The organism is Mycobacterium heidelbergense (assembly GCF_050205645.1).
GTDB lineage: Bacteria > Actinomycetota > Actinomycetes > Mycobacteriales > Mycobacteriaceae > Mycobacterium > Mycobacterium heidelbergense_A.
This window is the reverse complement of the sequence record NZ_JBNMQT010000008.1, coordinates 165735-223405: the sequence shown is the minus strand read 5'-3', so window position 1 is coordinate 223405 and position 57671 is coordinate 165735. Positions and strand designations below refer to the sequence as shown.

The 57671-nt window shown below is 64.8% G+C and carries 48 protein-coding genes (2 of these 48 cut by a window edge); 24 read left to right on the top strand and 24 right to left on the bottom strand.

The annotated features are described in order from the left end of the window. Window positions 1-262 carry the 5' end (the start) of a hypothetical protein gene (locus tag ACQI5H_RS11855; protein ID WP_427079555.1) on the bottom strand. The gene continues 554 nt to the left of window position 1, outside the view, so the window shows 262 of its 816 coding nt (coding positions 1-262); it begins with the start codon at window positions 260-262; the stop codon falls past the left edge of the window. Further along, window positions 259-1044 carry a hypothetical protein gene (locus tag ACQI5H_RS11850; protein WP_427079554.1) on the bottom strand — a complete coding sequence of 262 codons (786 nt, stop codon included), beginning with the start codon at window positions 1042-1044 and terminating at the stop codon, window positions 259-261. The genes ACQI5H_RS11855 and ACQI5H_RS11850 overlap by 4 nt, the downstream gene beginning before the upstream one ends. Window positions 1045-1147: 103 nt before the next feature. Between ACQI5H_RS11850 and ACQI5H_RS11845 the strand changes: the two genes are divergently transcribed. Then, complete coding sequence (locus ACQI5H_RS11845; RefSeq protein WP_427079553.1) at window positions 1148-1741, top strand: TetR/AcrR family transcriptional regulator; 594 nt, start codon at window positions 1148-1150, stop codon at window positions 1739-1741. Between the two features lie 10 nt (window positions 1742-1751). On the opposite strand, the gene ACQI5H_RS11840 is transcribed toward ACQI5H_RS11845, so the two are convergent. After that, window positions 1752-2153 carry a hypothetical protein gene (locus ACQI5H_RS11840; protein ID WP_233147951.1) on the bottom strand — a complete coding sequence of 134 codons (402 nt, stop codon included), beginning with the start codon at window positions 2151-2153 and terminating at the stop codon, window positions 1752-1754. Window positions 2154-2814: 661 nt separating this feature from the next. Between ACQI5H_RS11840 and ACQI5H_RS11835 the strand changes: the two genes are divergently transcribed. From ACQI5H_RS11835 to ACQI5H_RS11825, 3 genes are all read left to right on the top strand, one after another. Further along, window positions 2815-3621, top strand: a complete 807-nt coding sequence (locus ACQI5H_RS11835; protein WP_427079552.1) for a hypothetical protein — start codon at window positions 2815-2817, stop codon at window positions 3619-3621. Then, the gene (locus ACQI5H_RS11830; protein WP_427079551.1) at window positions 3618-4259 is read left to right on the top strand and encodes a hypothetical protein; all 642 of its coding nucleotides are present in this window, start codon (window positions 3618-3620) and stop codon (window positions 4257-4259) included. Before ACQI5H_RS11835 ends, ACQI5H_RS11830 begins: the two co-directional genes overlap by 4 nt. A 132-nt stretch (window positions 4260-4391) precedes the next feature. Continuing rightward, window positions 4392-4913: a hypothetical protein gene (locus tag ACQI5H_RS11825; RefSeq protein WP_427079550.1), complete on the top strand. Its 522-nt coding sequence runs from the start codon at window positions 4392-4394 to the stop codon at window positions 4911-4913. A gap of 42 nt (window positions 4914-4955) precedes the next feature. On the opposite strand, the gene ACQI5H_RS11820 is transcribed toward ACQI5H_RS11825, so the two are convergent. The 10 genes from ACQI5H_RS11820 to ACQI5H_RS11775 all read right to left on the bottom strand — a co-directional run bounded on the left by ACQI5H_RS11820 (window position 4956) and on the right by ACQI5H_RS11775 (window position 17603). Further along, window positions 4956-6713, bottom strand: coding sequence for an MCE family protein (locus tag ACQI5H_RS11820; protein WP_427079549.1), 1758 nt, complete (start codon window positions 6711-6713; stop codon window positions 4956-4958). Then, window positions 6714-7991: an MCE family protein gene (locus ACQI5H_RS11815; protein WP_427079548.1), complete on the bottom strand. Its 1278-nt coding sequence runs from the start codon at window positions 7989-7991 to the stop codon at window positions 6714-6716. Continuing rightward, window positions 7988-9406 (bottom strand): MCE family protein, encoded by a 1419-nt coding sequence (locus ACQI5H_RS11810; RefSeq protein ID WP_427079547.1) that lies wholly within the window; start codon window positions 9404-9406, stop codon window positions 7988-7990. Before ACQI5H_RS11810 ends, ACQI5H_RS11815 begins: the two co-directional genes overlap by 4 nt. Further along, complete coding sequence (locus ACQI5H_RS11805) at window positions 9403-10521, bottom strand: MCE family protein (protein ID WP_427079546.1); 1119 nt, start codon at window positions 10519-10521, stop codon at window positions 9403-9405. Before ACQI5H_RS11805 ends, ACQI5H_RS11810 begins: the two co-directional genes overlap by 4 nt. Beyond that, window positions 10521-11543: an MCE family protein gene (locus tag ACQI5H_RS11800; protein ID WP_427079545.1), complete on the bottom strand. Its 1023-nt coding sequence runs from the start codon at window positions 11541-11543 to the stop codon at window positions 10521-10523. Before ACQI5H_RS11800 ends, ACQI5H_RS11805 begins: the two co-directional genes overlap by 1 nt. Further along, window positions 11540-12811, bottom strand: a complete 1272-nt coding sequence (locus ACQI5H_RS11795) for an MCE family protein (protein ID WP_427079544.1) — start codon at window positions 12809-12811, stop codon at window positions 11540-11542. Before ACQI5H_RS11795 ends, ACQI5H_RS11800 begins: the two co-directional genes overlap by 4 nt. A gap of 19 nt (window positions 12812-12830) precedes the next feature. Then, entirely contained in the window at window positions 12831-13676 is an 846-nt protein-coding gene (locus tag ACQI5H_RS11790) for an ABC transporter permease (RefSeq protein WP_427079543.1), read from the bottom strand. Between the two features lie 9 nt (window positions 13677-13685). Then, window positions 13686-14504 (bottom strand): MlaE family ABC transporter permease, encoded by an 819-nt coding sequence (locus tag ACQI5H_RS11785; protein ID WP_427079542.1) that lies wholly within the window; start codon window positions 14502-14504, stop codon window positions 13686-13688. 394 nt (window positions 14505-14898) lie between these two features. After that, the gene (locus ACQI5H_RS11780) at window positions 14899-16104 is read right to left on the bottom strand and encodes a CaiB/BaiF CoA transferase family protein (protein WP_427079541.1); all 1206 of its coding nucleotides are present in this window, start codon (window positions 16102-16104) and stop codon (window positions 14899-14901) included. Then, window positions 16101-17603: an aldehyde dehydrogenase family protein gene (locus tag ACQI5H_RS11775; RefSeq protein WP_427079540.1), complete on the bottom strand. Its 1503-nt coding sequence runs from the start codon at window positions 17601-17603 to the stop codon at window positions 16101-16103. Before ACQI5H_RS11775 ends, ACQI5H_RS11780 begins: the two co-directional genes overlap by 4 nt. A 266-nt stretch (window positions 17604-17869) precedes the next feature. Here ACQI5H_RS11775 and ACQI5H_RS11770 point away from each other — a divergent pair, with 266 nt between their 5' ends. The 4 genes from ACQI5H_RS11770 to ACQI5H_RS11755 are packed head-to-tail and all read left to right on the top strand — an operon-like array spanning window position 17870 to window position 20677. Further along, on the top strand, window positions 17870-18571 hold the full coding sequence (locus tag ACQI5H_RS11770) for an SDR family NAD(P)-dependent oxidoreductase (protein WP_427079539.1): 702 nt from the start codon (window positions 17870-17872) through the stop codon (window positions 18569-18571). 30 nt (window positions 18572-18601) lie between these two features. Beyond that, window positions 18602-18799, top strand: coding sequence for a ferredoxin (locus ACQI5H_RS11765; RefSeq protein WP_427079538.1), 198 nt, complete (start codon window positions 18602-18604; stop codon window positions 18797-18799). 13 nt (window positions 18800-18812) lie between these two features. Further along, on the top strand, window positions 18813-20177 hold the full coding sequence (locus ACQI5H_RS11760) for a cytochrome P450 (RefSeq protein ID WP_427079599.1): 1365 nt from the start codon (window positions 18813-18815) through the stop codon (window positions 20175-20177). Window positions 20178-20233: 56 nt separating this feature from the next. Further along, window positions 20234-20677 (top strand): hypothetical protein, encoded by a 444-nt coding sequence (locus ACQI5H_RS11755; RefSeq protein ID WP_427079537.1) that lies wholly within the window; start codon window positions 20234-20236, stop codon window positions 20675-20677. Between the two features lie 13 nt (window positions 20678-20690). Here ACQI5H_RS11755 and ACQI5H_RS11750 read toward each other — a convergent pair whose 3' ends face one another. The 7 genes from ACQI5H_RS11750 to ACQI5H_RS11720 form a co-directional block, all read right to left on the bottom strand. Then, window positions 20691-21866 (bottom strand): acyl-CoA dehydrogenase family protein, encoded by a 1176-nt coding sequence (locus ACQI5H_RS11750; RefSeq protein WP_427079536.1) that lies wholly within the window; start codon window positions 21864-21866, stop codon window positions 20691-20693. Then, window positions 21850-22848: an acyl-CoA dehydrogenase family protein gene (locus tag ACQI5H_RS11745; RefSeq protein ID WP_427079535.1), complete on the bottom strand. Its 999-nt coding sequence runs from the start codon at window positions 22846-22848 to the stop codon at window positions 21850-21852. Before ACQI5H_RS11745 ends, ACQI5H_RS11750 begins: the two co-directional genes overlap by 17 nt. A 114-nt stretch (window positions 22849-22962) precedes the next feature. After that, window positions 22963-23616, bottom strand: a complete 654-nt coding sequence (locus tag ACQI5H_RS11740; protein WP_427079534.1) for a nitroreductase family protein — start codon at window positions 23614-23616, stop codon at window positions 22963-22965. A gap of 10 nt (window positions 23617-23626) precedes the next feature. Further along, a complete protein-coding gene (locus ACQI5H_RS11735) occupies window positions 23627-25009 on the bottom strand; it encodes an acyl-CoA reductase (RefSeq protein WP_427079533.1) in 1383 nt (460 codons plus the stop codon). Then, window positions 25006-26352: a hypothetical protein gene (locus tag ACQI5H_RS11730; protein ID WP_427079532.1), complete on the bottom strand. Its 1347-nt coding sequence runs from the start codon at window positions 26350-26352 to the stop codon at window positions 25006-25008. Before ACQI5H_RS11730 ends, ACQI5H_RS11735 begins: the two co-directional genes overlap by 4 nt. Window positions 26353-26451: 99 nt before the next feature. Next, the gene (locus ACQI5H_RS11725; protein ID WP_427079531.1) at window positions 26452-27198 is read right to left on the bottom strand and encodes an alpha/beta fold hydrolase; all 747 of its coding nucleotides are present in this window, start codon (window positions 27196-27198) and stop codon (window positions 26452-26454) included. An 11-nt stretch (window positions 27199-27209) separates the two neighbouring features. Beyond that, a complete protein-coding gene (locus ACQI5H_RS11720) occupies window positions 27210-27893 on the bottom strand; it encodes a TetR/AcrR family transcriptional regulator (protein WP_427079530.1) in 684 nt (227 codons plus the stop codon). 14 nt (window positions 27894-27907) lie between these two features. Here ACQI5H_RS11720 and ACQI5H_RS11715 point away from each other — a divergent pair, with 14 nt between their 5' ends. The 7 genes from ACQI5H_RS11715 to ACQI5H_RS11685 all read left to right on the top strand — a co-directional run bounded on the left by ACQI5H_RS11715 (window position 27908) and on the right by ACQI5H_RS11685 (window position 34440). Next, a complete protein-coding gene (locus ACQI5H_RS11715) occupies window positions 27908-29335 on the top strand; it encodes an aldehyde dehydrogenase family protein (protein ID WP_427079529.1) in 1428 nt (475 codons plus the stop codon). 17 nt (window positions 29336-29352) lie between these two features. Further along, window positions 29353-29742 (top strand): carboxymuconolactone decarboxylase family protein, encoded by a 390-nt coding sequence (locus ACQI5H_RS11710; protein WP_427079528.1) that lies wholly within the window; start codon window positions 29353-29355, stop codon window positions 29740-29742. After that, window positions 29739-30644 carry an NAD(P)-dependent oxidoreductase gene (locus tag ACQI5H_RS11705; RefSeq protein WP_427079527.1) on the top strand — a complete coding sequence of 302 codons (906 nt, stop codon included), beginning with the start codon at window positions 29739-29741 and terminating at the stop codon, window positions 30642-30644. Before ACQI5H_RS11710 ends, ACQI5H_RS11705 begins: the two co-directional genes overlap by 4 nt. 239 nt (window positions 30645-30883) lie before the next feature. Next, window positions 30884-31975: an amidohydrolase family protein gene (locus ACQI5H_RS11700; RefSeq protein WP_427079526.1), complete on the top strand. Its 1092-nt coding sequence runs from the start codon at window positions 30884-30886 to the stop codon at window positions 31973-31975. 37 nt (window positions 31976-32012) lie between these two features. Further along, entirely contained in the window at window positions 32013-33158 is a 1146-nt protein-coding gene (locus ACQI5H_RS11695) for an amidohydrolase family protein (RefSeq protein WP_076122522.1), read from the top strand. Between the two features lies 1 nt (window position 33159). Then, a complete protein-coding gene (locus ACQI5H_RS11690; RefSeq protein ID WP_076059019.1) occupies window positions 33160-33558 on the top strand; it encodes a Rieske (2Fe-2S) protein in 399 nt (132 codons plus the stop codon). Between the two features lie 15 nt (window positions 33559-33573). Further along, on the top strand, window positions 33574-34440 hold the full coding sequence (locus ACQI5H_RS11685; RefSeq protein WP_427079525.1) for an alpha/beta fold hydrolase: 867 nt from the start codon (window positions 33574-33576) through the stop codon (window positions 34438-34440). A gap of 5 nt (window positions 34441-34445) precedes the next feature. Here the strand turns inward: ACQI5H_RS11685 and ACQI5H_RS11680 are convergent, their stop codons facing one another. After that, entirely contained in the window at window positions 34446-34919 is a 474-nt protein-coding gene (locus ACQI5H_RS11680; protein ID WP_427079524.1) for a hypothetical protein, read from the bottom strand. 36 nt (window positions 34920-34955) lie between these two features. Here ACQI5H_RS11680 and ACQI5H_RS11675 point away from each other — a divergent pair, with 36 nt between their 5' ends. The 9 genes from ACQI5H_RS11675 (at window position 34956) to ACQI5H_RS11635 (ending at window position 57008) form a co-directional block, all read left to right on the top strand. Then, the gene (locus ACQI5H_RS11675) at window positions 34956-36263 is read left to right on the top strand and encodes an NADH-ubiquinone oxidoreductase-F iron-sulfur binding region domain-containing protein (protein ID WP_427079523.1); all 1308 of its coding nucleotides are present in this window, start codon (window positions 34956-34958) and stop codon (window positions 36261-36263) included. Beyond that, complete coding sequence (locus ACQI5H_RS11670; protein ID WP_427079522.1) at window positions 36260-36559, top strand: ferredoxin; 300 nt, start codon at window positions 36260-36262, stop codon at window positions 36557-36559. Before ACQI5H_RS11675 ends, ACQI5H_RS11670 begins: the two co-directional genes overlap by 4 nt. Before the next feature lie 676 nt (window positions 36560-37235). Beyond that, window positions 37236-51188: a BTAD domain-containing putative transcriptional regulator gene (locus ACQI5H_RS11665; RefSeq protein WP_427079598.1), complete on the top strand. Its 13953-nt coding sequence runs from the start codon at window positions 37236-37238 to the stop codon at window positions 51186-51188. Between the two features lie 86 nt (window positions 51189-51274). Then, entirely contained in the window at window positions 51275-52933 is a 1659-nt protein-coding gene (locus ACQI5H_RS11660; protein ID WP_427079521.1) for a thiolase C-terminal domain-containing protein, read from the top strand. Continuing rightward, window positions 52930-53871 carry an alpha/beta hydrolase gene (locus ACQI5H_RS11655; protein ID WP_427079520.1) on the top strand — a complete coding sequence of 314 codons (942 nt, stop codon included), beginning with the start codon at window positions 52930-52932 and terminating at the stop codon, window positions 53869-53871. Before ACQI5H_RS11660 ends, ACQI5H_RS11655 begins: the two co-directional genes overlap by 4 nt. Beyond that, the gene (locus ACQI5H_RS11650; RefSeq protein ID WP_427079519.1) at window positions 53868-54683 is read left to right on the top strand and encodes an NAD(P)-dependent oxidoreductase; all 816 of its coding nucleotides are present in this window, start codon (window positions 53868-53870) and stop codon (window positions 54681-54683) included. Before ACQI5H_RS11655 ends, ACQI5H_RS11650 begins: the two co-directional genes overlap by 4 nt. After that, window positions 54680-55480: an NAD(P)-dependent oxidoreductase gene (locus ACQI5H_RS11645; protein WP_427079518.1), complete on the top strand. Its 801-nt coding sequence runs from the start codon at window positions 54680-54682 to the stop codon at window positions 55478-55480. The genes ACQI5H_RS11650 and ACQI5H_RS11645 overlap by 4 nt, the downstream gene beginning before the upstream one ends. A gap of 113 nt (window positions 55481-55593) precedes the next feature. Next, the gene (locus ACQI5H_RS11640; protein WP_427079517.1) at window positions 55594-56799 is read left to right on the top strand and encodes a cytochrome P450; all 1206 of its coding nucleotides are present in this window, start codon (window positions 55594-55596) and stop codon (window positions 56797-56799) included. 11 nt (window positions 56800-56810) lie between these two features. Then, entirely contained in the window at window positions 56811-57008 is a 198-nt protein-coding gene (locus ACQI5H_RS11635; protein ID WP_067011078.1) for a ferredoxin, read from the top strand. Here the strand turns inward: ACQI5H_RS11635 and ACQI5H_RS11630 are convergent. The 3 genes in view from ACQI5H_RS11630 to ACQI5H_RS11620 are tightly spaced (at most 29 nt apart) and all read right to left on the bottom strand, a layout consistent with a single transcriptional unit that may run on beyond the window. Further along, window positions 56998-57300, bottom strand: coding sequence for a DUF1330 domain-containing protein (locus ACQI5H_RS11630; protein ID WP_427079516.1), 303 nt, complete (start codon window positions 57298-57300; stop codon window positions 56998-57000). The genes ACQI5H_RS11635 and ACQI5H_RS11630 overlap by 11 nt on opposite strands. Window positions 57301-57329: 29 nt before the next feature. Then, on the bottom strand, window positions 57330-57518 hold the full coding sequence (locus ACQI5H_RS11625) for a ferredoxin (protein ID WP_427079515.1): 189 nt from the start codon (window positions 57516-57518) through the stop codon (window positions 57330-57332). Continuing rightward, window positions 57515-57671, bottom strand: partial view of a cytochrome P450 gene (locus ACQI5H_RS11620; protein ID WP_427079597.1) — the final stretch only. 1097 nt of this gene lie beyond the right edge of the window; only the last 157 of its 1254 coding nucleotides appear in the window; its start codon lies beyond the right edge, outside the window; the stop codon is at window positions 57515-57517. Before ACQI5H_RS11620 ends, ACQI5H_RS11625 begins: the two co-directional genes overlap by 4 nt.

The following is a 57671-nucleotide window of genomic DNA, read 5'->3' as shown; positions in this document are numbered from 1 at the left end:
CGAAGCCGATCGGTATCCCGAGGTGGCGTTCGTGGAACCAGTGAACCTGGGTCGCGAGGTCCCACGTCGGCTGCGGCGGAGGCTGGACTTGCGCCACGATGAAGAACACCGGGAAGAACAAGTTGTAAAAGACGATGAGCGTTGCCCACGCCAACCACAGCTCGCGCTTGGGGCCGTGCCGCAAGTGCCAGGCGATCCGGTGACGCAGCGGGCCCGCGGGTGGTGTGGCCGGAGATTCGTGCGGCGTCAGCACCGCGCTCATGCGGAGACCAATTCTTCGCCGCGGCGCCGATATTCGACGCGCTCGCGGTAGACCGCTTGGCCCAGAACAACGCCCATCACGACGATCCAGACCGCAATGGCAACGTTTTTCAGCCAAAAGGACAGGAGTCCGTTCCACGCGAGCGGGCCGGTCAGGGTGACACCTACAAACGCGGCAGGGACTAGCGCGGCGGCCACCAGAAGGTTGAAGTGGGCCACCCAACGCTGGAATACCGGGTGCGGTTGATCGTCGAAATAGATTGCCACGGCAAGGATCACGCTTTGCCCTATCAGAAACGGGACCACGATGGTGAAGGTGATCCAGCCGAAATCGTTGAGCAATTGCGTCAGCTCCGGACTACGCTCCGGGCGAAAGGCGGCCAACAGCCAGCAGACGTTGGCGACGAGGAACAGGGTGGGCCCGCCGGCCACACAGCCCAGCATCGCGTAGGAGAAGATCGGCGTGCGATGGGCCATCCTGCGGATCTGCATCACGATCAGGGTCAGAATCGGGACGAGACACACCCCGAACCAGTTGAACACGATCATGCTGTAGCGGATCTGCGGGAGGTGGGCGGGATCGCGGTAGAACGCGGCGACCTGCTCGGCCGTCATGGTGGGTGACATCGGCGGATTGAAGCCCGGAAACAGAAAGAAGCAGGCAACAAAAATGATCACCGTCACCGGCAACGTCCAGAGCAGGATCAGCTCGCCGTCGGTACGGCGCAGCGCTGCCCGCGGAGATCCCCGGTCTGGTCCCTCGTTCGCGCCGATGTTGGACATCGTTGGCTCCTCCCGCCACGAAATCGCGTGGCCCACTCGGCTCGTCAGCGAAGCTAGCCGATCGGCTAGCTTCGGTCAATAGCCGATCGGCTAGTCTCTTCGTGTGAGAACAGCACGACAGGCGGTCACCGACGGCGAGCTGCGAATCGTCCAGCACAGCCCCGCCCGCACGCGCGTGCTCGATGCCGCCATGGAGCTGATCGCCGAGCATGGCGCGAGCGGTACTTCACTGCAAATGATCGCCGACGCCGTCGGGATCACGAAAGCCGCTGTCTACCACCAATTCCGGACCAAGGACCAGATCGTGCTCGCGGTCTCCGAGCGCGAATTCAGTCGGCTGCTCCCGGCGCTCGAGGAAGCGGAGGCGCACGGCGACGGGCCCGAGGCCCGCGATGCTTTGCTGCTCCGCATGATCGAGATGGCGGTTCGCGATCGCCAGCTGGTGCGCACGCTGCAGTTCGATCCCGTGGTGGTTCGGCTGCTGGCCGAACACGAACCGCTGCGACGCTTCATGGACCGCGTGTATCGAGTGCTGCTGAGCGACGCCGGTCTGGACGGACGGATCGAGGCGGCCATGTTCTCGGGCGCGATCAGCAGCGCGGTCATGCACCCGCTGGTCGCCGATATCGATGACAAGACGCTGATCGATCGGCTTACCGACCTCAGCCGACGACTACTGGGTCTGCATCAGCAATGAAACAGCGCGACTACGTGTCGCCGCGCACCCAGCTCGTTATGCCGTCATGGCCTACGCAGACGAGGAAGAGGCCATCGGGCGCCTGCGCGACGTAGTTCAGGTACTCGTGACAGTCGGCGCCCTCGTCCTTGACTCCCGCCATCGGAGGCGAGCGGAACCATCGGGGCTGGTATCTCCTCGGAGAGCCGCAGAACATCAGCCGCCCGGGCTCTGAGGCGAAGGAGACGTAATAGTCCGCGGTCCCGAAGGCGTAGTAGGTGGTGTTGTCGCACGGCGCGCCCAGGACCTGATGCGCCATGATGCCGGGGGTGCAGGCGGGGTAGTCGCACACCGTCGGTCCCGCGGAGACCGGCGGCGCCGCCAACAGGCCGGCACCGAGCAACGCAGCAACCAGCGCCACGATCGATCGCACCCCATTACTTTGCCACACGCGGAAAGGACTGGAAAGAAAATTCTCCTCGTTGGAGAAGATGATTGCGGAGTTCGTTGACGCCCGCGTCAACGCCCTTGCCCGCGCGGCTGGTTGGCCACAAAACAACGCACTCGGGTAGCGGCATCGCCCGGCGCGACTCCCATGTCCACCAATCTCTGGACTATTTGGGCAGAGGGAACACCACCATCGAAATCGTGCTGGATCACATGAACGCTCGGAAACCAAACTTCTGCATTTACCCCCGGCGGCGGCGGCTTAGTGTCGCCGCCTACGCAACTTACGTAACCATCGATCCCAGTGTCAGCGTGAGCAGACGGCACTCCCATCAGCACGCCCGGGGCGATGAGCAAGCCGCCGAGGGCCATGCCGACCACCGCGGTAACTCGCTGACCGGTGCCGAAATTGGGGATCTGCATCGTAATCTTCTCCCAATACGTCATATAGCCAACATGGTCGCTTCACGCTACTCGTTTTCAAACGGACCCACTAGCGATTGCCTCGGCACTAACCGACGTGCGCGCACAACCACCCGAACGCTTCTTCGCCCCTTGGCAAGGGGACATTTCCGCAGGTAAGACGCCATGCGGCAGGCGCCCGATGACGGCATTCAGCCCAGGCCCAAGTGATAAGCTGCTTTTCCGTGCACGATCCGGAGGGGCCCGACGCCGACGATTGTGGTGACCCGACGGAGGTAACCGACCCCGCCGAACCGCAGTCGCGCTCAGGGAACGACGCCGGCGCCGTAGGTCAAGCGCCGGATACGGGCGCAGAAGACGAAGTTGCCGAGGCTGAAGCGCGCGCTGAGGCGGCCCGGGCGCGCCTCGTACAGCTGCGCGGGGCAGCGGAAACCGAGGACACGGACGACGACGCCATGTCCGGCGATGCCGAGCAGGCTTCTCCAAAGCAGACCCGGAAATGGCTACGGTTGCCGCGTCGTCCGAAGCGACCGCGGTGGCTCCACCGCCCAGGGCGGAAAACAGTAGCTGTTGCCGTTGGCGCCGTCCTCGTCTCCGCCTCTCTCGGCGCGAGCGGGTACATGCTGTGGCAGCACCGCACCGCTGTGCATAAACGACAGCTCGCCGCCGAGTTCACCGCGGCCGCCCGGCAAGGGGTTACGGCGCTGATCTCGATCGACCCCGATCATGCAAAGGAGAGCGTCCAACGCATGATCGATGCCTCGACGGGCGACCAGAAGAACCAGCTTTCGGTGCTGTCCGTTCTCATAGTCAAGAAGGCCGAGGACACGAAGGTTGGCAGCAAGGTCACCATCGAAGGCGTCGCCGTCCAGTCGTTGAGCGACAATTCGGGAGTCGTGCTTGTGGCGGCGAAAACCGCTCCCTTCGGGCCGGATAACGTCAAACCGCCGCCGGCCTTGTTTCGGCTCAGTGTCAATTTGGACCGCGACGGCGGTCAGCTCAAGATGTCGAGAGTCGAATTCCTGTCATGACTGTCAAACGTGGCGCGTCGCTGGACAGCGACGAAACAGCATTTGACGATCTGGGTCCCGCACGCGCCGACGAGGATGAGCGGCCGCCCGCCGACAAGGAATCGGCACGCTTGCGCCGGCTGACAGCGGTCCGGCACTGGGTGCGCAGGCATTCGGCGGAGTGGCGGTCAATAGTCGCGAGAACGTTGGTCGTCGCCGCCGTGGGAGCCGCTGCCGGCATTTACTTCATCGTGTACCTGCCGGAGCAGCGGGTCGACGATGCGACGGCGCGTCGTGCAATCCAGGCGGCGTCAGATGGTGCGGTCGCGGTGTTGTCGTATTCCTACGACCATTTGAATCGCGATTTCGACAACGCGAAATCGCATCTCAGCGGCGACTTTCTGGCCTACTACAGGAAATTCAGCGACGATGTCATCGGGCCGACCGCGCAACAGGGGCAACTGACGGCGACCGCCAAGGTGATTCGGGCCGCAGTTTCGGAATTGCATCCCGATTCGGCCGTCGTGCTGGTTTTCGTCGACCAGACGACATCAAGCCCGCAAAAAAAGGATCCTGAGAAAACCCAGAGCGCCGTTCTGGTCACGCTGAAAAAGGTCGACGACTCCTGGCTGATCGCGAAATTCGATCCGACCACATGAGCGCACCAAATCTTGTTCCAGCCGTTACCTCCTCGGCCGAAGCGGTGTAACGTCATCGCTCGGGAACGCCGCAACCGACGGCGAAAAGGGTGCCACAGGCACTGTCGCATTACGCGTTTCGAGGAGCACCTGATGCGTTCAGTCAAAACACTCGCCACCGCAACGCTGGTGGCCGCAACCATATTCGGTGGTTTGAGCACTGCACCCACAGCCCACGCAATAACCAAGGAAGACGTGGCCCTCAACGGGACTTTCCGCGCCACGTCCATTGGCGATTGGGCCATGAGAAATGACCAGTACTTCGGCGAGCCGACGGTCTACCAAACGTGGACCATCAGTTCGTCGTGCGTCTCAACCCAGGAATGCCATGGCACGCTGACGAGCGACCAGGGATGGAGCGCGCCTCTCTATATGCTCGACGGGCAGATGTGGAAGGCGAAACACGAAGTGCCGGACTGGGAACGGTGCCAGGACGGCACCGCGTTCAGCGGAATGCAGACCTTCTTTTTCTACCCGGTGAACGACAATGGTGGATATCAACTCGGGTCGCGGACCCTCGCCGGCAAGGACAAGACAGTCGGCCCAAGCGGTGCCTGCGGGCAAAACCAATGGCTTGATATCACGATGCCGTTGCGCCTGGACCAGCTCTCCTGACCGGGCGGTCATAGCTTCATTGCTCCGCCCCTCGGGGCGAATTCAGGTGGGCAGCAGGTCCTTCCACGTCTTGGTTGCCTTCGATGTCGCGAGATCCGACTGCTCGTACAACTTCCCGTCCGGACCTACGTAACGCCCGGTGTGCGGATCGTACTTTGCCACCACGACCGAGGGCGCCGGCTTGGATCCGTTGCCTCCGAACGAGCTTGGCGCAGCCTGGGGGCCCTCGCCGCTGACGGTGTCGGCGGGTGCGGGATCGGGAGGAATGGCCGGTGCTGGAGGCGGTGCTGGCGCGGCGGGCGCTACGGGAAGTTCACCTGCTACCGGGACGTCGAGTGGCGCTATGGGCGGAAGGTCAGCCGACATTCTCGACATGGGCGCCAGCGGGGGCGGCCCAGACGACGGCACCGGCGGAACTGCCGCGCCGGCCGTGCCCGGTGGCGGATTTTCTCCGCGCGGGCCCGCGGGTGTGCCGCGCGGCACCGCCCCAGGCGGCAGCGGTGTGCCCTCGACCGGGCCGAAGATTCGGTCGTTGGCGGTAACCCGGTCATCGGGCGGGACGCCCTGGGCGATCAGGTTCGGGTCCAGTGGGTAGGGACCGAGGGTGTGCTGGCGCATCGCCAGCGGCATGAACGGCTTGTCACTGTTGCAGATTTCGACGGTAGGCGCGCGCTTACCCGGGTGACCCATGCAGGGATAGTTGCGGGCACCGCGAACCGCGATCGGTGAATCCTGCGGCAGTTTGCAATACAACCCGTCCGGTGTGTCGATGTCGCTGACGTCGTCCGGGGATCGCCATTGGCTGGGTGGCATGAAGCCGACGGTGCAAATGGGCGGATCGTCGACCGTGAATGCGAAGTCACCGTGAGCCATACCATCCGTCTGATTTTCACCCGTAGCGGCCTGCTCGACAGCAACCCCCGACGGCAGCAACACCAGCAGCTGCTCGAGCGAAGGGTGGTAGGTGACACCGATCTGCCCGATGGTGGTCAGGTTGGCAAGCAACACCGGAAGCGTCGGTTTGATCTGTTCGAGAAGCCGGGACGCCTCGTTCGCCGCCTCAGGACCATTGCGCAATATGGTGCGGAAATTCGAATCGTCCTGCACCAGCACATCCGAAATGCCGGCGAAGCTACGTGCCCAGGTTCTGATCGAATCGGCGGTGCGCGCCTGCGTATCCAGCAGCGGCCCAGTGTCTTCGGTGAGGGCTTTGGTGCGATCGACGACGCCGTTGGCGTCGCGGGATATCGTCGTCGTGGAATCGAACAGCGACCCCAGGTCGTATCCGGTTCCGTTGAAGCCCTGGAAGGACTCGTCGAGCAATTGGCCGAGTTTGGTCTTCGGGATGCTTTGGACCAAGGCGTTGACCTGGTCGAGCATCGGCCCCACCGGCTGCGGAATCGTCGTGTCGCGCGCGGCGATGACTGACCCGTCGTGCAGGTAGGGCGGCGAATCGGTTTTGGGCCGCAGGTCCACGTATTGCTCACCCACCGCGGAGACACTGAGCACCTCCGCTGTCAGGTCCGCGGGGACCTTGGGTGAAGTGCTAAGCGACAGCGTGGCTTTCGCCCCGGTCGGCGTCAAACCCACCGAGGTGACCTTGCCGAGCTGAACCCCACGGTAGGTCACGTTGGAAAATCGGTACAGGCCGCCGGCGGCCGGCAGCTCCAGCGTCACCGTCATCCGGCCGATGCCCAGCAGGGTCGGCGCCTGGATGTAGAAGAGGACCATGGCGATCACACCGATGATCCCGACGGTCGTGAAAATCGCCAGCTGGATCCGGACGAAGCGCGACAGCACCTACCCACCGCCTTCCGTCGGCGCCGACTCCGCACCCTGCGGCGGCCCGGGCGCCGGCCCGTAATAAGGGCCGGGCGGAGGCCCATAATTCGCCGGTCCCGGTCCCGGTCCCGGTACCGCACCCGGCGGAGGTGGGGGCAGCGGCAGAGCATTGGGATCGACCCACGGTGGCCTCAGCGGGTTATGCAACGGGTCGAGCGTGTATTGCAAGCGATACGGGTCCCCGGGCACCGGCGGCAGGGGCATGTCCAGCTGCCCCCAGTGGGTTCCCGGCAGCAAAGTCCTCTTGAGCCGTGGAATCGTCAGGTCGAAATCGAAATGCAGGTTGAAGTAGTCGCCCCGGACCGCTCGGTCGACGAAGTTCTGGGTGAACGGGAACACGAACGACGACGCGATCGCCGCGCCGAACTCCGGCCCGACGTCGGCGAGCGCTTTGATGGTGGGCTCCAGGTTTTTGAGGTTCTTGACGAGGTCGGCCTGAGAGTCGTTGACCAGCCTGGTGGCGGTGTTGCTGAACACGCGAAGATGATCCAGGGCGGCCGTTAAACGCGGCCGCTCCTTGACCAACACCTCCAGCGCCGGCGGTATCTTGCGCAGCGCGTCGGTGAGAACGTCGCGTTGGTCGGCGAATGTGCCGGCAAGCCGGTTCAGTGCCTGGATGGAGGCGACGATGTTGTCGCGCTGGTCGTCCAGCGTTCCCACGAACGTGTCGAGGCGGGTAATCAGGTCACGGATGGCGCCCTCGTGGCCGGACAGAGCGGCAGAGAAATTGTGGATGACCTCCCCGATCTGTCCCAGCCCGCCGCCGTTGACGACCGCGCCCAACGACGACAGCGTCTGCTCCGTGGACGGGTAGGCCGATGACCGGCTCAGCGGAATGGTGGCGCCCGGCTGCAGCCGTCCGCTTCCCTGCTGGCCGGGCGGAGTATTGAGCTCCACGTGCATCGAGCCCAGCAGGCTGGTCTGGCCGACGGTGGCTACTACGTTGGCCGGGACGACAACATCGCGCTTGACCGAGATCTCGACGTCGGCGTGCCAGGCTTGCACCCTCATCTCACCGACGCTGCCGACGACGACGTCGTTGATCATCACCGGCGAATTCGATTCCATCGTACCGACATTGGGCAGCTCGACGTGGTAGATGTTGGCGCCGGGCCCGCGTCCGATCGCACCGGGCAGGGGTAGTGAGTTCAGGCCGTGGAATGCGCATCCTGTCGACGTCAACACCACGCAACAGCCGACGGCGAACACCCGCCGAGCCGCCACCCGGGCGATCATTGTTGGGGCCCGTCTGTTGGCAGCAGCATGTCCGACACGGTCGGCGCCGGTGGCGGCGGTGGCGGTGTCGACGCGGGCGGCGGCAGCGGCATCGCCGCGCCCGGTATCCGCTCCGGCGGCACTGCCCCCGGCGGTCCCACCGGATCACCCGGCAGGCCGGTGTAGGCCGACACTGCGGGCGGGATCTCGGGTGGTCCGGGTTTCGGGCCCTCGCCGCCGGGCGCCAGGCGCGGTTCCGTGTACAGGATCTTGGACGGGTCAATCGACTTGGCGATGATCGGGTTGAGCGGAATTGGCGAGTTGTTGAAGTTGGTCAGTCGCAACCCTGGTCCGAGGAACAGAGCGCACAGCTTGCCCGATTCGACCGACGTGACGTTTGCGATGGCGCCGATCTGGTCGCAGCCCGGTACGGACAGCAGAACCTGGCCCCCCCATGTGGGATTGGCCATATTCATGAGCCCGAATCCTCCCACGATGGTTCCGGTGTCGGCGTTGTAGTCGTTGAAGAAGTTGCCGAACGCGTTCGGCGCGGCGTGCAGTATGTTTTCCAGGGCCATGTGGTGATCGACTAGGTTCTGCGTGACGTCGGCCAACCTGGCGATCTGCTCGCTGGTCTGGTTGCGAGTCCCGGCAATGAATCGCCGCACCTCACCGACCGCGGTCGACAGATCCGTCAGCGCCGCGTCGAGGTCGGATTTGCTGTCGTTGACCACGCTGGTGAGCGTGGCCAGGCGGTCGTTGAACTGCACGAGCTGGATGTTGCTGTCGCGCAGCGCGCCGACGAAGGTCTGCAGGTTTTTGATGATGTCGACGATGTTGCCGCTGCCGTTGGCAAGGATCCGCCCCACGCCCGACAATTGACCGAGCGTTTGGCGCAGCTTGTCGCCGTTGCCTTCGAGAGCGTTGGCGGCGCTGTCGATGAAGCGGCCCACCGATGTGCCCGACACCCCACTCTTGGGCCCCAAATCCGTTGCCAGCCGCATCAACTGGGTTTTGACCTCGTCCCACTCGACCGGCACCGCGGTACGTTCGACGGGTATAACTGCCCCATCGCGCATGACCGGTCCACTATCGCGATAGGCCGGCGTGAGCTGGAGGTAGCGGGCGGCCACCAGATTCGGGGCGACGATGACCGCCTTTGCGTCCGCCGGGATGGGCACGTCGCGGTCGACCTTGAGGGTCATCTTGGCCCGGGTGCCCTGCGGTTCAATGGATTTGATGTTGCCGACTTTGACACCCGAAACCCGCACCTCGTCATTGGGGTAGATCGCGGTGGCGGTGTTGAAATAGGCGGTGATCGTCCGCGGGCCGAAGAACGTATTGCGGACGACGACGGCGGCGCCGGCAACGAGCAGCCCGACCAGGACAACCGCCGCCACCGCAGTGAGCCGCGTACGCGGGATCCGGGCGATCATTGTGACCCCCCGATCCGTCCGCCCAACGTGCAGCCAGGGCACATCGGAATAGAGTTGTACGGCCAGGGCGTCAGCGACCGAGGTATCGGCGATGGGAAGCCGGGCCCCTTCGAGGTGTCGAAGGTGCGGAATCCCCAGAGGTAGTCGAACAACGCGTTGAAGAGTTGCGGGATAAGGAAGTTCGGGGCGAACGCCTGGTAGGCGTACATGCCGGAAATGGCCTCACCGACCGTGATCTGGAACTTGGCGAGACCCGGCAGCGCTTTGCCGATGTTGTCGCGGTTCTTTTCCAGCACCGCGGTCACCCGGTTCAGCCTCTCCAGCGTGGGCGCCAAGATGGCTTCGTTGTCGTGCACCAATGCCGTCAGCTGCTTGGCCACCGCCGACGTGTTGGCCAGTAGGTCCACGATCTCTTGTCGCCGCGCCACGAGGACTTGGAGCAGGTCGTCGGAGTTGAGGATGAGCTTGTTGACCTGCTGGCTGCGTTGGGAAAGTATGCCCGTGACGTCGCTGGCACTCTTGAAAAGGTCGCTCAGGTTCTTGTTACGACTGTTGAGGGTGCGCGATAACCGGGTAAGCGCGTCGAACGCCGGGCCCATTTGGGGTGCGATCTGATCGAGCGTCGTCGACAGCGTGTCCAACGACTGATTCAGCGCCGCGGTGTTGGTTTCGGCCGTGTTCGATGCGAAGTCGCTGACCGCTTCCGTCAGCGAGTAGGGCGAGGAGGTACGCGATACCGGGATGATTGCCATCGGGTGCATCGTGCCGCTGCCAGCGGACTCCACCGTCAGCATCCGCTCGCCCAGCAGCGTGCCCGTGCGGATGTGCGCGGAAGTGTCCGACCCGAGCAGGATGTTGCCCCTCATCGCGAACGTCACCAGAGCATCGCCGTGGCGCAGCTTCACATCCGACACCGTGCCGACCTTCATCCCCGACACAACTACGGGGTTGCCGACCGCAAGACCGCCGGCTTCCGAAAACAGCGCCTGGTAGCGAACCATCGTCGCCCATGAAATGAACCGGTCAGGCGACAGACCCACCAGGATGACCAGCACGATCAAGACCGCGCCGATGAATCCGGCCTTAATGAGCCCAGCTCCGCGATACTTGAGCATCAGGGTTCCGTGCACCTTCCTGCATCTGACCTAAAGATATTGGCGCGCACGGTCTTTCCCTGAAGATCCGTGCCGCGGAGCCCGAACTGGCAGATGTAGTACGGGATGGTGGCGCCGTTCACGCCGAGTCGCACCAGCTTGCGGTAGTTCTGTGGCGCCTTGGCGATTGCGGCGTCGAGGCGGTCCTTATCGCCGTCGAGTATCGGCGCCAGGCGATTCAACTGAGCTATCGTGCCCGACAGCGGCGGGCGGGCCTCGGCGAGCAGATCCGCCAGCGAGGCGGTTCCCTGGTCCAGTGCGTCAATCGCGGACCCGATCGTGTCGCGGTCATTCGACAGGCCGCTGACAAGCTTCTCGAGGCGATCGATCGTGCTGGAGAAATTGCCGCCCTCCTTGTCGATGTAGGCCACGACAGTGTTGAGGTTGTCGATCAGTTGCTGCACGGTTTGATCGTTGTCGGCCAAGGCATTCGAAAACGACGTCGTCTTGGTGAACAGCGACTCGAGGGTCCCGCCTTGGCCCTGGAAGACCTGCAACAATCCCGACGTCAATGCGTTGACGTCGCGCGCGTTCAGGCCCTGGGTGACGGGTTTCAGTCCGCCGAGCAGCAGATCGAGGTCAAGCGCCGGCGCGGTGCGGTCGACGGGAATCTGACCGCCGGCCGCCAGATGCCTCATCGACCCCGGACCATCGACGAGTTCGAGGTAGCGATCGCCCACCAGGTTGAGGTAGCGGACCGCCGCCCTGGTGCCCTCGGTAAGGACCACGTTGCGGTCGGCGTCGAACTTCACCACAACTTTTTTGTCCGGCCGCAGCGACACGCTATTGACCGTTCCCACCCGGATCCCGGCGACCCGCACCGACTGCCCCGCCTTGAGACGGGATACGTCGGTGAACACCGCCGAATAGTCGGTCGTCGAACCCGTCCGGTACTGGCCGAAGATAAAGAACAGGAAGGCAGTAAGGACCGCCATCACGACCGCGAAGATGCCGAACTTGACCAGCGTGGCGCGCGTTCTCATCCGGGCATTCCAATCTGGGCGGAGTTGCGTGGCGGCCCGGCGATCGGCCCGTACAACAGCTGTTTGAGAAGATCGGAGTTGAGCAGCAGCTGTGGGTTCCCGTACTGCGTCGGATTGGCGCCGATATCGGCGATCAATTGCGGCGGCGCCGAGTTGAACGGAATCTTCGGCAGGCCCACGCATCGCGGGCCGCCCGTCGCCGCGACCTTGGGCAGGTTAGTCGGATACCGGTAACGTTCGGCGCCCCACGTGAGGCTCGCCGAGATGTTGATGCTCGGTTCCGACAACGGCGCCCCGTGCGAAATCTGGATGAGGCCGCCGAAACTACAGGTGAGCGCCTCGTGGTACTCGTTGGTCAGATCGGTGGTCGGCACCAGCAGATGCAGCACATTCGTCAGCGGCTGGCGGTTCGTCGACAAGACGTCGTTGCCGATGTCGGCCAAGCCGATCGCACTGATCAGCAACGCATCCAGGTTGTGCTGCTCGTCGACAAGGGTCTTGCTGATCCGCGCCGCGTTGGCCGCGGTCTTCACCAGGTTCGGTGCCGCGTCGGCGTAGGCGTTGGATACCTCCGGTAAGACCGCGAGGTCATGCCTGAATGCGGGAAGGCTCGGCTCCAGCTTGGCCAGAAACGAATCCAGGTCACTCAGGGCCTGGCCGAGCTGTGGGCCCCGCCCACTGAACGCTTGTGCCAGCGCACCCAGTGACTCGTTGAGCTTCGGCGGGTCGATGTGGGACAGCACCGACACCAATTGCTGGAAAACCGTGTTGATTTCGACCATGACGTGCTGGCCCTGCAGAGTCTGGCCACTGCGTAACCGCTGTGCCGAGGGCTGGTCGGGTGGCACCAGCTCGACGGACTTCGCGCCGAACACCGTCGATGACGCGATGTTGACGAGCACGTTGCTGGGAATGAACCGTAACTGCGACGGATCCATCGCCAAATGAATGGCGGCTTGGCCGTTCGGCAGCGAATCGATCGAGGCCACCTTGCCGACCTGCACGCCGCGCATCTTGACCTTGGCGTCCGGGTTCATGACCAGACCGGCGCGTTGCGAGATCACGGTCACCGGCACGGTTTCGCTGAAGCCGCCCTGAAACAGCGTTATCGCCACGGCGAAAATCGCGCAGATGACCGCGACCGTAAGCAGTCCGAGCAGGGGTGGTACGTAGTTGCGCGACGCGGCCCGGCTAGCCGGCCGGACATGCGCCGTGCGTGGGAGCCGGCCGCCGACTGAACCGCGACCCGCTGGCACGTTCTGCGTCACTGCCGTCCCACCTCCTCTGTTACCCGGATAGGTTGAAGTTGCCGTTGCTGCCGTAAATAGAAAGTGAGACCAGCAGCGTTACCGATACCACGACGATGAGCGAGGTCCGCACCGCGTTACCGGTCGCTTGGCCGACGCCGGCCGGTCCACCGGCGGCGAAATAGCCGTAATAGGTATGTATTAGCAAGATCGTGATCGCCATCAGCGCGGCCTGCAGGAACGACCACAACAGGTCGATCGGGTTCAAGAAGGTCGAGAAGTAGTGCTGGTACAGGCCCTGCGACTGGCCGAACAAGAATGTGGTGGTGAACTGGCTGGCGACGAACGACAGGATGACGGCGATACAGTACAGCGGCGTAATTGCCATCATGCCGGCCAGGATCCGAGTGCTCACCAAGTACGAAATCGGGCGAATGGCCATGCTTTCCAGCGCATCGATCTCTTCGTTGATCCGCATCGCGCCCAGCTGAGCGGTCACGCCCGCGCCGAAGGTTGCCGCCAGGCCGATCCCGGCGACCACCGGAGCCGCGATGCGCACGTTGATGAACGCGGCCAAAAATCCCGTCAGCGCCTCGATGCCGATGTTGCCCAGCGAGCTGTAACCCTGAACGGCCAACGTTCCACCCGCGGCCAGCGTCAGGAAACCGACGATCACGACGGTGCCGCCGATCATCGCCAAAGTGCCTGCGCCCATGCTGATCTCGGCGATCAGACGGATAACCTCGCGCCGGTAATGCACGGCGGCGAACGGCATCCCGCCAAGTGCCTTGCCGTAGAACAGGGTGTGATCGCCGACCCGCCCCAACGAGGCGACCGGCCTCTCGAGTTGGCGGGTCAATCGTGGATATGCAGCCCTCAGCGCCACGCCAGCCCCCTACTTCGCCGTCATCTTGATGCCGATCGCCGTGACGACCACATTGACGACGAAAAGGGACATGAACGCATACACCACTGTTTCATTGACCGCGTTGCCGACGGCCTTGGCGCCGCCGCCGGTAATGATCAGGCCGCGATAGCAGGCGACCAATCCGGCGATGAGGCCGAAAAGCGCTGCCTTGACACAGGAAATGATCACCTCGGGCACGCCAGTGAGCAAGGTGATACCCGCGGCGAACGCACCGGGATTGACGTCTTGCACGAATACCGAAAAGACGTAGCCGCCCACAATCCCGATGATGACGACCAGGCTGTTCAGCAGCAGGGCCACCAGCCCGGAGGCAAGCATGCGCGGAGTCACCAGGCGCTGAACCGGATTGATACCCAAGACCTCCATCGCGTCGATCTCTTCGCGGATGGTTCGCGATCCGAGGTCCGCGCACATGGCAGTGGAGCCGGCGCCGGCGACGATCAACACGGTCACCAACGGGCCGACCTGGGTGACAGCACCGAAAGCGGCGCCCGCCCCGGACAGGTCGGCGGCGCCAAGTTCACGCAACAGAATGTTGAGCGTGAAGCTGACCAAGACGGTAAACGGAATGGCCACCAACAACGTCGGCATCAGCGCGACCCGCGCGACAAACCAAGACTGTTCCAAGAACTCGCGTGCCTGGAACGGCCGGCGGAACGCAAACTTGACCGCTTCCGCCGACATCGCGAAAAGACCACCGACCGCCTGCATCGGCCCAGAGAGGTTCCTCGTCAGCCTCAGCTGGGGAAGCCCCGGTGACCAGCGGTCGTCGCTCCTATCTGCCATCGGGCTCAGTTCCTTTCAGAATTTCGAGACCGATAGTCTTGTTCTTGCGCGCCTGCTCGGGTAAGTTCGGCTGAACCAGGGGATTCGAACGGGGGCCGGCGGATGCGAAATGCTCAGCGGGCAACCACATTCCGGCATTTTGCTCCAGCGCGACAGCCGCTACCATCCTCACGCCACTCCTCCGTTCTGTCGCGTGAGTTGGCGCTGCAAAACAAGTCGGCCCGAGCAAGGCCACTCGTCTTGTAGCGTCCGGCGATTATGCCTCATGCCGCGCCCAGGCGGAATGGAAAATGCATAACCGTTATCGGGCAGGCTTTAGGCACGGCACGCGCGTAACGTGGCTGCGCCTCAACAAAAGCGACGTTCGGCTCAAGCATTCCAGGCAGCTCCGGTGTTAGGTGACGGCGCCGGCCGTCTTGAGTTCGATAATGCGGTCCCAGTCGAGCCCGATCTCCATCAAGATCTCATCGGTCTGCTCGGCGAATCCGGGCGCGGGCCCCGTCTGCGGCGGAGCGACATCGAACTGGACCGGATTGGCCACCAGTTCGAGTTCGCCTGCGCGCACTACATACTCGTTCGCGCGGATCTGCGCGTCGTCGGCCGCCTGCAGGGTGTCCTGCACCGGCGCCCACGGTCCCGCGAGCGTGGCAAAGCGTTCGCTCCACTCGGCAAGCGTGCGGGTCGCGATGACCTTGGTCAAGATCTCGACCGCATCGGGCGTACTAGCGGCGATTTTCTCGACGGTGGCGAAGCGCGGATCGTCGGCCAGTTCGGGCATATCGACATGCCGGCAGACGTCGCCCCAGAACTTGGTCGGCTGCATCATCACGAAGGATATGTAGCGGCCGTCGGACGTCGTGTACAGCCCGACCAATGGGTTATTGGGCGCACCGTGCACGCCCGGCGGCGGCGCCTCCAGTCGCTGGCCGAGATGCTTTGTCAACGCGACCGTGTGGCCCATCGACCACAGACCACTGCCCAGCAGCGAAACGTCGACCACGGATGGTTCCCCGGTGCGCTCGCGCTTGAGCAACGCCGCCGCGATGCCACCGGCGAGGTTGGTGCCGGAGATGGTGTCGCCGTAGGCCGGGCCGGGGGGCGCGATCATGCCGGGCATCCCCGCGGGCGTGATGGTCGCGGCGGTTCCCGCACGACACCAAAAGGCGGTCATGTCGTAGCCGCCCTTCGTCGCCTCTTCGCCGCGCGGGCCGAGCGCGCTGCCACGGGCGTAGATGATCGCCGGGTTCACCGCGCGGATGTCGTCGACGTCGATGCCGAACTTCTGCCGTGCGCCGGGCAGGAAACTCGTCAGGAACACATCGGATCGGCGCGCCAGCTCGTAGAGCACTTCCTTGCCCTGGGGCACCGACATATCCAACCCGATGCTGCGCTTGCCACGGTTGGCATGCTCGATGTTGGGATTGGGGTCGCCTTCCACGCGCAACATGCCGGTCTGCCGAAGCCCACGCTGCGGGTCGCCGGTGACGGCGTGCTCGACCTTGACCACCTCGGCGCCCCACTCCACCAACACGGCGCCCGCCGACGGAACGAACCCGTACATGGCGACTTCCAGGACGCGGATGCCCTCCAGCGGCCTCATGCGGGTGCCCCCGACGGAACGGCAAAAGTCTTGCGCTCCAAGAACTCTTCGAGCCCCGCGACGCCCATCTCGCGGCCCACGCCGGACTGCTTGAAGCCGCCGAACGGGCTGTCCGCACCGAAGTAGTTGCCGCCGTTGACGGAAAACGATCCGGTGCGGATACGGCGTGCCACCGCAAGCGCCCGGTCCTGGTCGCGACTGAAGACCGCGCCGGCCAGCCCGTATATCGAGTTGTTCGCGATGCGCACCGCGTCGTCATCGTCATCGAACCCGATGACCACCAGCACCGGCCCGAAGACCTCGTCCTGAGCGATCTCGCTGTCGGGGTCGACGTCGGTGAGCAATGTGGGCGCGTAGAAATAGCCGGGATCCAGCCGCTCGCCGCCGGCGACCAGGGTGGCCCCCGCGGCGACGGCGCGCTGGACCATGCCGTCGACCTTGTCGCGCTGACGCTCGTTGATCAGCGGTCCCATCAACGTCTTCGGATCGGCGGGATCGCCGTGGCGCACCTTGGCGAAGTTGGCGGCGATCAGCTCGACGATCTCGTCGTGGTGCGACTTGGGGACCAGCAGCCGGGAGGTGAGCGCGCAGCCCTGCCCGGCGTGAGTGACCATGCTGAACGCCGCGAACATGCTGGCGCTGGCGAAGTCTGCGTCGTCGAGCATGATCGCGGCGGACTTGCCGCCTAACTCCAAGAAGACGCGTTTGACGGTCTCGCTCGCGGCGGCCATGATCTTGCGGCCAACCGCGGTCGACCCGGTGAAGGTCACCACGTCGACGTCGGGGCTGGTGGTCAACACGGGCCCGACGGCGGGATCCGCCGAGCTGAGCACGTTCACCACGCCGGCCGGGATGTCGGTGTGGTTGGCGATCAGCTCACCCAGCGCCAGGGTCACCAGCGGGGTGTCCGGCGCGCCCTTGAGCACGACCGTGCATCCGGCGGCAAGCGCCGGCGCCAGCTTGGCCAACGCGAGCTGGTTCGGATAGTTGTAGGCGATGATGGCGGCCACCACTCCCGCGGCTTCCTTCTCCACCCAGCGGTGATGCAGCATGCCCCGCGATTCCTTCTCGCCGAGGTCTTCGGAGAACTGATAGTTGCGCAGCAGATCCGCGTAGAAGCGCACGATACCGATCGGCTCGTCGAGCTGAGCGCCGTGGGTGAGCGCACGGGTGGCGCCAACCTCGGCAATGGTGAGCTCGCGCAACTCGTCGGCGTGGTCGATCAACGTCTGGTGCAGTTGGTCGAGGCAGCGGATCCGCAGCTCGACGTCGGTCGACCAGCTCGTGGTGTCGAACGCCCGGCGGGCCGCCGCGACCGCCGCTTCGGCCTCCCCGACGCCGGCGTCCGGCGCATACCCGAGGACCTGACCGGTGGCGGGATTGATCGAGGGGAATGTCTGGTCCGCAGCGACGAGCCGGCCGTCGATCAACAATCGGCGGTCGACCTGTGACTCGGGCGGGGCGTCCGCACTGGTCGACACCGTGTCCTGCGCTGGCATTCGGCTCCCTGTGGTTACGGTCACGAAAATTTCATTCTCTTCCCGGGCGAATCTTACATTCGAGTCTCGAGAATTCAAGAAAGTCTCAGGATTCAGATCGACCTGCTGACCAGCGGCGCAATTCGACAGGCGTCGAGCTTCGGCGCAGGCCGATGGGGGTTTCCGGGACAGGTTGCACCCCGCTTCGGCGCGAGAGTAAGGTTCTCATAATCGTAAGGGAGATTCTTTGTGGATGAGACGGCGCAGGCCGGAGTGAAGGCGTCGGCATGAAGACCGCGGTGGTCACCGGTGGTGGATCCGGCATTGGCCTGGCCGTCGCGCATCGGCTCCGCGCCGACGGTCTCGACGTCGCGACCGTCGACCTCAGGCCTTCCGATACCGATCTGTCTTTCACCGCCGACGTGACGGACCGCGGCCAGGTGGACGCCGCGCTGTCCGCGATCCGCGCCCGGCTCGGGCCGGTGACGGTTCTGGTCAACGCCGCGGGCCTGGACGGGTTCAAGCGGTTCAACAACATCACGTTCGACGACTGGCAACGCGTGATCGACGTCAACCTCAACGGGGTCTTCCACACCATTCAGGCGGTGCTGCCGGACATGGTGGAGGCCGGGTGGGGGCGGATCGTCAACATCTCGTCGTCGAGCACGCATTCAGGTGCGCCCTACATGAGTCATTACGTGGCCGCCAAATCCGCGGTCAACGGGCTCACCAAGTCGCTGGCACTCGAATACGGGCCCAGCGGCATCACGGTCAACGCGGTGCCGCCCGGTTTCATCGACACCCCGATGCTGCGCAGCGCCGAGAAGCACGGGTACCTGGGCGACATCGAGGAGACCATCGCCCGCACCCCGGTGCGCCGGATGGGCAAGCCGGAAGACATCGCGGCGGCGTGCGCCTTCCTGATATCCGAGGAAGCCGGCTACATCACCGGCCAGATATTGGGCGTCAACGGCGGCCGAAACACCTGACCGCACCACCCGATCCGTGGAGGAGACACCGTGAAGGTCTGGGTTGATTCCGAACGATGCCAGGGGCACACCCTGTGCTCGATGATTGCTCCGGATTCCTTCCAGCTCAGCGACATCGACGGAAGTTCGTCGGCGATCGACGAAATCGTGCCGGCCGAACATCAGGACCGGGTTCGCGAAGCCGCACAGTCGTGTCCCGAGCAGGCCATCATCGTCACGGATGAATAAGGGAGACAGCGCTTTGAGTGTCGACGACGTCGTCAGCGACAGCGATCGCAAGAAGAACAGCTATCACTTTGATCGGCATTCCGCGGAGTACCGCTCACGGTTCAAGTCGATCACCGAGGAGATGCACGCCAAGTGTCCGATGGCGTGGAGCGACACCTACGGCGGACACTGGGTCGCGGCCGGCAGCCACGAGGTGTTCGAGCTCGCCCGCTGCCCCGCGGTGTCCAACGACCACGACGTCAACGGCGAACGCCGTGGCTACAAAGGCATTTCGATCCCGACGGCCAGCCGCATCAACGGGGTGCGCGGCGGCATCCTGGAGATGGACGACCCCGAGCATCGCACCTACCGCACCGTGCTCAATCCCTATCTCTCGCCGGCCGCGGTCAAGCGCTGGGCGCCCTTCGTCGACGATGTGACACGCGCCTGCCTCGACGAGAAGATCGAGCAAGGCAGCATCGACTTCGTCGACGACCTGGCCAACATCGTGCCCGCCGTGCTGACGCTGGCGATGCTGGGCATTCCGCTGAAGAGATGGAAGATGTACAGCGAGCCCGTTCATGCCGCGGTGTACACGCCCGAACACTCCCCGGACATCCAGCGTGTCACCGAGATGCACCGGCAGATGGGTCTCGACCTGGTCAACAGCATGATCGAGATTCGCAACAACCCCCGGCCCGGTTTGGTCAACGCCCTGGTCGAGATGCGGATCGACGGCGAACCCGCTCCCGACCTGGAAATCCTGGGCAATCTCGGACTGGTCATCGGCGGCGGATTCGACACCACCACGGCCCTCACCGCCCACTCGCTGGAATGGCTGTCGGAGAACCCGGACGCGCGGGAACGGCTGCGGCACAACCGCGATACCCTGCTCGATCCCGCGACCGAGGAGTTCTTGCGTTACTTCACCCCGGCACCCGGTGACGGCCGGACATTCTCCGACGACGTCGAGCTCAACGGCAATCGCTTCAAAGAGGGTGAGCGGCTGTGGATTTCGTGGGCGATGGCCAACCGCGACCCCTCGGTGTTCCCCGAACCGGACGAGATCATCCTCGACCGCAAAGGTAACCGGCACTTCAGCTTCGGCATCGGCGTGCACCGCTGCATCGGCTCCAACGTGGCGCGGACCGTGTTCAAATCCATGCTGACGGCGGTCCTGGACCGCGTGCCCGACTACCGCTGCGACCCCGACGGCGCCGTCCACTACGAGACCATCGGGGTCATCCAGGGCATGCGAAAGCTACCGGCCACCTTCACACCCGGCCCCAGGGTCGGCGCCGGCCTCGACGAGACACTCGACAAGCTGCAACGCATCTGCGACGAGCAGGAACTCGCGAGGCCGGTCACCGAGCGGAAGGAAGCCGCGGTAATCGACTGAGCGCTTCCGGGGAGCGTGTCCCGGCGTTATATTCAGGGCCCAACGCGTGCGCAGAGATGGGAGACGCATCCGTGAAGAGGTTTGCAGCAGGCCTTGCGCTTGCCACGGCCGCGCTGACTCTTGCGCCGACCGCCCAGGCTGACATGCAGGTCGGCAACTACAGATTGGACACAAACCGGGATCCCGGCCACAGCTGGATTTGGGCGATTAGCCCGTGCATTTCTAAAGCGCCGGGATGCCTAACCATCCAGGGGATACCGCAACCCAATGGCCAAGCGGCCCCCTGGAAAGCAGACGCCCACCTGTCCAACGGCCAATACACCATGACCGTCGACGTGCCCGACGGCGTGCGCTGCGTGGTGCAGTTCTTCCCCTCGCACGACGTCTATACGTGGGATCAGGTCTCACTGGGCGGTCAGGTCGTCTCCACCTACGACACGGGCTGCGGAGGAGGACCCGGGGGGTCAGACACCTACCCCTTCTCGCTCGTGCGGTGGTAGCCGACCGCTGGCGTTAGCCGCGCGGCAGTCCGAGCACGCGTTGGGCGATGATGTTGCGCTGGATCTCCGACGTGCCGCCGGCGATCGTGCCGGAAAAGCTTCGGGCATAACGCTCGAACCAGCTGGCGAAGTAGTGGTCGAGGTTCATCGGCGCGTACGGACCCGTCTGTCCGGGGTGGACGAGGCCGTCGGATCCGGAGGCCGATAGGGCGTGTTCGGTTGCGCGCAGTTCGGCTTCGGAACCGAGGAGCTTGAGTACGGATATCGCAGCCACGTCGTCTTCACCGCGGGCCGCGCGGGCCAAGGCCACCGAACCCAACAGGCGCAGCGCCTGCTTGTCCATGATCGTGGTGGCGTACTGGTCGCGTTCGAGCTCGGTGCTGGGACGAAAGTCGGCGATCACGTTGTCCAGTCGGTCGGCGAAACCCAGCCACATCATGGTGCGTTCGTGCCCGAGCGATCCGTTGGCAACCCGCCATCCCTGATCGAGCTCGCCGACCAAGTTTTCGGCCGGTACCCGCACGTCGGTGAAGAACACCTCGTTGAAATCCAGATCGTCGGCCGCGCAGATCGACGGGAATGGCCGTCGCACGACGCCGGGAGCGTCGGTTGGGATCAGTAATGCGCTGATGCCCTTGTGCTTTGGTGCGTCCGGATTGGTACGGACAAACGTCAACAACACGTCGGCGTCGTGGGCACCGGAGGTCCACACCTTCTGCCCGTTGACCACGAAATGATCGCCGTCGAGAACCGCGCGGGTCCGTAGCGACGCCAGATCGGAGCCGGCGCTGGGCTCACTCATCCCAAGCGAGGCGGTGATCTCGGCGCGCAGGATCGGCACCGCCCACCGCCGCTTTTGTTCGTCGCTGCCGAACGTCAACAACGATGCGGCAACGATATTCACGCCCTGCGGGTTGAAGCTGTGGTAGATGCGCCGCCCGCACAGCTCCTCCAGGTGGACGAATTGCTGAACCACCGTCGCGTTGCGCCCACCGAACTCGGGAGGCTGGCCGGGCAGCAGCCAGCCGTTGTCGAACAGCAGCCGCTGCCAGCGACGTGCCCACTGCGGCATATGCGAAACCGAACGGGGACGCTCCATGGTTTCGCTTGCGGGAGGCAGGTTCTCGTCGAGGAATGCCGCGAACTCCGCCCGAAACGCTTCGACGTCGGGATCAAAAGTCAGCTGCACGGTATTCCTCTGCGATCCGCGCCCGATGTTCCGCCGCGCCTCCGAGCATGAGCTCGCCCGCTTTGGCCCTCTTGAGCGCGAACTGCAAGTCGTTCTCCCAGGTGAATCCCATCGCGCCGTGCAGTTGCAGGCCGTGCCGAAATACCAGCGACTGGCACTCCCCCGCCGACGCTTTGGCCATGGCTGCGGCCAGGCGGCGCCGGGGATCGTCGGCCGAGATCGTCAATGCGGCGAAGTAGGCCAGCGCGCGGGCGCGTTCCACGGCGACATGCATGTCGGCGCACTTGTGCTGGACGGCTTGAAACGAACCGATCGGCACGCCGAATTGTTGCCGACTGCGGACGTGCTCGAGGACCAGATCCAGGATGCGCTGGCAGGCGCCGACGATGTGAATTGCCATGCCCGCCAACGCGACATGGTGGGCACGCTCGGCGTCAACGGTCAGCCGGTCGTCATGGGACACCCGGATCCCAGCGAAGGACAGGTCGGCGACATGCAGCACCGGGTCGAAAACCGAAGAGCGCCGGACGGATACCTGATTGCCCGCCACGAGGAAGACTCCGGCGTCGGTAACCACCGCCAGCCGATCGACGCGATCGCCGTCGAGGACGTGCCGGGCCGTGCCGTCCAACACCCAGCCCTCGGCGTCCCGGTGCGCCGACACCCCGCTGTGCACCGCGGTCCCCGACTCGTGTGGGTCGAACCGGTCCGCCGCCAGCGGCGCGAACTGACTCATCGTCGCCAGGAACGGGGTGGGATCGGTCGCGCGGCCCAACTCTTCGAGCACGATCGCCAGCTCCACCGTGCCGGCCGGATCATTCAGCTCCGTCCAGCCCTGGTCGACATACGACTTCCACAGCGGGCTCGGATCCACGCCGTCCTCGGCCACGCTGCGCACCAGCGACGGCGGGCACTGCTTGGCGACGACATCGCGCACCGTGCTTTGCCACAGCCGCTGATCAGCATCGAGTTCCAAGAGCATCCGGGCCGCCTCCTGTCGTCACCGCAATCGCGAGAATACCATTCTCTGTTCCGAAAGTAGTAATCTCGAAAATGGCGTATGACGTCACCAAATGCGCGGCAAGGGCTTCGGGGGCTAGGTCACCGCGGCGACTAGGCCGGCCGCCGGCTCGCCCCAGTGGTCGAGGTTCACGAACTCGGCAAGCGGGCGGCGGCGCAGCGGCCCGTGCTTGCCCTTCGGCCAGCCCACCACGATGTGGCCGGCAACCATCCAGTCATCGGGTATGCCGACGGCTTCCCGCAGCAGTTGCTCGCCGCCGTACGAAGCCCAGCTAGTGAGGCATGCCCCCAATCCTTGCGCGCGGGCGGCGAGCAGAAAGTTCTGCATGGCGGGAAAGATCGAACCGCCGAGCAGGAGTTCGGACGCGGTCGGATAGTGCTGTTGCGCGAACAAGACCGAGGTGAATTCGCCCGCTCGGTCGTGCAATTCGTAGGTCGCGCGGTAGGTGCGAGCCCGACGGCTGTTGTCGTCGGCGGCGGGCCGGGTCATCCCATAGACCGGCTCGATGACGTCCAACGCGTGGGCCGCGGCCGTGGCCACGACGGCCCGCTGCTCCGGTGATCGCAGCACGACGAAGCGCCAGCCTTGCGCGTTCGCGCCCGACGGAGCCCACCTTGCCGCTTCGAGGCACCGCGCCAGCGTGGCGTCGTCGACCGATTCGTCGGTGAAGCGTCGGATCGTCCTGGCGGTCGACATCACTTCCCAGATGTCGCTGCTTGCTCCCGTCATGGTTGACAACCTATGCGATGTCGTCGTCGCCCATCCAATGGACGAATCGCTGCAGCGGATACATGGCATCGTGCGGACTACCCAGAACGTGAGCGTTCGCAGTTCCCAAGCGGCACAGGCGTTGAGCGCCGGCGCTGGCCAACCGATCCCGCAGCTGCGCCTTGCGCTCGTACGGGTAAACGCCGATGGTTTGAGTGGCGACGTTGACGTAGCGAACCGCTTCGTCGAGCGAATCGACCGTCACGACATTCGACGTTTTGTTGGTGGGCTGGAACTCGACCGGGCGATCCGACAGGATCACCAGGCCGCGGCCATCGAAGCCGCCCCAGACCTTCAGATCGCCCATCGCCTCCATCACCTGGAGTTCTTCGCGGCGTTCCGCCGATAGCGGCGGGCTGCTGGCCGACGCGAACTCGCGGTCGACACCCAGGCGCTCGGCAAGCCTCGCGCAGAACGATTCCACCTGGGGCCCTTGGGCTTCCACAAAGGCATAGCGGCTGGCCAGACAGGCCTCCTGGTTGAACACCGTCGTATCGGCGGCCAGCCGCTCGGCCACCTCGGCAATCCGGTCCTCGGAGTCGAACGCCTCACGACCGATCATCGAGATCGAGGATTTCGGGTCGAACGAGATCAACTGGATACCCGGTCCCAGGTATCCGATCACGTTGTTGATCGCCTCGCCGCCGCCCCAGGCGACGATCCTGTCGAAGTATTGCGGCCGGTACAGGATGCGCTCGATCGCGGTGTCCCCGCCTTGCCAGTAAACCGCCGACATCGACCGCACCACAGGGTGTTTCGGATCGATTTCCGCCATCGTGCGCAGCACCGCCACCGTAGTGAACGGGTCACTCGAGGGCATCTTGAAGAGGTTGACCGCCTTGACCAGCGCACCCTGCGCGATAGACGACACACACCCCGATGGGGCATTACCCGCCAGCATGTGCACCATCCGCGCGGGGAAGGCCCGAACCGCGCCCTTGTTGCCGTACATGTCGACGCGCTCGACCCAGCCGTCGAGCGCCTCCCGGTTGGCAAAGTTCGAATCGACGATGCTTTCCAGCAGCTGCCTGTTCAGGAAATAGGGGGCCTGGCGGTACAGGTTTTCTACGACGCGCCGCGGTAACGGATTGGTGGCCGCGATCAGTTCGAGGCACTCCTGCAGATGCGGGTTGCGATCCAAGTGCAGGCGTTCGCCGGTCTCGACCAGGAAGTCGATGATCTCGGCCAGCTTCACGTCGAGCAGTGGCGGCAGCTCCGACCGTGGTAACACGAGGGCGTCGAGATCGATTGCGGGGGTGACGAAGTCAGCGCCGAGATCGCGTGATCGGTGGCGGACCGCGTCACCTTCTACCACGGTGCCCTGCACGAAATGGGGCGCCGACAGCGCGGTCATGAGATGCCTCGCACGTAGGCGTCGATGCTGCCGGCGCAGGTGATCTTGTCGCCGCCCGGCAGGTCGGCGTAGCGAGTGATGTCGCGGCCCACGGTCGGGCCCTGATGCCCACACGGACACCGCGCGAGGCTGACACTGACCCGGTCCCCGCTGATCACCCCGCCCCACCGGCCCTCGATCGACGCGTCGAAAAAGGCTGCCCGGGCGTCGATCTCACCGGTACCGGGATCAAGCAATTTCTCGCCGGTGCTGTCCAGCGGCAGCAGCATCACCCAGGGCGATATGTGGTATCGCTCGGCATGGCAGAGCGGGAACGTCGCATTGATCTCGCGCATGCTGTACGCGTGGTATAGCCGCTCCTCGGCGACGTTGAACGTCTCCAGCACGTATTCGCGGTAATTCTCGGGCAGCGCAGCACCTTTGAGGCCCCCGGCGACCATCATCGCGTTGTTGGGATTGAAATCATCGCCGCCATGGCCGTTGGCGCGGATGCCTTCGGCGATCTGATACAGGGTGGCGAACATACCCGTCGCCAACAGGGGCAGCTCGCGGGCCTCGATCACCGCGTCGATGGCCTTTTTGGCGGAGGTGTCCATGTCGCTCGCCCGCTGCGCGGCGATGCGTTCGAACTCGGCGATCTCATTGGGGCGCGCGGTGCCATCGGCCAGCTTGCGTCGCAACGTGATCATGTCCACCATCGACCCGACGGTGATCGGCTCGCCGTCGCCGAATTGGTAAGGCGGGTATCGCGACGAGAAGCAATCGACCATTGCCTGCCGGATCGCGTCCTCGCGGGGTGCGGCGAATTGTGGCCCCAGGCCAAGGAATTTGCGGTCTTCGCGGCGGGTGAGCCCCGTCGCCCACAAGAGCGCCTCGATGTTGATCCGTGCCGAGAGTTCGATGTCCCCTTCGGTGCAGGACAGCATGGCCGGCTTCCCGGTAGTGCCGCTAGAGCACGACAAGTAGTGGCCGACGGTCTCGAGTTGCCTGATCCAGTCGTCGAGTGTCTGCACGCCGCCGGTGTCGAGGCCCCCGACGTCACGGGTTGATACGGTGGCCAGCCACTTTCCCATCCGGTCCCACCGCCGCTCGTTGAGCCATCCCTCCGCGTAGGTCTTGTACGTGGTGTGGGCGAAGAGCAGGGGCACCAGGTCGGCGGGCTGTTTGATTTCTTCTATCCCGCCCGAGTCCGCGCGGTTGGCCAACAGCGGAATGCTCGCGGCCTGACTCTGCAGCCGCTCGTTAGCCGCCGCGAGCTGCAGAGGCAACAGATCGGCGGGAGGGATGTCAAAGCAATCATTGGCCCCGACCAACTCCACCAGCCGTTGAGTTGCAGATGTCATCCGTGTCTCCTCTTCGAACCGGCATTAAGTACACAGAACTGTATATTAATGGGTGGGGGCCGGGTCAATGGCAAGCCGCAAGGGCAACCGCCAGGCTGCTCAGCTGCTCACACGGAGTCGGCAACGTTGAGCCAAGATGGTTGCCAGGCGCCCGGGGTCGGAGATCATCACGTCGTGGCAGCCGTCCAGGCAGATCATCGTGTCGACGCCGCCAAGTGATTTGATCGCGTACAGCTGCTGGCGCACCGACAGCGCTCGGTCGTCCAGCGTCATGATCCACGTTCGCGGAACGTCGGCGGGCAGCTCGCTGCGATCGGCCGGCTCGAAAATCACGCTTGGCGATTCCATGCACAGCCGCGACAACGTGAGCCTTCGCTGCTCACGCGTCATCCCATTGCAGAATGCGTAGCGCGCCAGAGCGGGAGGCATTGGGAAGGACCTTCTTTCGATCCAGCGCGCCGATCGCGCCAGCGGCGCAAGCGGTCCGCGCAGCGTGTCCACGATCGACTTTCCCTGCGGCGGGACGAACGCCGCGAGCAGGATCATCTCGCGCACCCGCGCCGCCCCGAGCTTGGCGACAATGCCCGGGACGGTGAGCCCCGCCATCGAATGCCCAACGACCACCACGTCGTCCAACCCGGCGTCGTCGATATCGGCCACGGCGGAGTTCACCCAGTCGCTGACTGTGACCGTCGCCAAATTCGCCGGCTTGCCGGCGCGGCCGGGCAGATCAACTGCGAGGACTCGTAGTTCGGGTGCCTGCCTGGCCAATTCGGCAACGGTCAGATCCCAGCAATCGGCGGCATGCGCGCCGCCGTGCACGAGCACAAGACCGGGCCACACCATCGCGGGAGACCTCAGTCGCGCGGCTCGACGCCGCGCAGGAACAAATCGACGGCGTGCTGCAAGTGGCGCTCCTCCTCATCGGCACTGCGGTAGATACCGCAGTCGGCCAGTCGCGCGGGTAGATGCTCGATCATCGCAATGAAGTGGCCCGCGGTTAACTCGAGGTCGTCCACGTCGATGCTTCCGTTCTCCTGGTGCCGTCGCAGCAGATCCATGACCTGCCGGTGGCGTGGCGACCACGTCATTGAATGCGCGCTGACCGCGAACTCGGGAAACCGCGCCGATTCGCTCATCGCAATCCGCGTCAAACGCACGATGTCCGGGTCGATGGCGCGCGCGAGTCCGGCCCGGCCGAGTGCAATCAGGGAGGCGCGCAGATCGCTCTGGTCAATGTCGTCGTCGGCTTCGCGCTCGGTTCTGCGCGTCAGCGCCCAGGGAATGACGTCGACGAAGACGGCGCGTTTGTCGGGATAGCGAGCATAGAGCGTTCGCCGCGTGATGCCGGCCGCTCTGGCGATCGCTTCCATGGTCGCCCCGTCATAGCCATACTTGACGAACGTCGCCACCGCGGCCTTGCGCAACTTCTGGTGCAGCTTCTTGGCTTCGACCTGAGTCGGCCGTCCGCGTCGAGTCGTTGCCACCACGATGGCAAGTATATATACAGTGTCGTATAAATAATCGTTGGCGCGACGCACAGTCAGGGGTCACCGTGACCATCACACAGTCGTTCATCGATGGCGAATCGGTGGCGTCGGTGGACCTGTACGACAACATCGACCCCGCTACCGGCCGGTCGCTGGGACCGGTAGCGCGCGGCGGCAGTGACGAAGTCGATCGCGCGGTGACGGCGGCGCGTGTCGCTCAGCAACGTTGGCGGGGCGTTTCACCGGAAGAACGCGCGATGCTGCTGACGCGGATCGCTGAGCTGATCGACGAAGGTCACGAGCGGTTGGCCCGGATCGAAAGCGAGGACACCGGAAAGCCGTTGAGCCAGGCGCGCGCGGACGCGAGGGTCGCCGCTCGGTACTTCCGTTTCTACGGCCACGCGATCGACAGCTACTACGGCCAAACCATCCCGCTGTCAACGGATCTGCACGCATATACCCGACGCGAACCTTTCGGCGTCACCGGTCACATCATCGCCTGGAACTACCCGATGCAATTGCTGGCCCGCGCCGTGGCTCCGGCAATTGCGGTGGGTAATTGCGCGGTGGTCAAACCGGCGGATGAAACACCGCGCACCGCAGTGGAATTGGCGCGGCTCGCGGTTCAGGCCGGCCTGCCAAATGGCGTCTTCAACGTGGTGACCGGAATCGGCTCCGAAGCCGGCGCTGCCCTGACGGCACACCCCGAGGTCGGCCATCTGGGCTTCGTCGGATCGACCGAGGTCGGCTCGGTGGTCGCCCACGCCGCCGCCGACCGGGTGGTGCCGACGACCCTGGAACTGGGCGGGAAATCGCCGCATATCGTTTTTCCCGACGCGCATTTGGAACGCGCCGGCGAGTCGATCGTGAAGGCGATCCTGCAGAACGCCGGTCAAACCTGCTCGGCCGGCTCGCGGCTGCTGGTGCATGATTCGATTCGCGACAGCTTGGTGGACACGGTCTGCCGGCTTATGAAGTCGGCATCGATTGGACCCGGCGTCGAGGACCGCGATCTCGGACCACTGATCTCGCGCAAGCAGCAACAGCGAGTGCAATCGATGGTCAGCGGTGACGTCAAGGGTGAAATCGTTTGCGGTGGAGGGCCACCGGAGGACATGCACCTTGTCGATGGTGCATATTTTGCTCCGACCGTGATCGCCGACGTCGATCCCACCTCGCCGATAGCGCAGGAGGAGATCTTTGGTCCCGTGCTCACCGTCAACCGATTCTGCGGCGAGGACGAGGCAATCAGCCTGGCCAACGGCACGCAATATGGGTTGATCGCCGCGGTGTGGACCACCGACCTGTCTCGCGCCCATCGGCTCGCCGCCGAGATCCAGGCGGGGCAGGTCTATGTCAACACCTACGGCGCCGGCGGCGGCGTGGAACTGCCGTTCGGGGGCTTCAAGAAATCCGGGTACGGCCGGGAGAAGGGCTATCAGGCGCTCGACACGTTCACGACCACCAAGACGGTCGTTGTGCGCCTGGAATGAGGTAAAGGAGAACACCATTGGATCGCGAGACCTACCAGCGCGGGTTGGAGATTCGCTCCGCAGTACTGGGCGAGGAGTATGTCAACCAAGCATTGGCCAACGCCGATGACTTCACCAAACCCCTGCAGGATCTCCTCACCGAATACTGCTGGGGTGCGGTGTGGGGCCGCGAACAGCTGCCCCGCAAGACTCGCAGCATGCTCAACTTGGCGATGATCTCGGTGCTCAATCGGCCGAACGAATTGCGAACCCACGTCAAGGCGGCGCTCACCAACGGCGTCAGTCGCGAAGAGATCCGCGAGATCTTTCTGCAGGTCGCCATCTACGCCGGCATGCCGGCCGCCGTCGACAGCTTTCGTATCGCCCGCGAAGCGTTCGCCGAATTCGACAACACCTCGGACCAATGACACAGATCGGGTTCATCGGGCTGGGCAACATGGGCTTTCCCATGGCTCGTCGGCTGCTCCAGGAACATCACGACGTCGTCGCCTTCGACACCCGCGGCGACGCGCTCGAGCGCGTTGTCGCGCTCGGGGCCCGAGCCGCGTCGTCGGTCAAAGAGGTCGCCGACCGGGCCGAGACGGTGATGGCCAGCCTTCCGACGCCCGCCGCGTCACTCGAAGTCGCGACGGGCGCGCAAGGAGTGATTGAGGGTTCGCGGGTCAGGCGCTACGTCGACCTGTCAACCGTCGGGAGCCAGACGGCCGCGCGAATCCATGACCGTCTGGCCGAACGGGGCATCGTTGCGATCGACAGCCCCGTCAGTGGCGGGGTCGGCGGAGCCGAAAAAGGAGCGCTCGCCGTCATGGTGTCCGGTCCGCGCAACGAATTCGACGTCATACGAACGGCACTCGAGGCGATCGGCCGGCCGTTCTACATCGGCGACAAACCGGGCTCGGCGCAGACCATGAAGCTCGTCAACAACATCCTGGCCGCCAACGTCTTGGCCGCAACGTCGGAAGTCGTCGTCATGGGCGTCAAGGCCGGTCTCGACCCGAGCGTGATGATCGAGGTGCTCAACGCGGGTTCGGGTGCGACCAGCGCAAGTCGCGACAAGTTCCCCCGCGCCGTGCTGCCGCGAACGTTCGATTACGGGTTCGCCACCGGGCTGATGCTCAAGGATGTGCGGCTGTATCTCGACGAAGCCAACGCGCTTGGCGTGCCGGCCGACGTTGCCGAAACAATCGGCCGGCTCTGGGAAACGACCGCGCGAGATCAGGGTCCCGATTCCGATTTCACGACGGTGATCAAACCGCTGGAGAAGGCCGCCGGCGTCACCGTCGGCCGGGCCGACGCGGCGCCGGACTAGCCGTCGGGGCAACTTCGACGGCGCGAGCGGCGCTCGCCGACGAGTGGGAGAATGGTATTATCCTCGTTGAAGAACGATACTTGCCCGCCTGGTCGAAAAACAGCCAACTACCAGCGGAGATGTTTAACCGAAACGCTTACCGGAAATGCATTGATCGACGGCCGATCAGAATGTTAGGTTATCTATCATATGACTGATCTCCACTCGCTTTGGCTACCCGAAGCCGGGGGGCGGCTTCCGTGATCGAGCACGCTGACGGAACCCGCACGCCGGTGATCGACGCCAGCGTGCACATCTTCTTTCCGTCTAACAAAGATCTGCGCTCGTTCCTGCGTGAGCCGTTCAAGAGCCGCGGTTTTCCCGATTACGAGATGGACTGGTACGGGGCACCCGGCGGCGAGTACGCGCCGAACGCGGAGGGGCCGGATCGGCAATACCCTGGGTCGGACCCGGAATTCGTTGCCCACGAACTGTTTTCGAAGCGCGGCGTCGACGTGGCCGTCCTGCACCCGATGGGCCGCGGCATCATGCCCGACCGGCATTTGGGCAGTGCGCTACATGCCGCCCACAACGAGATGATGGTCTCGCGCTGGCTGGAGCACAGCGAGTTCGGCGACCGCTTCCGCGGCACCATCCGGGTCAATCCCGACGACATCGCCGGCGCGGTGCGTGAGGTCGAGAAATGGCGCGGGCACCCGCGCGTGGTCCAGATCGGTGTTCCGCTGCAGTCCCGCGAGGTCTACGGCAAGCCGCAGTTCTGGCCGCTGTGGGAGGCGGCCGCCGACGCGAACCTTCCGGTGGCGGTGCATATCGAATCGGGCGAGGGCATCGGGTTTCCCCCGACGCCGTCCGGGCACACGCTGACCTATGAGCAATACGTCAGCTTCATGGCGCTCAACTACGTGTATCACCTGATGAACATGATCGCCGAGGGCGTGTTCGAGCGCTTTGCAGGCCTCAAGTTCGTCTGGGCCGACGGCGCCGCGGACTTCCTGACACCCTTCGTCTGGCGGATGGACACCTTCGGCCGGCCGCACCTGGAACAGACGCCGTGGGCGCCGCGGATTCCCAGCGACTACCTCCCTGGCCACGTGTACTTCGTCCAGGGCGCCCTCGACGGTCCGGGCGACGTCGAGTTCGCCGGTGAGTGGTTCGGCTTCACCGGCAAGGAAGAAATGGTGATGTTCGGGTCCAGCTATCCGCACTGGCAGTGCGGCGACGTCACGAAGCTGCCCAAGGCGCTATCCGCCGAACAGCGCGAGAAGCTGTGCTGGCGCAACGCGGCCAACCTGTACGGGATCGACGTTTCTGTCGACCTGGCAGCGGGCTAGTCGCAGAATAGAAGCGAGGGAGACTGAGGAGTTCGAAATGACGTTGACCCACACACAGGAACGTGTTCCCGCCGCCGAGCGCATAGCCGTCCGGTGCGTCGACTCGGACGTCCACCCGGTGCCCAAACGGGGCGAGATCACCCAGTACATACCCGAGCCCTGGCGCAGCAAGTTTTTCCTCGACCACCGGGTGGGCGAGCTGATCTACTACGACGCCCCCGACTACGCGCACAGCTTCGCGATGCGCACCGACACCTTCCCGCCCGACGGCGAGTTCCCCGGCAGCGACCCGGACATGGCCTTCCGCCAGCTGATCATGGAAGCGGGTTCCGACATCGCGATCTTGGAGCCCGGCGGCCGCACGCCGCGGCTTGCGGAGGCGCATCAGGCTTATTCGACTGCTCTCAATCACTGGCAGGCGAATCACTGGCTGGACAGCCACAACAACTGGCACGAGCGCTGGCGCGGTTCGATCTGTGCGGCGGTAGAGGATCCCGAGGGCGCGGCCCGCGAGATCGAGACGTGGGCCGGGCACCCGTACATGGCGCAGATCCTGATCAAGGCCGAGCCGCGGCCATCATGGGGTCACCCGAAGTACAACCCGATCTGGGAGGCCGCCACCAAGCACGACATCACCGTGAGTTGTCACCTGTCGCGCAGCAATTACGAGATGCTGCCGACCCCGCCGGTGGGTTTCCCCAGCTACAACCACGACTTCATGGTGACCTACTCGCTGTTGGCCGCGAACCAGGTGATGAGCCTGGTCTTCGATGGCGTCTTCGACCGGTTCCCGACGCTGCGCATCGTGTTCGTCGAGCACGCGTTCACCTGGATCCTGCCGCTGATGTGGCGCATGGACGCCATCTACGAAGCACGCAAGTCGCGCGTCGACATCAAGCGCAAGCCGTCCGATTACGTCAAAGAACACATCAAATTCACCACGCAGCCCCTGGACTACCCGGAAGACAAGACCGAGTTGACCCGCGCGATGGAGTGGATGGAGTGCGACAAGATCCTGCTGTACTCCTCGGACTACCCGCACTGGACGTTCGACGATCCGCGCTGGCTGGTCAAGCACCTTCCCAAGGCGGCGCGGGACGCGGTGATGTACAAGAACGGCATCGCGACCTATCACCTGCCGGAGACGGTGCCGGTCCTCGAGGGCCAAGTCCGGGTGCTCTGAGTTGGCGGAAGAAACCAAGCGGCCCGAGCCCCGCCTCGCCCAGGGCCGCGAGCATGTTGTCGCGACAGTAGACGAGATCCCGCCGGGTACCCACAAGTTGGTGCCGATCGGGCGTCACGGCGTGGGCGTCTACAACGTCAACGGCACGTTCTATGCGATTGCGAACTACTGCCCACATCAGGGCGGACCGCTGTGCTCGGGCCGCCCGCGTGGTCGCACCATCGTCGACGAGACCGCCCCCGGTGACGCGGTCATGGTGCGGGACCTGGAGTACATCTATTGTCCCTGGCACCAATGGGGTTTCGAGCTGGCGACCGGCACGACCGCGGTCAAGCCGGAGTGGAGCATCCGCACCTACCCGGTGCGTGTCGTCGGCAACGACGTTCTGGTGATGGCGTAACTACAGGAGAGTCGCGTGTCTTCTATCGAGGTGAACGGCGGAAACGTAGTCTACGAAATCCTCGGTGACTCAGGCGATCTCATCGTCCTGACGCCGGGTGGGCGGTTCAGCAAGGAAATCCCCGGACTGCGTCCGCTCGCCGAAGCGCTGGTCGCGGGCGGTTACCGGGTATTGCTATGGGACCGACCTAATTGCGGCGCTTCCGACGTGCAGTTCTACGGGCAAAGCGAGTCGCACATGCGCGCCGAGACCCTGCACGGCCTGCTGAACGCGCTCGGTGTCCAGCGATGCATCATCGCCGGCGGCTCGGGTGGCGCAAGGGATTCCATGCTCACGACGATGCTCTACCCGGAGATGGTCGAGAAGCTGGTGGTGTGGAACATCGTCGGCGGCATCTACGGCACGTTCGTGCTGGGGTCCTTCTACATCATCCCCAGCATCCTGGCCGCGCGCGGGACCGGAATGGACGGCGTGATCAAGGTTTCCGAGTGGCAAGACCGCATCGAAGAGAACCCGGCCAACAAGCAACGATTCCTCGATTTCGACAAGGACGAGTTCCTCAAGGTCATGCTGCGCTGGCTCAACGCGTTCGTGTCCAAGCCGGGCCAGACCATCCCGGGCGTCGAGGACGAGATGTTCGAACGAATCCAGGTGCCCACCTTGATCATTCGCGGCGGCGAGAACGACTGGGATCATCCCAAACGGACGTCGCTGGAAGTCAGCTGCCTGATCAAGGGCTCCAAACTGATCGATCCCCCCTGGCCGGAGGACGCGTGGGAGCGTGCGTCCGAAGAACGCGCGGCCGGCAAGGTTTCGCACTTCAACATGTTCGACACCTGGGTGCAGGCCGCGCCCGCGATCCTCGAATTCCTGGGCAGCTGATGCGTTTACTCGGTGCGAATGTGGACCTCACAGTTGAGCGACGCTTCGAGCGCGGTGTGGATCCGGCTCTCCGGGATCCGCTCAAGATCGTCCTCGCGCAGCGTCACATAGACGATGTCGAAGCCGTCATCGCCTGGAACGCGGGCGATTTCGCCGGTGAGTCCGAACCCAGCCAGCACGCCGCGTGCGTCGTCGTCGGTTCCCCTGCTGACGAAGGTGACCACGCCGAGCGCCGGAGCGGTGCTGAACGCCTTGGCGCACAGGCCCATTGCGGCCTGCTGTGCCGCGTCGGCGTCGTCGGCCGCAATGAGCAGCTCGACCTCACGGCGGTTGGCCGGCATAGCCGCGAGATTGTTTTCGACCACCCCGGCGCCGGTCTCTTCACCGAGCCCGAGGAGTTCGTTCATGCCGTCTTCTAATTGCGCGGGCGTGAGCACGCTTCCCGGATCGACGTTCACGCGCACCACGGCAGTCCGCATGTGCGCAAGCCTAACTGTGACGGGGACGAGCCGGCCGTGAACACCACCGAATCCACGCGCATCACCGTCGCAACCTCGCCCGGGTGCACCCCACGCCTGTTGGGTGAGCGCCCGGGCCAAGGCCGGGAGGACTTCGCGGCGTATCAGCGCCTCGGCGGTTATCACCCGCTTGCCGACGCGGAGCAATTGCTGGCCGAGGTCGAGTCCAGTGGGCTGGTCGGCCGAGGCGGTGCGGCTTTTCCGCTGGCGGTGAAGTTGCGCACGGTACGCGACAACGGGCTCCTGGCAGGTGGCACCGTCGTCGTCGCCAATGGCGAAGAGGGAGAACCGGCTTCGGTCAAGGACCGATGGCTGCTGCGCAACCGCCCGCACATCGTCCTGGACGGATTGCGACTGGCCGCGGCGATCGTCGCCGCCGACCGTGCGTATATGTATGTGTCCGACCCGGAGTCGGCGCACAGTGTCGAAGCAGCGCTGGGCGAGGTCGACCCAGCCGCGTTCGGCGGCGTCACCGTCGACTTGATCACGGTGCAGCCCGGCTACGTGGCGGGCGAGGAGACCGCGGCGGTTCGGATGATCAACGGTGGCCCGGCCAAGCCGACGGACAAGCCACCGCGACCGTTCGAAGCGGGTGTGGGCGGGCGGCCCACGCTGGTGAGCAATGTCGAGACCCTGGCCAATCTGCCCTACCTTCAGCGCCACGGCTCGCCGACGTTCCGATCGCAGGGCACGTCGCTGTCCACGGGCACCTTCCTGGCCACAATCACGGGCGCCGGCCGGGCCCCGGTTCTCTACGAGCTCCCCCACGGCTTGCCGTTCTCCGAACTGCTTGCACTGCATGGTGTTTCGCCCGACCAGGTACGGGGGGCGCTGCTGGGTGGCTATTTTGCGGGTTTCCTCAACCGCGACGTACTGGAGACGACGCTGGACCACGAGACGATGCGACGCTTCGGCAGCGGCCTGGGCTGCGGCGCGATCACGGTGATCACCGACGACTGCCCGGTCGCTGTTGCGGCGTCGGTGCTGGCTTACTTCGACCGCGAAAACGCCGACCAATGCGGGTCGTGCTTCAACGGCACGGCCGCGATGGCCGCCGCGGCGGGAGCGTTGCGCGACGGCGCCGCGACGCCCGAAGACGTCGATCGATTGCGCCGCTGGTCGGTGGTGTTGCGCGGACGCGGCGCCTGCGCCACGTTGGACGCCGCCACCAACGTTGCCGCCACGCTGCTCAAGCAGTTCCCGGACGACGTCGCGCGCCATCTCGAAGGGGCGTGCCCGGACTGCCGGAGTCACCCGTTCCGCTTCGACCGGCCCTGCGAGGCGGAGGCTGTGAGGCACGCATGAAAATCCGTTTGGACCGCACCGTCTGCGACGGCTTCGGCATCTGCGCCAAGCACGCGCCGGGCTACTTCTCGTTGGACGACTGGGGCTACGCGTCGCTCATCGGCGATGGCACCGTGGCCGAGTCGGACCACGACGCGGTTGTGCGCGCGCTGCTGGACTGCCCGGTGCATGCCATCACCGAGATCGGTGACCGCACACCCAGCGTCCCCCACCCGTTCCACAGCGAGTCCGACGAGGATCCCGCCCCGCACGTCAAAACCGAATCGAACGAAGCCCAATGGGGATTCACGCGGTGAGCTTGCCGATTTCTAGTAGGCCTGAACAACATCCGCCACACCAGCCACCGCCTCAAGGGAACCATGGGGTTTGTCCGCGTCCGAGCGACACCCCCGCCGCCGGCTCAAAGGCCCAGTAAGAGGACGCGCGGAGGCACTGTCGCTGAGAGGCGGGCAAAGCGCATATCCCCGCCGCGAGAGCCTAGGCGTTCCGGCATGCAAGGCATAGGCTGGAGCAACCCAACGTCGGGATGTTCCGCTGGGAGGCCCACCATGAGTTGGTTCGGTCGTATCGCCGTTAGCGCGGTCGTGTTCGTGTTGATTGCGACTGCGGTGCTCACGAGGCCGGGAATCGCCGCGGCAGAATGCGCCCCCAACATGTCGCGGAATCCCACGACCCTAGAGTGCAAACAGCCGCCGGCGCCGCCCGGGTGGTACGCACCTCCGCCGCCCTATGCGCCGGCGTATGCGCCGCGGGATGTGCCCCCGCCTCCTCCTACGCCGCCGTGGGCGAAAACGGACCCGGTTTGGAGTAACGGCTTCCAGCGTTGGGGCATTGTCATTGGCACCGCCTGGGTGCCGCTCTGACCGCACTGCCAGAAGTTAGCTAGCCGGCGATACCCGGCTTCTTTACCCGATCTTGACCATGCATTGAATCGGCCCACCGACGATGGCTGATGTGAGTACGCTTTCAACGGTGGAGCTGGGGGTTTTGGGACCTCTCCAGGTTCGGCAACACGGAGCGCCCGTCGCTATCCCGGGCGCTAAGCCTCGTGCCATCCTCACAATGCTCGGGTTGCACAGCGCTTCCGTTGTCTCGGCCGAGACCCTCGTCGAGCTGCTCTGGGGCGAGGATCCGCCTCGCACCGCGGCCAAGGCGCTCCAGACTCACATCTCCTCGCTCCGTCGCACCCTGGGTGACGGCTTTATCTTGACGCTGGGAGCGGGTTGGACCCTCGCCGAGAGCGAGGTTGACGTCTCGCGCTACAAAGCGGCGGCCCGACTGGGGCGGGATGCCGCTGCCGCCGGCGACATCAGCCAAGCGGTGGCCCGCTTCGAGGAGGCGCTCGCCCTCTGGCGCGGAATTCCCGAACTGCCCGATGGCAGGCGGGGAACCTCTGAGAAGACGCGGTGGATCGAGGGCCACGCCGCACTCGTCGAGGATCGGGCCGACGCGCTGCTCGCGACGGGTCGCGCCGCGGAGATCATCGGCGAGCTCGAGGCCGCAGTGGCCGATGCGCCGCTGCGCGAGAGGCGTTGGGGTCAACTGATGCTCGCCCTGTACCGGGCCGGTAGGCAAGGCGAAGCGCTGGGCGCCTATCAGCGGGCCCGAGCGCTGCTCGCGGACGAACTGGGGGTCGATCCCGGGCCGGACTTGCGTCGGCTCGAGGCAGCAATCGTCGCGCAGGACACTTCGCTCGAAATCCCTGCGGCACAACAACCTCCGGTGATGACGCGCGCCGTGACGTTCCTGCTGACCGACATCGAGGGGTCGACGGCGGCCTGGGAGGCACAGGCCGACGCCATGGCCGTCGCGTTGGCAAGACACGACGAACTCGTCGAACAGGTCGTCACGTCCCGCGGAGGCCGGCTGATCAAGACGCGAGGCGAGGGCGATGCCACCTTCTCGGTCTTCGAGCGGCCGTCAGCGGCAGCCTCGGCCGCAATCGAGCTGCAAGAGGCGATCGTCCAGGAGCCGTGGGCCTTGCGGGAGCCCATGCGAATCCGCGTGGCGTTGCACACCGGGGAGGCCGAGCTTCGCGACGGCGACTACTTCGGTCGGGCGGTCAACCGCGCGGCGCGGCTGCGGTCGCTGGCCGTGGGCGGCCAGATCCTGTGCTCGGGTGCGACCGCCGAACTCGTCATCGACTCGCTGGCCGATGACGTTGTGCTCGACGACCTCGGGATGCGCGAGCTGCGCAATCTCGCTCGTCCGGAGCACGTCTTCGAGCTTCGGTTGGAAACCGCCGACAATCAACGTCCTGCGGTCCCAACCGATGCGCCCGTCGAGCGCCCGAGCCTGCCCGCGGTGCTCGCCGGCCCGGGCCCGTTCGTCGGACGCGGACGCGAGTTGGAGCGGCTTTTTGCCGCGTGGCAGGCCGCACTCGCCGGTGGCACGAACGCGGTGCTGATCGCCGGCGAACCCGGCGTCGGCAAGACACGCCTGGCCGGGGAATGGTCGCGCCAGGCCTATGACCAAGGCGCCCTGGTGATTTACGGCCGGTGCGACGAAGACCTGGGTGCGCCATACCAGCCGTTCGCCGAGGCGCTGCGTTCCCTGGTGCCCTGCCTCGGCAGCGGTGGGCTGCGAGGGCTGCGCGGGGTAGAGGCACTGCTCGCACTGGTTCCCGGGCTGTCCGACGTCCTGCCCGACCTGGCCATGCCCGCCCGCGCCGATCCTGATACCGAGCGCTACGCCCTTTTCGACGCCGTCGTGGCCCTGCTGGGAATTGCGTCCGCCGGCGCGCCGATCATCCTCATCCTCGATGACCTTCATTGGGCAGCCAAACCCACGTTGCTCCTACTGCGCCATCTCCTGCGTTTCGGCGAGAATGCCCGCTTGCAGATCGTCGGCACATATCGCAGCACCGACCTCGACCGTTCCCATCCCCTGGCGGCGATGCTCGCCGACCTGCACCGCGACGGTAGCGCTGACCGCCTTCAGCTCAGCGGCCTCGACGAGGACGACGTGAGCGCGTACGTCGCCGAGGCCGGTTACGACGACGAAGATCTGGCCCGGGCATTGGCGTCGGTCACCGGCGGCAACCCCTTCTTCCTCATCGAGGCATTGCGTCACGTGGACGAGAGTGGTGGCCGGTGGGACCAGAGCACCTTGCCGCAGGGGGTTCGCGAGGCCGTGAGTCGCCGCCTGTCGCGGCTTGCACCGGAGACGGACAAGGCCCTAGCCGCGGCCGCGGTCGTCGGCAGCCGCTTCGCCTTGGAGTTGGTCGAGCGCGTCGTCGGCGACGACCTCGTCGACGCGTTGGATGAGGCGTGCAAGGCCGGCATCGTCATCGAAGAGCACGGCGGCCGTTACCGGTTCAACCACGCCATTGTTCGACAGTCGCTGCTTGCCGAGTTGCCGTCGGTGCGGCGGATGCGACTGCACCAGCGCATCGCCACAACGCTGGAAAGCGAGCCCGGTGCCGACGACGAGCTGCTCGCCGAACTCGCTCATCACTACTTCGAATGTGCGTGGGCGGGAAACGCTGCCAAGGCCGTCGAGTACTGCCGGCGGGCGGCGGATCAGGCGATGACTCGGCTTGCCTACGAAGGGGCCGCCGACCTTTACGATCGGGCCCTGCACGCGCTCGAGGAGATCGATGACGAGCTACCCGACCGCGACGACCAGACCGCCGAGCTACTGATCGCACGCTGCGAGGCTCTGCTGGCCGCCGGTGACGTGGCTTCGGCGGCTGGCGCGATTTCTCAATTGCAGGGAGCGACAGTCGATTCGGCCCGGCTCGCGGCGTGGGCGACGTGCTTTGACGGCCAACTGTCGATGCTGACGCATCCCGAGCGACTGGACGAGGTCGAAGCCGCGTTGGGCGCGGCCGCCACGAAACTGGCCGAATTGGACGATGCCGCAGGGGAAGCCACGGCTCACACGGTTCGGGCGGGTTGTCTCGCTCGCCTCGGCCGAATTGGCGACTGCGAAGTGGCGCTGGACGACGCCCTGACCGCCGCGCGACGAGCCCACGAACATCGCCGGGTGAACGCGGTGTTGGCGAATGCTCCACTGGCGGCGCTGTGGGGGCCCAACCCGGTCCCGCGCGCGGGCGGGCGGTGTCTCGATGTGGTGCGGCTGCTGCGAATCACGACCGACTCGCCCGCGGTCGAGGCGACGTCGACGCGATGCCAGGCAGTGTTGGAGGCATTCCGCGGCCGTGCCGCCGCCGCCCGGCGGATGATCGACTCTGCCCGACGGACCGTCAGCGAACTCGGTCTACGCCATGCGCTTCTCGAGGTTGAGCAGTTTGCCGGCGTCGTCGAGCTGGTCGTCGACGATCCCGCCGCCGCCGAGGCGCATCTACGTAAGGCTTACAACGGCTTTCGTCGGATGGGCCTCGACGCGGATACCGCCGAGACCGCCGCACTCCTGGGCCGCACATGTCTATTGCTCGGCCGAGATGCTGAGGCCGACGAATTATGTACGGAGAGTGAGCGTCTCGCCGGGCACGCGCTGAAGCCGTCGATCGCGTGGCGTACGCTTCGGGCACATCTGCTTTCGCGCTCTGGTGATCGCGATGCGGCGCGCCGGGTTGCCGAGGCTGCTGTCGGCCTGGCCGAGCGCACCGACGCCTTGGTCGATCACGGCGACGCATGCCTGACGCTGGCGACAGTGTTGGCCGCCGCGGGCGACGCGGTGGGGGCGCGAGCTGCGGCCGAGCGGTCGGTCGATCTGTACGAGCGGAAAGGCGCTGCGGCCCTTGCCGAGATGGCGCGGCGTGTTCTCGGTGAACAGGCGGTCCCGTCCATCCCGACGCCACCCGCACCTCCGACCGTGGAGCCGGCCAATGATTGCGTCCGAGTACTGGGCCAGATAGAGGCTGCCTTCCACGCCCAGGCCTGGGACGCGTACGAGGCGTTGTACGCGCCCGACGTCTTAGTCGAGAGTCGCCGGAAGATAGTCCGTTTCACCCAGAGCGATCTTCCATCGGGTAACTGGCCGCGCGAGGCGAGACGTCTTACCGAGATGAGCGGGGGGGTGCGTCAGGTAGTTATCGCCGTACGAGGCGAGCGCTTGGCTCTCAGCCGATTGGAAGTTGGGACTGAAGATCTGAGCCCCGGGGCGGCGCAGGACGAATTCCTCCAGCTATATGGGATCGATACCCAAGGTCGAATCGCTCTACAAGTGTTCTTCGACATCGAAGACATGGATGCCGCGATCGCCGAACTCGAGGCTGCACACGCCCGGTTCACGCAGCTACATCCTCGAGCCCCGCTCGAGAACGCAGCGAGTCGAGCCGATTATCGCTTCAACACGCTCTTTGCCGAAAGGCGCTGGGACGACGTCGGTGCGCTGCTCGCCGACGACATACGCGTTGAAGACCGACGTCGAGGACTCCGGCGAGAAGGGAACAACCGCGCTACCGAACTCGCGGAGCTACGCGCGATCGCCGACGTCGGTATTAAGAACATGACGTCAGACGTCCTCGCGATCCGCGGAGAACGGCTCGCCCTCCTTCGCACCCTCTACACGGGCCGAGACCAGCGGCCCCAGGCGTTCCACACCGAGTTGATCCGCATCGCCGAGCTCGGTGCAGACGGGCGGATCACGGCGTACATTGCGTTCGACCCCGACGACTTCGAAGCCGCCATCGCCGAGCTCGACGCTAGCTACCTCCGAGGCGAGGCGGCTGCTCACGCGCTCACGTGGTCGGTCATCACTGGGGCCTACGCCGCGCTCAATCGACATGAGATCGCCCCAGCGACAGCAAATTTCGCGAGCATCGACCATCGCCGCGGGACAAGTTTCGCGCCCGGTGACCTCATCGCATATGTCCGTGCCACCTGGGATCTCGCAAAAGACGGCAGTACCTACATCGAGGCTGTGCATAGGCTCGATGACCTAGGAGCGGTCGTCACCCATGTGACGCGTGGAAACTCGCATGACGGCTTCGATGCTGAGTGGCGGGAAGTCTTTCTTCTCACGGTTGAAGGCGACCTGCTCAGCCGCTGCGAGCTGTTCGACGAGGCAGACATCGACACCGCGATTGCGCGGTTTGAACAGCTCAACCGGCACGCATCAAAACTGGAAAACACCGCAAGCCGGGTATACGAGCGCCTGCACGCGTATTTCGCGGCCCGCGACTGGGATGCGATAACCGAGCTCCTCGCCGACGACTACTACGGCGACGATCGTCGTTCGGTGGTAGGCAGCGGTATCCGACGCGGTCCGGATGCTGCGATTGAAGACTACCGGTCCGCCGCCGACATCGAGGTCACGGAGGCGACATCAGACGCCGTCGCCACCCGTGGAGCGCGCCTCGCTCTCACTCGTGCCCGCTACTCGCGAAGCGGCCAGGAGTCAGAGGGGTTCCACGTCGATTTCCTACAGATAGTCGAAATCGACACCGACGAGCGGATCGCGTCCATGGTCGCGTTCGACCTCGATGACTTCGACGCCGCCATCGCCGAGCTCGATGCCCGATACCTCGCCGGCGAAGCGGCCGCGCACGCGCGTACGTGGTCGGCGATCACGCGGGATTTCGCCGCGTTCAACAGACACCAGCTCCCATCGACGACGCCAGGCTGGGTGAATATTGACCACCGCCGAGGGAGAGCATTCGTGCCCGGCGACTTGATCCCATACATCCGTGCCACATGGGAAGTGGCGCCGCAAGCCAGGATCTATGTCGAGTCAGTGCGTCGCTTGAGCGACCTCGGAGCGGTCGTCACCCAGGCGACGCACGGGACGTCGCCAGACGGCTTGGACGCTGAGTGGCTAGAGGTCAATCTTCTGACTATCGAAGGCGACCTGATCAGCCGCTGCGAAGTCTTCGACGAGGAAGATATCGACGCTGCGCTCGCGAAGTTCGAACAGCTCAGCCGACCGGCACCGCGGCTGGAAAACGCAGCAAGCCAGGCGGTCGATCGATACATGGCGCACTTCGCAGCCCGCGACTGGGATGCGCTCACGAAGATACTGGCCGACGAGATTACGGTCGAGGATCGCCGGCGGGCCGTCAATGCAGGGATTCAGCACGGCCGGGATGCCGAGATCGCAAACCTGCGGGCGACCGCCGATGCCGGCTTCGTTTACATGGCGTCCGCCGTCATCGCAGCCCGGGGGAAGCGCCTCATACTCACGCGCGCCTCGGGCGGCACCGAGTCCGATGACTTCGTCAACGAATTATTGGGTGTGGTCGAGATCAATTCCGACGATCAGATCTCAGCGATCGTGGTATTCGACCTCGACGACTTCGACGCCGCCATCGCCGAGCTCGACGCTCGGTATCTCGCCGGGGAGGCAGCTGTTCACGCTCACGCCTGGTCGATGATCGCGGAGTCCTACACCTCGCTTGGGCGAGAGGAAATGCCGGCGATCAGCGCAGACGCCGTTTTTGTTGACCACCGCCGGGCAGCAGCGTTCGGGTCCACTGACCTGAGGACATATGTCCGGGCCGGGTGGGATCTCGGCCAACGCATCCGACCCTACATCGAGGCTGTCCACCGGCTTAGCGATCTCGGAGGGGTTTGCAGCTATGCAGCACATGGTGTTTCGGATCAAGGCTTCGACGCCGAGTGGCAGGGAGTGAGCCTTGCAACCGTAAAGGGCGACGTATTCGACCGCTGCGAATTCTTCGACGAGGCAGACCTGGACACCGCGCTCGCGAGGTTCGACCAACTAAGCCAGCCGGCACTGCGGCTGGAAAACGCGGCCAGCCGGGTGGACGAACGCTTCCAGGCATACTTCGCGGCCCGCGACTGGGCCGCGATGAGCGAGATATTGGCGGACGACATTTCTGCCGACGATCGTCGCCGTGTAGTGAACGCCGGAATCCGACACGGCCGGGACGCCAAAATCGCGGACATGCGGGCGACCGCCGACCTCGGGACCACGAAGGGGACGTCGACCGTAATCGCGATCCGCGGGCAGTACCTCGCCCTGGTGCGCATCCGGCTCTCGGGACGGGACCAGCGTCCGGACGCATTCCAGACCGGGATGCTCGGCATCGTCGAAATCAACGCCGATAACCGGATGACTGCGCGCGTACTTTTCGACCCTGACCAAATCGAAGCCGCCATCGAAGAGCTCGATGCCCGATATCTCGCCGGAGAAGCTGCCAGCCATGCGCACATGTGGTCGATGACCATCCGCGCCTACATGGCAATCAATCGGCATGAAATTCCGCCCACGACAGCGAAATTGGTTACGGTCGATCACCGCCGGACAGCGGCGTTCGCGCCTGGTGACATGGTCGAATACCTCCGCGCCGGCTGGGACATTGGCCATGACATCGTGTTTTACATCGAGGCTGTGCATCGACTCAGCAACCTTGGAGTGGTCGTCACCCATGTCGGGAAAGGCTCGTCGAGAGAGGGTTTCGACGCCGAGTGGCGAGAGATCAATTTGATGACAGCCGAAGGCGGTGCCTTCAACCGCTGCGAGATCTTCGACGAGGTAGACCTCGACGCCGCGCTCGCTCGGTTTGACGAGCTAAGCCGTCCGGCAGCACCGCGGCTGGAAAACACAGCAATCCAAGTGACCGAACGCTTCCTGGCGTACTGGACGGACCGTGAGTGGGACGCCATGTCGAAGACACTTGCCGACAACTTTGGCTATGACGATCGCCGTCGGGTGGTGGGTGCGGGAGTACGCGAGGGTCGAGACACCTACATCACAGACATGAGGGAAGCCGCCGACCTGTGGGCTGCAAACGTGCCTACCATCGTGGCGACCCGCGGGGAGCGTCTTGGCCTTGCGCGTCTTCGCTTCTCGGGTCGCGACCAAGGGCCCGAGGCATTTGTCACCGATGTGATCGGCATCGCCGAGGTCAACACCGACGAGCGGATCGTCGCGGTTGTGTCGTTCGACCCCGACGATTTCGACGCCGCCATCGGCGAACTCGACGCCCGCTACCTCGCCGCGGAGGCGGCACCGTATGCGCACACGTGGTCCGTCATCACGCGGGCCTACGCCGCACTCAGTCGACACGAATTCCCAGCCACTGCACCAGAATGGGTCGAGATCGATCACCGGGGGGAGACAGCGTTCGGTCCCGGCGACCTGATCGCATACGTGCGCGCCGGGCTGGATTTCCCGCAAGACTTCAACATCTATATCGAGGCCGTGCATCGGCTGACCGATCTCGGGGTGGTCATCACTTACGTTGCGCATGAAACCTCGCAAGCAGGCTTCAACGCCGAGTGGCGCGGGGTCACGATTCTGACGGTCGAAGGCGACCTAATCAACCGCAGCGAGGTATTCAACGAGGCCGACCTTGACGCCGCGATCACGAGGTTCGACGAGCTGAACCGGCCGACACCGCGACTGGAAAACGCGGCAAGCCAAGCGTACGAGCGCTTCCGGAGGTACTTCGCCGCACGCGATTGGGACGCCATGGCGCAGCTGCTGACCGAAGATACGGCTGTCGACGACCACCGACGGGTCGTGAACGCCGAGATCAGACGCGGTAGGGATGTCGAAATCGCCAACATGCGGGCCTTCGCCGACATCGGGGTGACGACGAGTACGTCGACGGTCATCGCCACTCGAGGTGAACGCCTTGTCCTGTGCCGGACGTGCATCTCGAGCGAAGACCAGCAAGCTGGGGGATTCCGTATCGAGATGCTCATCATCGTCGAGACCTCCGCCGACAAACGGATCTTGGCACGCGTCGCATACGACCCAGATGACATCGACGCCGCCTTCGAAGAACTGGATGCTCGGTACATCGCCGCCGAAGCCGCCTCCCACGCGCACACATGGTCGGTCATCGCGGGGGCTTTTGCAGCGATCAACAGGCACGAACTACCCGAGCTGGCGCCGGACTGGGTCGACATCGATCACCGGCGCGGAGCAGCCTTCGCGAGCGGCGAGATGATCGCCTACATCCGCGACTTGTTCGACAACGAACCGGATTTCAATTCCTACATCACGGTTGTGCATCGCCAGGGTGAGCTTGGAGCCGTCGTCACCATGACATCGCACGGCACCTCGCAACAGGGCTTCCAGGCCGAATGGAGAGAGATCGGGATTTTTACGTTCGATGGCGATCTCCTTAACCGTTGCGAATTGTTCGACGAGGCAGACCTCGACGCCGCGCTCGCCCGATTCGAGGAACTACGACAGCAGGCTTCACGGCTGGAAAACGTGGCGAGCCGAATGCTCGAGCGATACCAAGTGTGTTTCTCGGCCCCAGACTGGGCTGCCATGGCAGAGCTACTGGCCGACGACATAGTCGTCGAGGATCGCCGTCGTGTGGTGAACGCAGGAGTTCGTCGTGGTCGAGATGTGCACATCGCGGACCTGCGATCCGCCGTGGAGGTCGGTGCAAGGACCATATCGTTGAGCACGTTCGCGATCCGCGGAGAGCGCCTCGCCCTTGCCCACGCCCGTGCCTTCAACCGCGACATGCCCGGCGAAGTAGGCGCCGAGTGGCTCGGCGTCGTCGAGGCCGACGCCGACCAACGAATCGTCGCGATAGTCACGTTCGACATCGACGACATCGATTCCGCCTTCGAGGAACTAGATGCGCGGTACCTCGCGGGCGAAGCGGCCCCCTACGCGAGCGTTTGGAAGCGCGCCTTGGACACCCTCGGCGAGGTCAACCGCCACGAGCCGGGACCGATGATCGAACGTCTTGCATTTACCGACCATCGACGAGTCTCATTCGCAGACGGAGACTTCCGACGGGCGATTGAGGAGTTGTGGCCTCTCGTACCTGACGCCCGCTATCGCGCGACGGCAGTACATGCCCTCGATGCCCATGGCGTTGTCGCCAGTCTCGTCATCGAAGGTACCGACGCGCAAGGGAACGAATTGCAGTGGGCGCGAACTCTATTACTCGATCCCGACGAGCCGCGGTTGGAGATCTACGAAGAGAGCGATCTCGACAGGGCGCTCGCGCGGTTTGAGGAGCTGCGTCCGGAGGCGCGCCGTCTGGAAAACGCGGCAAGTCACGTAATCGAGCAATTTCTAGCGCGTTTTGCGGACCGCGACTGGGACGCGATGGCAGAACTCCTCGCCGAGGATATGTCCTCAGACGATCGCCGTCGGGTCGTCAACGCCGGGATACGACGCGGTCGAGATGCCGAGATTGCGAACTGGCAAGCCACCGCGGAGATCTGGAGGGCTGCGAGGTCGACGGTGGTTGCGATCCGCGGGGAGCGCCTCGCGCTCTTTCGCGTCGGGTTCGCAAGCCAAGACCATCCGCTTGAGGCATTCCAAGCCGCGGCACTCGCAATCGTCGAGATCAACGAGGACAACCGCGGCGCGGCAAACGTCGTGTTCGATATCGACGACATCGACGCCGCCTTCGAAGAACTCGACGCCCGGTACCTTGCCGGCGAAGCCGCCGCGTACTCGCAAACATGGTCGGTGATTGCGCAGATCCACGCCGCATTAAACCGGCACGAACTCCCGGCGATCGACTGGCTTACCGTCGACCACCGGCGCGGGACACTACTGTCGTCCAGCAATATGACTACTGCCATCCGCGCCTTCTGGGACCTCACGCCGGCCGTCAACATACAAATCGAGGTAGTGCACCGGCTCAACAGGTTTGGAGCGGTCGCCACCCATACGTTGCGCGGGACCTCGCCTGAGGGATTTGAGGCCGAGTGGCGAATGATTTACGTCGTGATCGTCGAAGACGAGGGTATCGACCGCGTCGAAATGTTCGACGAGGCAGATCTTGAGGCCGCACTCGCGAGATTTGAAGAGCTTCAGCCGCCAGGATCGCGGCTGGAAAACGCGGCGAGCGCAAAGCACGCGCGCCTTACGGCGTGCGTTGCCACCCGTGACTGGAATGGGCTATCCGAGATCCTGGCCGACGACATCGCAATCGACGATCGCCGTCGGGTCGTCAACTCCGGCATCACATACGGTCGCGATGCCGCCGTCGCGAACATGGCCGGCGTTATCGGCGTGGGACTCACGAATATTTCGTCGGACGTCGTCGCGATCCGCGGCGATCGTCTCGACCTCTGTCGTACATGTGTCTCGGGCCAGGATCGACCTGGGGCATTCCAGGTCGAATTTCTAAGCATCGTCGAGATCGACGCTGACGAGCGGATTGTGGCACGGGTCCTGTTCGATCCCGATGACATCGACGCCGCCTTCGAGGAACTCGACGCCCGGTACCTCGCTGGCGAAGCGGCGGCTCACGCGCCCATATGGTCGGTCATCGCCGCGGCATATGCCGCACTCAACAGACATGAGCTACCCGCGACGAAGTCGGATTGGGTGACCATCGACCACCGGGTACGCGAATCGTTCCAGGGGGGTGATCTGACCGCGTACATCCGTTCCGCGTGGGAGGTCGCGCCAGATCTCAAGATCTACATCGAGACTGTGCATCGGCTCAGTAACCACGGAGCAGTCGTCACCCACGCGGCATATGGGACCTCGCCAGGGGGCTTCGACGCCGAGTGGCGCATCATCGGACTTCTGGCGGTCGGACGCAACTGGGTTAACCGCTGCGAGCTATTCGACGAGGCAGACCTCGATGCCGCGCTCGCCCATTTCGAGGAACTGCAGCCACCGGCGCGGCGACTGGAGAACGCCGCAAGCCGGGCAGATGACCGCTTCTTTGCATACTTCTGGGCCCGCAACTGGGCGGCGCTGGAAGAGATCCTCGCCGACGAGACCTTTATCGACGATCGCCGTCCTGTGGTGAATGCCGGACTCTGGCATGGGCGCGATGTCGTGATCGCAAACCTTCGAGCTGTGGCCGATGCCGCGGCGATCATAACTTCCGTCATTGCGACCCGCGGGGAGCGCCTCGCCCTGTCTCGGATGAGTTCCTCGAACCGCGACCCTCGGCAGGGAGAGTTCCGCGTCGAGATGCTCAACATCGTCGAGATCGACACCGAAGGGCGGATTGTGGCGCACGTCGACTACGACGTGAACGATACCGACGCCGCCTTCGCCGAGCTCGATGCTCGATACCTTGCCGGCGAGGCGGCCGCCCACGCACGCACGTGGTCGGTGATTGCAGGGGGCCACGCCGGGTTCAATCGGCAAGAAAGTGCCGCGACGACGCCGGATGTGGTTTACATCGACCGTCGACCGGTCGTATCGCTCGAAGGGGTCGAGCTGGGCGCGGCTCAGCGTGCCGTGTGGGATCTCACCCCGGACGCCACCGGCTACGTCGAGGCGGTGCATCGGCTGAGCGAGTTCGGAACCGTCATCACACAGGCGGTGACGGGTACCTCGCAAGAGGGCTTTGCCGCCGAGTGGCGGATGATTGCCGTCTGCATGGTCGAAGGTGACCTGCTTTGCCGCTACGAAGTCTTCGACGAGGCAGACCTCGACGCCGCACTCGCCCGCTTCGACGAACTGCACCCCCAGACGCCGCTCCTTGACAACGCCGCGACCCGCGCCCGTATGCGCACCGCCGACGCGATCAATCGCCGTGACGCGCAAGGCGTTCTGGCGCTAAACGCTGTCGACGCGCGATACGAAGATCGACGAAAGGGGCTACGTGACGAACGCGCGGTAGGACCAGAGGTTGTGCGAGCAATTTTCGAGGCACCCCGAGCATGGCAGTTGGAGGTAGAACCGATTGCCATCAGGGGGGCTCGCCTCGCCCTGACTCGTGACAAGTATTGCGACACCGACGATGCCAATCGGTCAACCACTGCCGAGCACTTGATGGTCACGGAAGTCGGCACCGACGGCCTCCTAAGCAACTCAGTGCTTTTCGACCCCGACGACGTCGACGCCGCCTTCGCCGAACTCGATGCCCAATACCTCGCTGGAACAGCGGCGGCTTACGCGCGAACTTGGTCGGCCATTATGCGAGCGTGTGCCGCGCTGAATAGACGCGAAATCTTCGCGACGACTGCAGACTTTGTCGATATCGACCATCGGCCCCTTGCCGCGATCGGGTCTGGTGATCTGAAGACATACATGCGTGCGGCGTTGAACGACGGCGCGTACAACGTCTACGTCGAGGCCGTGCATCGGTTGAGCGACCTCGGAGCCGTCGTCACCCTTGTGTCGAACGGGACCTCCCAAGAGGGTTTCGAGGGCGAGTGGCGCATGGCGGACATCTTCACGGTCGAAGGTGACTTGATCAACCGGTGCGAAATCTTCGACGAGGCAGACCTCGACGCCGCGCTCGTCCACTTCGACCAACTGCGGCCACAAACGCCGCGTCTAGAAAATGCGGCAAGCCAAGCGGCCGAACGCTTGTGGAGCTGCTTCGCGGCTCGAGACTGGGCCGAAATGGCCGAGACGATGGCGGACGACATTGTCACGCATGATCACCGTCGGGTCGTGAACGCCGATGTACTACGCGGACGCGATGACCATGTCACAAACATGCAAGCAGTCGCCGAGGTCGGGTTCGAGGGCATTACGTCGACCGTCGTCGCGGCGCGCGGGCAGCGCCTGGCCCTGATTCGTATCCAGTCCTCGGTCCATGGCTTCGAACCCGGGGAGATGAGTACCGAAATGCTAAGCGTTGTTGAGGTCAACGGCGATAACCGGCTCACTGCCAGCGCGATATTCGACGGCGACGACATCGACGCTGCCTTTGCCGAGCTCGAAGCGCGATATCTCGGACGCGAAGCAGCCGCCCACTCGCACACCTGGTCTCTTGTCATGAACGGCTACGCCGCGCTCAATCGGCGCAAACTCCCCGCGGAGCCGCCGAACTGGGTCTACATCGACCATCGACGTCTGGTGAGGATTGAGGCCGATGACCTTGGCCCGTCCCTTCGCGCCATCCGGGATCTCACCCCGCAAGCCAGGATCTACATCCAGAGCGTGCATCGGCTGAGTGATGTCGGAGCGGTCGTCACTCACGCTGCGCATGGGACATCGCGGGATGGCTTTGATGCCGAGTGGCGGGAGGTCAACTTCTTGGCGGTCGACGGCGATCTGATCAACCGCTGCGAACTGTTCGACGAGACAGACCTCGGCGCCGCGCTCGCACGATTCGACGAGCTCGAGCGGTCGGCGCCTACGGCCTAGATCGTCACTGCACGACGGTGATAACGTAATTCTCCGATTCGTATAACGGGCCTACCGCGCTCGAACGTCCAACTCCCGGAGGTGACGTGTCAGCTGCACCGGGACGCCCGCTGCCCCTGGTCACCGACGAAAACGAGTTCTTCTGGACTTCGGGCGCCGACGGCAAGCTGCGGCTACAGGAATGTCGGGCCTGCGAGTCGCTGATCCATCCGCCGGCGCCGGTGTGCCGGTATTGCCGATCCCAAGACATGGGAATAAGGGCGGTCTCCGGCAAGGCGACATTGGCCGGGTTCACGATCAACCAACGCTTCAGCCTGCCCGGGCTGCCGGCGCCGTACGTCGTCGCGCAGGTGGCGATCGCCGAAGACCCGCGGGTTCGGCTGACCACCAACATCGTGGAGTCCGATCCCGAACGGCTGGAACTCGGTCAACAGGTCGAGGTTGTCTTCGAGCACGTCGAGGACGTCTGGTTCCCGCTCTTCCGGCCCGCCGCTGAAGACGCCCGACCCGCTCCCCTGCCGGTCGACGAGATCGCGCCGGAACGCTTCGGCGAGCACGTCCGGCCGATGCTGACCGCGGAGAAATTCGAGGACAAGGTCGCTCTCACCGGCATCGGCATGTCGCCGATCGGCCGACGGCTGATGGTTCCGCCACTGTCGCTGACGGTCCAGGCCTGCGAGGCGGCGATCGCGGACGCGGGATTGACGTTCGACGACATCGACGGCCTCTCGACGTATCCCGGCGCGATAAATGTCGGTGGCTTCGGGGAAGGTGGGGTCACCGCCTTGGAGGCCGCATTGGGAATTCGGCCGACGTGGCACAACGGCGCCATGGAGACGTTCGGCCCCGGCGGTTCGGTGATCGCCGCAATGCTCGCTGTCGCAGGCGGTTTGGCTCGGCACGTGCTCTGCTTCCGGACGCTGTGGGAAGCCACTCACGGCGAGCTGATGAAGCAGGGCAAGATCGCCCCGTCGATGGGCCGGATGGCGGGCTGGCAGATGCCATTCGGTGCCACCTCGGCGGCTCACACCCTGGCGATGAACGCCCAGCGGCACTTTCATCGTTACGGCACAACGAAAGAGACGCTGGGCTGGATCGCGTTGAACCAACGAGCCAACGCCGAGCTCAACCCGTCGGCGATCTATCGCACCCCCATGACGATGGACGACTACCTGAACGCCCGGCCCATCACCACGCCGTTCGGCCTCTACGACTGCGACGTGCCCTGCGACGCTTCGATCGCCGTGATCGTCTCTGCCATCGACGCCGCGCGTGACCTGCCCAAGCCGCCCGTCCTGGTCGAGGCGGTGGGCACCCAGATCATCGAGCGAATCGACTGGGACCAAAGCACTTTGACGCATGAGCCGCAGGTGCTGGGCCAAGCGGCACACGTGTGGACGCGCACGTCGCTGCGACCCACCGACGTCGACGTCGCCGAACTCTACGACGGGTTCACCATGAACTGCCTGTCCTGGATCGAGGCGCTGGGATTCTGCGGGATCGGTGAGGCGAGGGAATTCCTGGACGGCGGCAAGAACATCGCCCGAGACGGGCTGCTGCCGCTCAACACCCATGGCGGGCAGCTGTCGCATGGCCGCACCCACGGCATGGGCCTGATGCATGAGGCCGTCACCCAGTTGCGCGGCGAGGCTGGCGACCGTCAGGTCGTCGACGCCCGAGTCGGCGTGGTCAGCAGCGGCGGCCTGACTCCCAGCGGAGTGCTGTTGTTGCGGGCGGACACATGAGCGCGCCGCGTCCGCGCTTGGTCATCGTCGACGGCGTGCCAATGTCGGCCCTTGTCGCCGAGGCCCCAAATGCCGAGGGGCCCAAGGCCGTTATCGTGGCCATTCACGGCGGCGGCACGACTGCCATGTATTTCGACTGCCCCGGCCACCCGTCTTTTTCCTTGTTGCGGACGGGGGCGGCGGCCGGATTCACCGTTATCGCCCTCGACCGGCCGGGCTATGGCAGCTCCGCTCCCTATCCCGAGGCGATGACCCGCGGCGAACAGCGCGTCGACCTGGCATACGGGGCGGTGGATCGCATCCTCGGGGAACGCCCGCGCGGTGCGGGATTGTTCTTGATGGGCCATTCGGGCGGGTGCGAACTGGTGCTGCGGATGGCCGCCGACGAGCGTGGCGGCGATCTGCTCGGCGTCGAATTGGCGGGCACCGGCCGGCACTGGCACCCCGCGGCCCGAGAGCTGCTCAAGACGGCGACCCGGCAAAGCCGCCCGGCAGGCATGCGCGAGCTGCTGTGGAGCCCGGAGCGCCTGTATCCGCCCGAGATCCTCACCGGGGTAACGGTTTCCCCGTCGGCACCCGCCTACGAGGATCAGGCGGTATCCAACTGGGCCCGCCAAGACTTCCCGGCCCTCGCTCCCGCCGTGCGCGTCCCGGTGCACTTCAGCATCGCCGAGTACGAAAGAGTCTGGCAGACCGATGATTCGGCGTTGACCGAGATCGCTGCCATGTTCTCCGGCGCGCCAAGGTTCAGCGTCCATCGTCAGCCTGACGCGGGACACAACATGAGCCTCGGCTACACCGCGCCCGACTACCACGCGGCGGTCCTCTCATTCGCGGAGGAATGTGTGGCGGCTGCTCCCTCGAGCGTGACGCCACAGTCACTCTCGGACTCGAACGTGACTGTGGCGTCACGCTCGGCGGAAGAGGAGGCCGGATGAAAGTCGGATTCATCGGGCTGGGCAGTCAGGGCGGCCCCATGGCGCGACGGATCGTCGAGGGCGGCTACGAGACGACGCTATGGGCTCGCAGGCCCGCGGCACTCGAGCCGTTCGCCGATACCGCGGCGAAAATCGCCAAATCGCCGGCGGAACTCGCCTCCACCAGCGACCTGGTCTGCCTGTGCGTCGTCGGTGACTCCGACATCGAGGAACTCACAACCGGCCAACACGGGCTGCTCAACGCGATGAAGCCCGGCGGCGTCATCGCGGTGCACAGCACCGTGCACCCCGACACCTGCCGCAGACTCGCGAAAGATGCTGCTGCCCAGGGTGTTTCAGTCATCGACGCACCGGTGAGCGGCGGTGGCGGGGCGGCCGAGCAGCGGCGTCTGCTGGTGATGGTCGGTGGCAACACCGACGTTGTCGAACGCTGCCGCCCGGTCTTCGAAACCTACGCCGATCCGGTCGTCCATCTCGGCGAGCTGGGCTCCGGGCAAACCACCAAGCTACTGAACAACCTGCTGTTCACCGCGAGCCTCGCAACGGCGGCCGCCACCCTTTCGCTAGGCCAGGCACTCGGCGTCTCCCCCGACCGTCTCACCGAAGTCGTTTCCCGCAGCAGCGGAAACAGCTTCGCGCTCAACGTCCTTGGCGGGAACGGCGGCCTGGAAAGGCTTGCCCCGTTGGCGGGCACGCTGCTGCAAAAGGATGTCCGCCTGGTCGTCGACCTTGCCGACCACGCCGCGGCCGACGGTGGCGCCGTGCTCGCTGCCGCCGACGCCGCGCTGACCTTGATGGGACACCCGCGGTGAAGGTCGGGTTCGTCGGCGCGGGACGGATGGGCCACCCCATGGTGGCACGCCTCGTCGAGGCCGGCCATGACGTCAGCGCAATGGGCTCGACCGCCGAGAAGCGCCGCGAGCTCGAGCTGCTCGGTGCCAGCGCCGTAAACGACATGGCCGGCGCCGCCACGCAGGCCGACGTCGTAATCGTCTGCGTGTTCACCGACGATCAGGTGCGGCAGGTCTGTCTGGACAGCGCCCTGCTGCCCACCATGCCGCCCGGTTCCGTGCTGATAGTGCACACCACCGCCAACCCGGAAACGATCGAGGCCATCGCCGCCCGCGCCGGAGACGTCGACGTGGTCGATGCACCGGTCAGCGGCGGACCACACGACATCGCAGCCGGCAAGCTGACGCTGTTCGTGGGCGGCGCCGATGACGCCGTGGCACGAGCGCGACCGGCGCTGACCTGCTACGGCGATCCCATCCTGCACGTCGGCCCGCGCGGCGCCGGGCAGAAGGTGAAGCTCGTCAACAATGCGCTGTTCGCAGGACACATCGGGCTACTCGCCGAGGCGATCCGGCTGGGCGGGCGGCTCGGCGTCCCGGAAAAGACCCTGCTGGACGCGCTCGCGCACGGCAGCGCCACCAGCCGGGTCCTGAACCTCGTCGCGGCTGGAGGTTCGGTTGAGGCATTCATCGAGGCCACCGGCGAATTCGTCGGCAAGGACGTCGACGTCGTGCGCGGCATCGTCGAGGAACTCGGCACCGACCTCGGCGCGCTGGATAAGGCCATCAGCGGCATCAGAGTCGCCGGGAAGATCTGAAATGACTGCATGTTGGCCTTTTCGACGCGCCACGAAAGCGCTACCGTTAACGTTACAGTCAGGCATTCCACTGTAACGATTCCAGCCCCAACCCTCGCCGCTGAGGAGATGCAGTGACAAAACCGAAAGTCGTCTTCGACCCGTTCTCTGAAGAGTTCTTTAACAACCCCTACGAGATCTACCGACGGATGCGCGAGGATGCGCCGCTCTATTACGACGAGAAGGAGGACTTCTACGCGCTGACCCGCCACGAGGACGTGGCGGCGGGCTTCAAAGACTTCGAGACCTACTCCTCGGCGCGCGGCTGCGACCTCGCGATGGTGCGCAAGGGCATCCCCGCCGAGCAGAAGTCGATCATCTTCATGGACCCACCTGAGCACCGCCACATGCGCAGCCTGCTCAACAAGGCGTTCACCCCGCGGGCCGTCCAGGCGCAGCGGGAAACGGTCATCGAGGTGATCGACAAGTACCTGAGCGTGGCCGACCCCGACAACTTTGACGTCGTCCAGGACTTCTCGGGGCCCTTCCCGGTGGAAGTCATCACCCGGATGGCCGGCGTGCCCGAGGAGTACCGCCAGCAGGTGCGTCACTGGATCGACGCCAGCCTGCACCGCGAGCCGGGACAGATCGAGCTCAGCGAAGAGGGGATGCAGGCCAACATCGACACCGCGATGTACTACTTCGGCCTGGTGCAGGAGCGGCGCGAACGCCCGCAAGATGACATGATCAGCAGGCTGATCGCGGCCGAGATTCCCGGCGATGACGGTCAGCTGCGCAAGCTCGACGATATCGAAATCACCGGCTTCGCCACCCTTTTGGGCGGGGCGGGCGCCGAGACCGTCACCAAGCTGCTTGGCAACGCGGCCGTGCTGTTCGCCCGTCACCCCGACCAGTGGCAGAAGCTGCTCGATGACCGCGACAAAATCCCGGGGGCGGTGGAAGAGCTATTGCGCTATGAAGGCCCGGTCCAATACAACGTCCGCTACACCCTGAAAGAGGCACACGTCAGTGCTGGCGTGATTCCCGCGGGCAAACCGGTATTCCTTTGTGGCGCTGCGGCGAACCGCGATCCGGATGCGTTCACCGACGCCGAAACCTTCGACATCGAGCGCGACCACACCGAGGCGCAGCACGTCGGCCTGGGATACGGGATTCACAGCTGTCTCGGTGCGGCGTTGGCCCGCCTGGAAAGCAGAATCGCGCTGGAGCGGCTCCTCGACTTCATGCCCCGCTACGAAGTGAACTGGGACGGCCTGCAGCGCGTCCACATGCAGAACGTCGCGGGGTGGCAGAACGTACCCGTCAAGGTGCTGCGGTAAGGAGGACCGCAATGACGAAGAAGATCGAAGTCGACTGGGGGCTTTGTGAAAGCAACGGCGTCTGCATGGGCATCAATCCCGAGGTCTTTCACCTCGGCGACGACGACATGCTGACCGTATTGCAGGAAGAAGTCACCCCGGAGATCGAGTCGGACGTGCGCGAGGCCGTCCGTCAATGCCCCCGACAGGCCATCTCGATCAAGGAGTAGCGAACCCGGCGACGATGACCGCGTTGCAGTCAGCCGCCGCTTGGCGCAGTTTCGCCGCGTTCTGGTAGGCCTCGGATTCGTACCAGGCGCGGGCCGCGTCGACCGATTCGAATTCCAGCACGACGGTCTGGTCACCATGCCAGGTGCCCTCGATGACGTTGGGCGCGGTGTCCACCACGAGGATGTTGACGCCGCCCATCGCCGCTCCCGCGGCCTTGCCGTAGGCCTTCATGCCTGCCGGATCCTTGATGGCCTCGGTGAGGATGACGTACCCCTTAGGCCCCTGCGCCATTGAATCTCCTTACCCGCGTGCGTGTCTGGCTAGATCTTGCTGATTGCCTGCTCCGGGCAGCACTCGATGGCCTCTTCCGTGGCCGCCTCGAATTCCGTTGGGACCTCGGACGCTATCGCCTCCGCGTAACCGTCGTCGGTCAGGCTGAATACTTCCGGACACAGCGTCGTGCAGACGCCGTGACCGCGGCAGCGCTGGTCGTCCACTGTGACTTTCATGCCGGCGTGAACTCCAGGTGCAGCTCGGTCAGGCCGCGCAGGATGTACGTCGGAACATATTGATAGCGACGGTCATTGGCCGGACCATGAACGCGCTCGTCGATCCTGATGTCCGATGTCCGGTCGAGCAGCCGCTCGATCGCCACCCGTGTT

Bases quoted from the DNA above. Each gene is read 5' to 3' on its own strand.
- ACQI5H_RS11825 (WP_427079550.1), top strand. From the start codon at position 4,392: ATGCGTTCAGTCAAAACACTCGCCACCGCAACGCTGGTGGCCGCAACC.
- ACQI5H_RS11785 (WP_427079542.1), bottom strand. From the start codon at position 14,504: ATGGCAGATAGGAGCGACGACCGCTGGTCACCGGGGCTTCCCCAGCTG.
- ACQI5H_RS11730 (WP_427079532.1), bottom strand. From the start codon at position 26,352: ATGACATCTGCAACTCAACGGCTGGTGGAGTTGGTCGGGGCCAATGAT.
- ACQI5H_RS11775 (WP_427079540.1), bottom strand. From the start codon at position 17,603: ATGCCAGCGCAGGACACGGTGTCGACCAGTGCGGACGCCCCGCCCGAG.
- ACQI5H_RS11695 (WP_076122522.1), top strand. From the start codon at position 32,013: ATGACGTTGACCCACACACAGGAACGTGTTCCCGCCGCCGAGCGCATA.
- ACQI5H_RS11650 (WP_427079519.1), top strand. From the start codon at position 53,868: ATGAAAGTCGGATTCATCGGGCTGGGCAGTCAGGGCGGCCCCATGGCG.
- ACQI5H_RS11815 (WP_427079548.1), bottom strand. From the start codon at position 7,991: ATGATCGCCCGGGTGGCGGCTCGGCGGGTGTTCGCCGTCGGCTGTTGC.
- ACQI5H_RS11725 (WP_427079531.1), bottom strand. From the start codon at position 27,198: ATGGTGTGGCCCGGTCTTGTGCTCGTGCACGGCGGCGCGCATGCCGCC.
- ACQI5H_RS11670 (WP_427079522.1), top strand. From the start codon at position 36,260: ATGAAAATCCGTTTGGACCGCACCGTCTGCGACGGCTTCGGCATCTGC.
- ACQI5H_RS11735 (WP_427079533.1), bottom strand. From the start codon at position 25,009: ATGACCGCGCTGTCGGCGCCCCATTTCGTGCAGGGCACCGTGGTAGAA.
- ACQI5H_RS11755 (WP_427079537.1), top strand. From the start codon at position 20,234: ATGGGAGACGCATCCGTGAAGAGGTTTGCAGCAGGCCTTGCGCTTGCC.
- ACQI5H_RS11800 (WP_427079545.1), bottom strand. From the start codon at position 11,543: ATGAGAACGCGCGCCACGCTGGTCAAGTTCGGCATCTTCGCGGTCGTG.
- ACQI5H_RS11780 (WP_427079541.1), bottom strand. From the start codon at position 16,104: ATGAGGCCGCTGGAGGGCATCCGCGTCCTGGAAGTCGCCATGTACGGG.
- ACQI5H_RS11810 (WP_427079547.1), bottom strand. From the start codon at position 9,406: ATGATCGCCCGGATCCCGCGTACGCGGCTCACTGCGGTGGCGGCGGTT.
- ACQI5H_RS11705 (WP_427079527.1), top strand. From the start codon at position 29,739: ATGACACAGATCGGGTTCATCGGGCTGGGCAACATGGGCTTTCCCATG.
- ACQI5H_RS11745 (WP_427079535.1), bottom strand. From the start codon at position 22,848: ATGCTCTTGGAACTCGATGCTGATCAGCGGCTGTGGCAAAGCACGGTG.
- ACQI5H_RS11630 (WP_427079516.1), bottom strand. From the start codon at position 57,300: ATGGCGCAGGGGCCTAAGGGGTACGTCATCCTCACCGAGGCCATCAAG.
- ACQI5H_RS11680 (WP_427079524.1), bottom strand. From the start codon at position 34,919: ATGCGGACTGCCGTGGTGCGCGTGAACGTCGATCCGGGAAGCGTGCTC.
- ACQI5H_RS11830 (WP_427079551.1), top strand. From the start codon at position 3,618: ATGACTGTCAAACGTGGCGCGTCGCTGGACAGCGACGAAACAGCATTT.
- ACQI5H_RS11635 (WP_067011078.1), top strand. From the start codon at position 56,811: ATGACGAAGAAGATCGAAGTCGACTGGGGGCTTTGTGAAAGCAACGGC.
- ACQI5H_RS11740 (WP_427079534.1), bottom strand. From the start codon at position 23,616: ATGACGGGAGCAAGCAGCGACATCTGGGAAGTGATGTCGACCGCCAGG.
- ACQI5H_RS11770 (WP_427079539.1), top strand. From the start codon at position 17,870: ATGAAGACCGCGGTGGTCACCGGTGGTGGATCCGGCATTGGCCTGGCC.
- ACQI5H_RS11625 (WP_427079515.1), bottom strand. From the start codon at position 57,518: ATGAAAGTCACAGTGGACGACCAGCGCTGCCGCGGTCACGGCGTCTGC.
- ACQI5H_RS11805 (WP_427079546.1), bottom strand. From the start codon at position 10,521: ATGCTCAAGTATCGCGGAGCTGGGCTCATTAAGGCCGGATTCATCGGC.
- ACQI5H_RS11655 (WP_427079520.1), top strand. From the start codon at position 52,930: ATGAGCGCGCCGCGTCCGCGCTTGGTCATCGTCGACGGCGTGCCAATG.
- ACQI5H_RS11850 (WP_427079554.1), bottom strand. From the start codon at position 1,044: ATGTCCAACATCGGCGCGAACGAGGGACCAGACCGGGGATCTCCGCGG.